This window comes from Variovorax sp. J22G73 (genome assembly GCF_030317035.1).
In the GTDB taxonomy this organism is placed as follows: domain Bacteria; phylum Pseudomonadota; class Gammaproteobacteria; order Burkholderiales; family Burkholderiaceae_C; genus Variovorax.
Map to the genome: position 1 here is coordinate 109,179 of NZ_JASZYK010000013.1, position 55,691 is coordinate 164,869.

The following is a 55,691-nucleotide window of genomic DNA, read 5'->3' on the forward strand; positions in this document are numbered from 1 at the left end:
CCGCAGTGGCGGCAGGTTTAATCGTGAGGAACCAGGAGTCGGCGTCGATCGAGAAGGCCATCGAGGCCCGCAGACGCAACCCACTTCTGCTTGTCAGTACAAAAGCGGATTGCGTGGAAAAGATGTCCCTCCTCAAAGCGGTTCAACAACAGCGGGCGCAAGCCGTCCGCACAGGATTGCGGCAGGTTCAGAAGTGAGTCCATCGACTCGCGTTCTGTAAGCGGCCAGTTGAACCATCTTGAGACTGCTGCGTGAGGCATGGACCATGCTGTCCATCTAACCTTGGCGGACAGGAAAATGCACGTCAATCTGAAGCAACGGCGCCGGCACGGCCCGCCCTTGGGGCCGAAGTCCTGGCAGCGTGTGGCGAGCCGGAGCGTCGGTGGCTGCAGTGGCCCTGGCGGTTGCGTTGAACGACAGCCTGGCGCATCAATGGCGCCGCGGCCGTGGCGCCCGGAAGGCTCCAGGCGAGGCCTCAACGGGGATGGCCGAAGCACGCTGAGCGCGCAATACACCACGCCGTTGCGCGTGATGTCGGAACCGGGGTCCGCGGGGCGATCTACGGTGCGAAAAGGCTGTTGTCCAGCCACGCTGTTGAACGCAGTTGAACGGCCGCATTGATGAGCTGCTCGTGCATCACTGGCAGCCCGCCCGCTGAGCGCATCACGCCGATCGGCAAGTTGGGCAGACTGCCTTTGCTCCCAATCAACACAGCATCACTAGACCCGGCGTAGGACACGGCGAAGTCATTACGACGTCATGGTTCCATGCTGCGCATTTTTCTCGCCTGAACGGTTAATGAACGCCAAAAGTACTACATTTTTGCAATGCCTGCGGTAGTTGCAGCCGCATTCAAGGGCGGGCGCGCGCTATTGCACAGCGATCGCGTGCGACGGCCCATGGAAGTGAATTCGTGTAATTGGAACGGGAGAATAAGGTGCACTTGGATTATTTGATCAAGTTGGATCACATGCCGTTGCCTGTGACCATCACGTCGCCGGCGGACTTGAAACATGTGGTCAAGTTGCAAGCGACCGGTCTGATCGATGCGACGTTGATGCCCTCACTTACGTCCGCCAGGACGTTTCGCAGGATGGATGCGGCGCTGGTCCATGCTGTGACGGAGTCAGGAAGGGCGGAGGTTGATGCAGCCGTTGGAAGCAGGCTGCGGTCCAAGAGCGAACGCCTCAACACGAACAGTTTGGCCTTGCAGTACCTGCGCTTGTTCGAACACACCGATCTTCCCGTCCTGCTGACAGACGAGAGAGATACACATGGGGCGCTGTCGCTTCTCAAAGCCGGGTTGATCGATGCGGTGCAGAAGGAGCAGCGCGCGGACGAGCCTGCCGTGGTCAGGCAGACGGTGCAGGTGCTTCGAGTGACTGCTGTGGGTCTCGACTATCTCGCGCGCCGACATGGCAAGTCTCCGGCCATTTCGCGCCGCGCGCCGGAGGAAGTGCAGCGGTGGCGCACGCCCACTGCGGGCAGGCGGGCCAAGGACGATTTTAGACGCAGCGGTGCGCGTCGGCGGCTCGGAGTGATGCGCGTGAAGCATCCGATCGACGGTTGCTACGCCCCGGATTCACGGGCGGCCAAATGAACCCGATCTCCTACCTGGTCTGGCTTCAAAAGGAGAGATTGCCAGTGAGTGCGTCCACCACGCCAGAGATACGGCATGTATCGGTGCTCAAAGCGGCCGGCCTTGTGGAAGCATCGATTGTGGGACCTGCAGACTCAAGGGGGCGGTATTGGCCAGCTGTCGAGGCGGTGGTGTTACGTATCACCGATCACGGATTGGATGTCATCAAGGAGCACCTCACACCCAGATGCTCAACATCCGCAGCCCCCGTCGACAAGGAAAAGGTTACTGTCATGTACTTGAGGTCGATCGAGGACGGGCCGTTTCCGATTCGGGTCGGGGATTCCAACGCAGTGAGGCATCTTGTCCTCCTGAAGGCTGCTGGCTATGTGGAAGCTAGCTTTAGCGAAACGCACCGTCTCGCCGACGACCGTAGGAGAAGCGCACAGGCCACTATCCTTTGCATCACCCTGTTGGGACGCAGTGCGCTCGAAGCATCGCGCCATTGAATTGCTTTGCAACTTCTTGGAGTAAAAATGAGAATGTCGACCTTTCCTTTGCTCGATCAGCTTTTCGATGCCGAGTGCAACGCCACAAGAGTCAAAGATCCAAACGAATTTCTGCTTCTTCGACTTGAGCGATTGGGTGATCGCGTGGATGAGCTTGCGTACACCGCCTTCGTCCAGGCGGAAGAGTACTTGAATGAATTGCTCGGAGACAGGGTGGAATGCTACGTAGAGCGGAACACGGACACTGATCTAGGCGGCGCACCAAGCATGGGCTTTAGGTGGGGTGTCCAGGGCCAACGGCTCAACTCCCTGTCCCTTGCGGCCCATGTTGATTCAGGATCGATCCACGCCACCTGGTCGTGCTGGAGAAACGGCACGCCCTTTCACGGAGATTGCGCGATCACAGCAGTATGGACCGGTGCGCACGTGCACGAGATGCTGCAAGAGCTGCTTTTTAACTTTCCTCCGATCGCGACCGTTGCCGCTTCGGAAGCCGGGCGTTCATGGGTACCGAGGTTCGTTGGATAGCCACGACGCGCTTGGGTGGCTTGCCTTCAAGGTGAGCCGCAGGCAGGGCAGTCGATGTGATCAGCGCGCAGGGTGTGCCGGACCTTGTTCGATGCACGAGAAATGAAAACATGGCCAATGCAGTGTTGGTCGGTTTGTCGAACCTGCTCATTGTTTCGGTTGGCGATTGATTTGCTCAAAGCGCCGCTGGGCTTGCACACAGATGGGCCGATGCGTCCCCAGGCGGTCGCTTGCACCACCACGCAGCCGAGTGCAGTCGGGGGATGTCGCTGGCGGCGCCAGCGATTCGACTTTGACGGAAATTCGCGTTGTGCCGAGCGCTCCGCGCAGCGGGTTCGGCAGCACCACAGCCCCTGTGTTTCGAGCACCTCGGTCTCGGATAGAGCGAGCAGTCGTCGCGCGGCATGCGAATTGCTCATCGATTTGCGCGAGGCCGGCCAAAGGTGTGTGGCGCCACAGCGCTCGATGGCGATTGCGCAGACTGGGGATCGCAGGCTCGTGTCACGGACTGGCGCTGCAATCTCTTGCCGGTGAATGCCCGCTGCACGAGGGACTCTTCATGGTTACCGCTCGGAGATGTATGCACCCTGTCTTCCTGTTGCTTGTACATGCCGACCCTCAACAAGTCAGGCGATTGATTCGCTTGCTCGTGCGTTTTGGCCCGTGCATCGTGCATGTTGACGCGAAGGCTGATCGCAAGGCCTTCCAAATCGACCACCTCGACGTGACTTACGTCGACGATCGTGTCAATGTTCACTGGGCTGGCATTTCGCAGGTCAGTGCGACGCTGTGCCTCATGCGTGCCGCGCTTGCGCAGTGCGACCCATCGCGGGTCAGCCATTTTGTCCTGCTGTCTGGAAGTTGCTATCCGGTGCGTCCTCTTGAGGAGCTGAGCGCATTTCTGTCGAACAATCAAGGCGTCAACTTTATCAAGCAGATGCCGCTGGACAGCGCTCCCGAGTTGGATAGCCGCGTTCGCCACCTTTGGTTCTACGAAGATTTTCCGGTGGATGGAAGGCGATTCACGCGGACGCGACTGTTGCGTGGGGTCTTGCAGTTGGTGGGCAAGTTTGCGCGTCGCTCCCTGAGCCTGATCCCGCGTTGGCATGTCGGTTCCCAGTGGTGGGCCCTCACGCCTGAAGCCGTGAGCTATCTGGCGACCTTTCTGCATGAGTCGCAGGTCAAGCGCTTCTTGCGATTCTCCAAAGCGCCAGATGAAATTTATTTCCACACGCTGCTCGCTCATTCACCCCTTCGGCATACGGTGGAGTCGGTAAGCGGGGGAGGGGTGTGGGACGCGGCCAACCTCCACCTCATTGATCCCTCGCTGTCGCGCTGGTTTGAAGCGTCCGACTATGAGGAGGTCGTGTCTTCTGGAAAGTGGTTCGTTCGGAAGGTGAGCACCCAGTCGTCCGGCGAACTGTGCACCCGGCTGGACGGTCATCGCACCGTGGTTGAAGAGTTCGGCCTTCAGACGGCTCAACCGGCCAGCGGCGAATCTTGCCCTCCAGTGGACGAAGAATAAGCGGCCTGGCAACTCATGTTGCCAGCGGTCCCAGACTCAAATCCAAAGCGCTCCTATGGCTGCCGCGGTCCTTGGCAGCAACTATTGCAGCATGTTGACATTCATTTTCCGAGGAGTCACGAGGGCGGTCGGCAGATCAACGTGCGAGCCTTCCCTTGCAGTCGCCCTGACCTTGCTCGCGCATGCCATCGTGGTTCCGGCGAGCATTGACGTTGACTGACCGGCGTCAACTACTTCGAGAGGCCGCATTGATCGGTAGCTTTGCTACCCAAGCCGACCTGCTGCCCACATGATTTGCTCCCCAGTGGATGGTCCGGCGGGAGCAAGCAACGCAAAGAGGCAAGTCAGCATGACCACACGCAAGGAGCTCACTGAGGCGATCCGTGGTGTGCGGTCAAGGCCCACCACGTCGACGCCCTGTTGGTACCTCGTCGCCTTGTTCACGAAGCTCCTCTGGCGCAGACCGTCGACGACTACGAGGCGCTGCTGCCTTGGCGCGTGACGCAGTAAACCGGCCTGCGGGCTCTGTTCACAATCCGCCTCGATGCAGATCCCCCGCTGCTCCGCAGCACTGCTTGAACTTCTTGCCGCTGCCGCAGGGGCATGGTTCATTGCGTCCCACCTTGGGTTGCATCGCCTTGGCCACCTCGCGCTGATAGACAGCGTGCCGCAGCGGCAGCCAGTGCGCATGCATGTCCAAGACGGCCTGTGGGATTTGAAGCGCCAGTTCTGCTCGCATGGCAGGGGTTCGTGTGAGCTCGTCCTGATCCACTGAGAAGTCACCTTCGCCGAGCAAGCCAATCGGCCTGAGCAGAGCTTGCGCTTGCGGTGTCGACAGCAACGGTTGCCAGTCACTCCAGCAGAGTCTCATCCCCTCAATGAAGCCATAGGCCCACACTTCCGCGTCGTCGTATTCCTGCTTGTCGCCTTCGTAGGTCATCGTTGACCAGCAAGGGCTGATCTCTCGCGGATTGCCCTCGAGCCCGGCAATGATGCTGTTGAAGTGACGCATGACCAGCCCCAACATGTGGTTCAACTGGTCGATTGAATCCATCGGAGGCATCATCTCCTTGGTGCCCCAGACCTTGGGAAGCCATTGACCCGGAGGTATGGTGGTCGGGCCGACCGCAATGGCGTGCAAGAACCCATCGGCCATGTCCAGTGCCATGACATCTTCCGTGTCGACGTCATAGAGCAAAAACTGCTCGAGTTCGGTGAACTCGTCCTCGCTCAATGGGGAAAATGGAATGGTCATCGATGGAATCGGGGTGCGACAACGACCAGGATTCTCGCCCACCACCGACAGCAGCTGATCACTTCGTCTGCCATCGCTTCCCGAGACGCGAGCTTGCCGTTTCGCATCCGAAGCCGGCACGACCTCCAAGGAATCGGGTGTAGGACGAAGCGGTCTGGCAGGCGCTGATCGTGCTGCGGGAGGCCAGCGACCGCGTTTGCGGCAAGCGGCTGAAGACGCTTATCCCGAGCCTTGTCGGTGCGGGCCGGCCCGCACTCTGATCTGCCGATCGCCGTCATTGCTTCCTCGGCACCTGACTGCGGCCATGCTGCAATAGTTGCTGTCAGGCAGCCGTGGCCAGCCATCTGCGCGCGTTGGTCTTGGGTCTGAGACCGCCGTCAGTATGAGTTGCCAGGACGCTTACCGCGTTCTCCCGCCATCAGACGGACAAACGAGGCGAAAAAAAACCGGCCCCAGAGCCGGTTTTTCGCTAGGTGCTGACCGCTCAGTAACGTCCGCCACCGAAGCCACCAGTACCGTAGCCAACATCCGTACGCTTGCTAGCGCTGTACCCGGCCGCGCTGTAGCCACCATAGCCTGCACCCTCGTCGCGGGGCCGCGCAAGGTTCACGACGATCGCGCGCCCATCAACGGACATCCCGTTCAAGGCACTGATCGCAGCTTGGGCTACCTCAGCGGATGCCATTTCGACAAAGCCAAAACCCTTGGAGCGGCCAGTTTCACGGTCCATCATGACCTTTGCAGAACGGACACCGCCAAACTCGGCAAAGTTGCTTTCAAGGCTGTCATCGGTCACGGAGAAGGGCAGGTTGCCCACGTAGATTTTTTTGCTCATGAAAAGAGCCTTTCAAAAATAGGTACCAAGCGAAGCTTCGTGCATTGCGCAGGTGGGCAACGCAAGAATTCGCAGCGACAGTTCGGTATCGCCACGCTCTGTAGTTGCAATTCAGGTTGTGAGAGCGTGGGGCATGCTTGTCTGCAACCAGCCCTGCGTCACTGCAACAAGGCGGGCAGCCTCGCGCGATCTAAAAGCTTGTGCCAAATGAAATACACCACATTCGCTGGCATTGCCCCGCAAAGGGTGGACCGAGAAGGAGGCGCGATAGCGCCCACATTCAGTCTGGTGTGTCGTGGGCGAAACGACAAAGTTGCCCATGGAAATAGCAATATTGGAAATCTAATACATTCGGGAACGCAAGCTTGCAAGCCTGCGCTGAGCTTCCGAGAACTCTGCTGGCTGCAGCTCTACAGACCATCAGGGCGACCAAGGTCGCAAATTTGCCGTGCCCGCGGCACGACCGCCAGAGCACGCATGCGGTAGTCACAAAGATTGTGACCACTGCAACGCATCTATTATATCACTGAAACGCATTTAAAAAGCCAATCGGGTGTGGATTCCGATGTAACGGGAGGGGTTCGTCTGGCTCGGATCAAGGATCGGTTCGCGCGATTTCCTAAGTGTCATTACCCACGTCATATGCATGGCCTGAGAGGTTCTATAGCTCGTGGAGTAGAGTGCGTAGACCTCAACACGGGCCCGCAAGGGAAGGACAAAATGACCACACCGGAAGAGGCAACGGCTTCAGCAGCAAACTTCCTCGGTACGGAAATGGCGCTCGCTGCCGCTTTGCGGGCGATTATCAAAACTCATCCGCACCCTAAATTGCTGGCGCAAGAATTAGCGCAGCAGCGGCAATTTTCGCAGGCCCATTTGGAAGCAAGCCCAGTACCTGACAAGGCGCTGTTAGGTTTTGAATTGACGTGGGCAATGATCCTTCACCAAGATCCCGCCCAAGACGTCAAGCTTGTTCCAGCATCCTGAACGTCTTGCAACCGCTAATGCCTTGCGAAACGAACCTGAACTTATGCCAAATTCCTATCGCCGACTTGCGGTGTTTGTAGACCGTCCGAGCTCCGGTCACTTCGTTTGGATCCTGTTGGAGAGTACCGACGACCCAGCAGTGTGGCTGGACCTTGAGACCTCGGACGGAATATTTGACACGTGGCACGAAGCCTACAACGCAGGCAATGTCGCGCTCTTGGCTCATGTCGCTGATGAACGTGCAGGCCCAGAGGCAGTGCAGGCCTGAGTTTGTCCATCTAGTTCCACTTGCGACGTCAGCCGCCAACGCATAGCGGCCAATGGATTCGGCCAGCGGGCTCAACAGACGTGCCGCTTGGGCCAGCCAGTCCGCCAGTGTCGAGCGCTGCGGTTCCACGCCTTCAAGCGCGTAGATCTAGCACAGCCGATACAAGGGCGCGTGATCGCAATATTCGCTCACCAGCGCAGGCCGATCATGCACGCTGGCGCAGCGCGCGCAGCGTGCGCAGGACGCTGCACATACTGTCTTCGTCGACAGCGCCACGCAGTCGCAATTGCGCGCCGGCGAACTCCAGCTCGATGACGCTGGTCCGCGATGTCGGTCTCGATGACGATGGGGCGGGCGCAGCGGAAGTCGGAAGGGACATGACCTCGGTCGCCGGTACTACCTCTATCGGCAACAGCACCGCCGCCGGCGGGTCGCCTGCGGCTCGAACATGCTCCCTGCGCCACTTGAACAGCATGTTGGCGTTGACGCCACTGCGCACGCGATCGCCGATACGGACGCGCCTGGCTGCAGGCTTTGTCGCACCAGCCTCTTCTTGAACGCACGGTCGTGATGTCGTCGGCCGGCCTTCGAGCCTTGCTCACCCTTCATGGTGTGCACCAGCTCCTTTCGCGCATACCTCCAAGCGGGTCTGCGATTGGGTCAGATGCTTCCTGCAGCCTGCGCATCAGGCAAGGACGGCCTTCGTCGGACTATTACCGTCAACCGGCGTGCGCACACGCCGGTTGAGGTAGGGGCTCGGGCGTTGCAGCGAGTCGAACGAGCCGTTGATGTCGATGCTCGACACCTTGCCCCGCGCAAAGTCTAGTTCGTCGCCTGTGCACCGGTGGAGTAGAAGCTCGCGCGCCTAGACAGGTACTCCCAGCGCGCGATTCCACTTCGTGTTTCATGCGTCGACAGATCGGAACCGACGTGACGGCTCCCACACATGCCACCGTTCACGCTGCCGAGTGACGATGACCACTGCACTTTCCGCGTGTTGCGCCGCAGCAGCGCTCTCGCGCACGCTGGTTGTTCTCCGGCATGTATCTGGGCATGCCGATTGCCATCCACCGCGGTTTCGGAGGAAATATGAGCATCTCTTTCTTGCCACGCCTAGCGAAGTCGCCGCGCCCGTCGGCCCTCACGGATCCACACCGGATCGACGAGCTCGTCGTCCTGTGGGCGGCCGGACTGGTCGCGGGTTGGGCAATTCGTCGGGACGCGCAAATCGTATCCACGGTATTCCTGACACTCACGCAAACGGGCCACGAAACACTCTCGGCTTTGAACCCCAGCGTCCAGGGGGCCGGCTGATGTTTGCGGCAGGAAATACCGATGTGGCACTTCTTGCGCCCACTTCGTCGATGCACATCCGCGTTACAGGCGAACGCGGCAAGCCGGAACAGGACGAAATTCGTCTGGGCTGGTCGGCCGAGATTTGTCATTTCGGGCACGAGATCCAGTCCTTCGCGGTCTGGTGCGCCGCGAATCCCTGGCTGCGCAGAGACTTCGAAATCATGGTCGCCACTGCGAACGAAGTGTTCGGAGACGCCACCCACTGGATCGAAGAGCGGCCTGCCTACCAAACTCTCTGCATGTTCTGCGCATCCGATCAGCCTCAGGGCTGATCGATGCTTCCCTTGTCCTTGGGGCCCTGCCCGGGTCTTGCGGCATGCTGGCTTTCCACGGTATCGGTGACCTCCTTGGGCGTTGGAGGCCGGGGCGTCTTGACTCCCGCTTTCTTGTCGGTAACGGGCAAAGCCGTTGCGGTGCCGGGTAGGATTTTTTCGGTCATCTGAAACCTCGCTACAAAAAGTTCATGCTGGATAGAGCGTCTGTCGCGGTTGTAGGACCTTGCTTTCGGTGTCCGTCAGTTCGGCAGCACTTCGCAGCGCCACCTGTCCGAAAGACCCAAGCTCGCGAAGCCAAGCGCGCAATATCGACGCATCGTTCTTTCTTGTTTCCACAAGTGTGCGCAGGGCGGCCAGGTGATCCTCGTCGGCCGATGTCTTCGCGTGCCTGCTCAGCGTCTTCAGTAGCCGCCCCAGGTGGTGCGCTAGGGGTATGCGCTCCAGCGAACCAGGGTCGATGTAGACCGCGTCCAGGCCGAACCTTGCTGCCTGGAACTTGTTGTACGCGTAGACGACGTGATCGTCCTGGCGGGGTACGAACGGCTTGTCGATCAGCAGCCATGCGCCGAGCAGCTGCGCAAAGCAGGCGAGGGACGCTGCCCGTTTGATGGTCAACGGACTGTCTAGCACACGAATTTCGACGGTGCCGAATTCCGGCTTGGGTCGAATATCCCAGTGGAGGTCCTTGATCGATTCAATAACGCCGCACGAAAGCCACCTGACGAGGTGGTCGGTCAACTCGTTCCACGACAGGGTGAACGGCGCGCATGGACCCGTCGGGAACGGGCTCGGACAGTTCAGGCGCGTCGAGTCGAAACGGGTGTCATGGCCCTCCATGAAGGGACTCGAGGCCGACAGCGCCACAAAGTGTGGGACATACCGCGCCAATTGGTGCATCAGCAGGGGAACGCGGTGCACGTCCGAGCAGCCGAGATGAATATGCTGGCCGAACACGGTGGTTTGTTTCAGCACCTCGCCATAGGACGCGAACAAAGAGCGGTATCTGGGGCTGTCGAATATTTGCTGTTCCGACCAGTGCTTGAACGGGTGCATGCCGCCGCCGGCAAGGAGCGCACCGTGCGCGGCAGCCGCGCAGGAGACGCGATCTCGCAGGGCTTCCAGATCGGCCTGTACGCCGGAGGCGTTCGCGCAAATGCCCGTGGAGATTTCGATCATGCCCGCGGTGACTTCCGGGACGATGGCGCCACGATCGGGCGATTGAAGACCAGCCAACGAGTTCAAGATGTTCTGGCTCAGCGGAGCCAGATCGCCCGTGTGTGCGTCGATGATCTGCAGCTCGAGCTCGACGCCCAAGCTGAGCTCCCTAGAGCCAGCGAAATTGAAACCCGGCGGATCCAGAAACACGACGAACTCCCTTCACAGGCCGGGGCGACCCTGCAATCGGCTTTCGAAAAGGGCGCAAAGCTGCCCACGGATTCGGGCGGTCACGCTGCCGCCCGCACAGAGCGTGGTGCGTCCTTTGGAGCACTCTGTAGGACGGGCTCGCGTTCAGCCCGTCATCAGTGCGACAAATATTTCGCATCTACCTGCAGAGGCGTTCGCCTACCTTCCACGGGCAGATCGACTCACGCCCATGAAGCCCTGTGCCTCTCGTGGAGGCCAAGCGGCGTCGCTACCGTGGGAACATGAAATTCCACAGTCATTTACCCAGTCAAGCAGAACACACAGTTGCGGCCCTGCAACTTCGATGTCCCGTCGACAGTTCGTCAGCGCGCGACGAAATGAGCTCCTTCATTTCCGACACTTCCTTCCCGTGCGTCGGCGCCAAGTCCGCGCTGAACAAGGACCGGATGCGCTTCGGCGATTTCGGTGAACTTGGCAATCCGGCCGGGGCCGCCGCACTTTGCGATGCGCTGCTGGCTTACTCCGCCGAGTTCGAGGCGCCCGGGAGCTCGCCCGTGAGCTTCATCGCGCTCTTCACCGCTGACGGTCAGGACGAAGCCAAGTTCGAGCGCCAGCTCTGGCAGATGCTCCAGGCTATGCACGATCTGGACAAGGCCCGCGGCTTTGCATGGGACCCGCAGGTCAGCCAAGACCCGAACCGGGGCGACTTTTCTTTCAGCATCGGGGGCCGCGCCTTTTTTGTGGTCGGGCTGCACCCGCATTCCTCAAGGCTGGCACGACGCGCTCCCGTACCCTGTCTCGTCTTCAACTTTCACGAGCAGTTTGAAACGTTGAAAGCCTCGGGCAAATACCAGAGCATGCAGACGGCGATCCGCGCGCGAGACGTGACGTTGCAGGGAACGGTCAACCCAGTGCTTGAGAGTTTTGGAAAGTCCTCGGAAGCCCGTCAATACTCCGGCCGTGCTGTCGAGACTGACTGGAAATGCCCCTTCCATCAATGAAGCACGTCATGTCCGAAACCCATCCCACCGGCTGCTGCCGCATTCCGCCTCAATCGGGTGTGGCGTTCACGCTTCGCGCCAGCGAAATACTGCGCATCTACGACCCGCTCGGCGAGCAGGTAGCCGATCTCTTCGCATTCGCCGAGAACGATCATCGCTGCAGCCTTTCGTCGGGCCGCAGCATCGACTATGCCTCCAAGATCTATCTCACCAAGGGCGACGTGCTGTACGCGAACGACAGCCGCCCCATGTTCCGCATCATTGATGACGCCGTGGGACGTCACGATTTCCTGCTCACGCCGTGCAGCCAGGAGATGTTCGAAATCTTGTACCGGCATCGAGGCCACCACCCCAGCTGCTTCGAAAACCTCTACCGCGCGTTTGAGCCCTTCGGCATCCGGCCCGAGCAGATCGGCACGACTTTCAATGTCTTCATGAACGTGGTGGTGTCGGAAAAAGGCGAGGTGAAGGTGAAACCCCCCTTGTCCCGTGCGGGCGATTTCATCGAACTTCGCGCGGAGATGAACCTGGTGTGCGGCCTGACGTCGTGTTCGGCAGAGAACTCGAACAACGGATCGTTTAAGCCGATTGACTACGAGATCCTCCGCCGGCCCTGCAACGAATGACCAAATTTTGAAGCGGCGTGCCAGTTGCCGTTTGTCACACTTGCAGTGCAACGTCGTCGTTTGCATCCGCGCTCGGCCAACTTAGCCTGGGCAGGTCAATGGTGAAGCGAATGCGGCCTTCCGAACTCGCGCCGGTGATTTCACCGCCGTGCGCACGGGCGATCTGACGCGCGATGAACAGGCCAAGACCGAGATGGGTTCGCTCGGTGCTCGCCGAGGGACCGTCGCGCTGGCGCAGGGGCTCGAACAGCGTCTCGAACTCATGGACCGCGATCTCGTCGCCGGCGTTCTCCACCGTGATGCGCACGAACGCTTCGTGTCCTTCGACCCTCGCGAGCGACGCCTGCGTCGGGTCGCCGTGCTTGATCGCATTTGACACCAGGTTCATCAACGCCTCGCCCACGCGCGACGCGTCGAAGGCTCCGCAGGTGTCGCCGGTGGCTTCGTAGTCGCTTAGAGCTTCGGGATGCGCCGCCCGCAGCAGCTCGATTTCTTCCGCGCACACATGGGCCAGGTCGACCTGCGCGGCCCGCAGCACCATGCCCGCGCCCAGGCTGGCCCTGCTGTACTCCAGCAGCGAGTCGAGCAACGACGTCAGGCGCTTGACGCCGCGCGACAGCAGCGCCGTCTGTGCCGCGGGGGCCGTTGCGCCCAGGCGCATCAGCTCGACGGTCAGCCCGATGGCGTTGAGCGGGCCGCGCAGGTCGTGCCCCAGGACGCTCAGGAAGATTTGCCGCCAGCGTTCACGCTCCTGCGCATAGAAGCGCACCGACTCCGCCACCGCCTGGTCGATGGCTTCGTTGAAGCGGGCAATGTCTTCAATGGCGCCGGCTTCGGGCACATAGGACTCGCCCCAGAGGCGAAGCACGCTGGAGCGCAGAGCTCGAAATTCGGCCACCAGCTGTTCGATGTCGATGCCGGCCCGCGCCCTCATCAGGCCGTGGGTCTGCGCCGAGGTCTGCCATGAAGATTGCGGCGCGTTGCCTTCGGATTTGTCGATGGCCTCCGTCCTACTTTGCGACGTCCTCAAGTCCGCTGAAATCGCGTCCAGAAGATGCGGCAAGTGGTCTCTCAGCAGCAGCGAATCGGTCTGGTGCAGCGCGGGAATGGTCTTGGCGAACGCCTCGGCGGCGTCGAGGATCTGTTCTTGGGCAACGTTCAGAAACGTGGCAAGTCGCATCGGCTCCTCCATGGTGTACGGGTTTAAACCCTATAGCAAAGTGGCCGAGAGGCAAGAGGTTTGTGACTATTCGTTCAGTTATCCTCGTCATGGACGACGAGCCCGACTCCGCGCACTTGCTAGGCATGATCCTGGGCATGCATTGTCCCCACGCCACGGTCGGCGTGGCCCACGGCGCGCAGGCGCGCTCGACCTCGACACGCGGCAGCGGCCGGTCGTGGTCATCTCTGACCTTGAAATGCCGACCATGGACAGTGAAAGAAGGCGGTGGCCCTGCGCGCCGGCATCACGGGTGCCGTGCCGGTGCTCAGTGCGTTGCCGGGCAACGTGGTGCGGTTGTCGGCGCTTCGCGGTGTCGGTATTTTCGATCATCGGGTCAGCAAGCCGGTCGATGTGGCAAGTCTCCTGCGCTTGATCTAAAAGGCCCTGGCCCCGTCGCAGCCCGACCGCACTGGGCCAGCATAAGCCGCCCTGCGCCTGCTCACGCCGCGATCAGGTCGATAAGCAGCGGTGCAATGTCGTCGAGCAGTACGATGTGGTCGGGGCTGTCATGCACGATGGCGCTGATGGGCATGCCCGGCACCTTGGCGTCCGAGGGGCTCTGTACCACGCAGCGGCCGCCGTGCTTCTTGACTTCGACCAGCCCGGCGCTGCCATCCGCGCCCGCGCCTGTCAGCACCACCCCGATGACCTGTCGACCGAATGCCCGGGCCGCGCTCGCGAAGAGACGATCGGCCACTGCCGAAGCACCGGCGGCGTTTGCCTCCAGCCCGAGTCGCCTGTTGGCGCGTACCACCAAATCGCTGCCGGGCGGCGGCAGCACGATCCGGCCATGGCTGAGCGGCTCTCCCTCCTGGGCAATCCCCACTTGCAGTGCGGTGTGCCGCTTCAGGTTGTCGATAAGGCGCCCGGGGTCCTCGTCGCCGGTGTCGATCACCGCGGCGATCGCGCCGTGAAAGTCGGGGGCGAAACGTCCGACAATGCGTTCGAAGGCCTCAAGGCCACCGCTCGAGGCGGCGACGACGATCAAGCGAAAGGGCGTGCCCATGGTGGCGTGCGGTCAAGGCGCCGCGGGCGTGTCCGCGAGCGATGACGTGCGTGGCTTCGTCGGCAGCGCGAGGCTCTGCAGCGACACCCTGCGCAGCCGCGTCACGTAGTCGGGATGAAAGCACCGCTCGGTTCCGTCCTCGAATCCAACAGTGACCGAAGCCCCGTCCGAGGCGACCACGGTGCCCCGGCCGTAGCGTCGCACCTTCACCGGGTCGCCGGCCTCGAGGGCCTGCGATCGCGGCGCGGAAACCGCGGGACTGTTGCTCACGACGATGGGCTGGGCGAGCGCCGCCTGGTGCGCCGCGATGCGCCGGCAGTTGTCGCAGGCACCGCAGTGCTTCAGGGCGGTCGATGGGGCCAGATCCCCCAGCAGCAGCTGCCATCTGCACTGGCCCGACTGCGCGTACGAGACCATGCGCTCGAGCGTCTCGCGGTCCTGCACGCGTCGGCGCTTGTAGGCGTCGAGCACGGCGGAAAGGTCGGCGGATGCGCCCACGCCAGCGGCTTCGCGCAACGACAGCCGCCCGCGCCGGTCGGTTCTGAGCACCTGCTCCTGCTTGAGCACCGCGACGCCCGCCTGCATGCGCGCGCGCGGACGCTCCAGCGCGTGGAGCAGACTCTGCGCCGTCCAGCCCCCGGCGTCGGGCGGTGCGGCCAGAAGCTGCCGGTGGATCGCATCCAGGTCTTCCAGCTGTGGGTATTTGCCGGCCAGAAAGAACTGCTGCACCGAGCGGTCCTTGGCATGAAACAGCAAGGTGCAGCGTGCCTGCTCGCCATCGCGCCCCGCGCGCCCAGCTTCCTGGTAGTACGCATGCAAGCTGGAAGGCATCTGGCAGTGCAGCACGAAGCGGATGTCCGGCTTGTCGATGCCCATGCCGAACGCGTTGGTGGCTACCATGATGCGCACCTCACCTGCCATGAAGGCCTCCTGCGCAGCTGTTCGCTCGCGCGGGCCGAGCTTGCCGTGATACAGCGCCACAGATTCGCCCTGCGCCTTCAGCGCATCGAAGGCGCGCTGGGCGGCCTTCACCGTGGCGGCATAGACGATGCCGCTGCCGGGCTCCTGAGCCGCAAGCTCGACGGTGCGGCGCACGCGCTCGTTCTCGTCGCCCAACTGCTCCACGGCGAACTGCAAGTTGGCACGGTAGGCGCCTATGTCGATCAGCCCGGCGTGCGGAATGCCCAGCAGCTTCATCACATCAGCTGCAACGTCTTCGCCCGCGGTGGCGGTCAACGCGAGCACGGGCGGGCTGCCCAGCGCGGCAATGGCCGACCCAATTTCCAGGAAGGCAGGGCGGAAGTCGTGGCCCCACTGCGAGATGCAATGAGCCTCGTCTACCACCAGCAACGCGGTCGGGCGTGCTCCCAAGCGCTGCAGAAATGCCGAATCGCACAGCCGTTCGGGCGTCGTCAGCACGATGCGTGCGCTGCCACTTGCCAAGTCGTCCTCGGCCTGCGCGAGTTCGCCGGCGCCCAGGGCGCTGTTGACTTGCACCGCGTGAATGCCCAGGTCACGCAGCCGGTCGCACTGGTCCTTCATCAGCGCAATCAAGGGGGACACCACCACGGTGCGCCCCTCAAGCAGCACGGCGGGCAGCTGATAGCACAGCGACTTGCCGGCGCCCGTAGGCATCACAGCCAAGGTCGGCAAGCCCGCCATGACGCGCTCGATCACCTCTGCCTGGCCGCCGCGCAGGCGCGCATGGCCGAAGACCTTGCGAAGAGCGTGCGCCAGGCTTGCTGTACCGGCTCCCGTGGTCATGTCGGTTGCCTTGTCGCGCATCAGGCGTCCTCGCCCACGTCGGTGTCACCGTCCTCGGGATCGGGGTGCGCGGCCAGCTCGTCGACGCGTGCCGCTTTGGAGTCGTCCACCGCGCTCGACGCTTCGACCGCGCCGTCCGGAAACACGCCGATGCGCTCGGGCAGGATGTCGGCGTTGGTGGCCCCTTCAAGGCCCGCCTCGGCGAGGGCACGGCCGCCGGTGCCCAGGGCATCGCTGCCGCTGTCGCTGGAGTCGCTCGGGCTCACGCTGTCGTCGTGGATGCCGCGGGCCTCGGCGGGCGGGCGCTCGCCACCCAGAATGCTGCTGGTTGCCATGGTCGTGGTGTTTTGAGAGGGGAAACGTGTCAGGTTGCCGGTTAGGTGCGCGTGGCGGCCTGGCGGTCGAATTCGGCTTCGGCATCGAGCCAGTCCTGCTTGTGGCTGCCAGCGCCGCCGCCGCGTCGCTGGTGCGCGTCGTAGGCGGCCCGGCGGATCGCGTCTTCGCGCGAAAGCGCGTCGGGCGCGGGTGCGTTGTCCACCGATTCGCGGTTGGTCTCGGACGACAGGTCTTCCTTCAGCGAGAACGGCGCGGCGTCGTCGTTCCTGGAGGACTCGATGTTCTTGCGCTTGGCCTGCATGCCCTCGCTGGGCGCGGGCCCTGCGAGGTCCTCACCGGTCGCGCTCTTTTTGCCGGTGAAACTCTCGCCTGCACCTATGTTTTCCACCCCGCCGCTGGTGGCGGGACGGCTTCCGTCGCCGGATGCGTTGACTGGTCGGTCGCTCATGTCTTTCTCCTGTTCGCGGTGAATCGGCGGAGCGATTGAAACTCGGTCTACTGAGGCGCCGGCTTGGCCGTGGGGCCGGCGCCCTTGGCGTCCGTGCCGCTGCTGGCGTGGCCTGGGGCCTGGTCTGGCGTGGTTTGCGCGGGGCCGGGGTTCACTGAGGGGCGCAGGGTTTGCGTGCGGGCTTTGGCGGTCGCTTCATCGGTAACGATCTTTCCGCTGTCGCCGAAGCCGCCCGTGGGCGCGCGGGCCGTCTGCGCTTTCTGCGAATCGCTCGAAGGTGGCGGCGCCGAGCCCTTCGGGTTGCCGGTCGGCTGCGCGACGGCCGACAAGGCCAGGCCCGCGGCCATTCCCAAAACGGCGATGCCGCGTGCGCTTTGCACAAATTGAAGTGTGTTCATGGCTGCACATTCGATGCAGCCCGCTTTGGGGCACGTAGGCGCACTTCAGCATGAGTTGTATGAGGATGGAGCGGTTGTCGGCCATGCCCCCTCGACGGCCTTCCCGGTCAGCCCGGGTCGGCTTCCGATCTTTTGGCAGGCGTGGGCGGATGGCGCTCGAGGTGGCGCTCCCACAGGAACAGTGCGGGCAGCGCAACAAGATGCGCAAGCGCGCTGAGCAGGCCGATGCAGAACAAGGCAATGGCAATTAGCGGGCTGGCGGCGATGCCGAGAAGAGTCTTGATCATTTACGACAAGGGGGCTGAAGGGAAAAAACCGATGTTCTTCAGTGCGCGCGCGCCTTGCGTAGGAGCGCGCCGCAACCTGGAGGCGGGACTGCGTGCGCGACGGGGTGCCGTCCCACAAGGCAACCCGCCACACGTTGTGCATGGTGCGTTGCAACCCCATTTCGCACAGCCTCCAGGACCGTCATGGACTTCACGCACATCGCCGTCAACGGCATCCGTTTGCACGTTGCCACTGCGGGCCCCGCGCATGCGCCTCTGGTCGTTCTGCTCCACGGGTTTCCCGAGACCGCGCTGGCGTGGCGACGCTATGTTGATCCCCTGCTCGCCCTCGGCTGGCGTGTGGCCGTTCCGGACCAACGCGGCTACGGCGCGTCGGACAAGCCCGGGGGTGTCCGCGACTATGTGCTGGACGTGCTGGCCGACGACGTCTGCGCCCTGGGCGCGGCGCTCGGCGCCGAGCAGTTCGCCGTGGTGGGGCACGACTGGGGCGGCATGGTGGCGTGGCACTTGGCCGCGCGCCACCCGGAGGTGGTCGAGCGCCTCGCCATCCTCAACGCGCCGCATCCGGCGAGCTTTCTCGGTTATGCGCTGACGCACCCGTTCCAGCTCGCGCGCAGCGCCTATGTCGGGCTGTTCCAGCTGCCTTTGGTGCCCGAGGCGCTGCTGAGCGTCAACGGTTTCTCGCTGCTGGCCGCGTCGCTCACCCGAACCAGCAAACCCGGCACCTTCGACGACGAGCTGCTCGCGGCGTACCGGCAGGCATGGCAAGCGCCGCGAGCCATCGCGAGCATGCTCAACTGGTACCGCGCAATGGCCTTGGCCCGCCCGGTTTCCACGCTCATCGAGGCGCCCACGCTCATCCTGTGGGGCGGGCAGGACGCCGCCCTGGAAGCCGGCCTGGCGGACGAGGCGCTTGCCTACTGCGCGCGAGGGAAGCTCGAACGCCTGCCCGATGCCACGCACTGGCTGCACCATGAGCAGCCGGTTCGCGTGGGCGCGCTGCTGTGCGACTTTCTCGCGCAGCCCGCGACGGCCGGAGCAGCCGGATGACGCGTCCCAACCCACTCGGGCTGTTTCCCGCTGTCTCCGGCGTACTGTTCGGGCTGGGCCTGGGGGGCTTCTTCGACGGCATCGTCCTGCACCAGCTGTTGCAATGGCATCACATGCTCAGCAGCTGGTACCCGCCGACCACCGTCGAGAACCTGCGGCTGAACACCTTGTGGGACGGCATCTTCCACAGCGCGACCTATGTGCTCGTCGTGGTGGCGCTGTACCTGCTGTGGCGGGTGGCGCAGCGCAGCCACCTGTTCTGGTCGAGCAGGCTCATCGTCGGCACCGCGCTGGTTGGGTGGGGCTGTTTCAACCTGGTCGAGGGCGTGATCGATCACCACCTGCTGCAGCTGCATCACGTCAACGAAACGGTGCCGTTGGCGCAGCGCATGGCCTGGGACCTAGGCTTTCTTGCCTGGGGCGCGGCGATGCTGGTGGGCGGCCTGACTCTCTGGCAGTCCGGCCGCCGTGAGCACCGGGTCCTTCAAGCCGACGGAGCGCCGCACGATGTCACGCCTGCTGCGTAGCCGCTGGCTGGTCCGCACAGTCTTCGCGGCGATGCTGGTGCTGGCCACCTGGCCTGCATGGCGCGTGGCCTCGCTGGGCGCCGAGCCGACGCTGGCCGAACTGCTGCAACTGGTCTGCGCGACACCGCCGCCCGAAACTGACGGGCCGGCCGGCGCCACGGGCCGCCGCTAACAAGCCTTGTCGGGCGTTCGAAGCACGCATGCCGCGAGTGCGGCGCGCCCTGTCGGCGTCAATGACCGCACTTGCGCAAATTTCGCCTCGCGCGGGTCGGGCGGATAGAAGTGCGCCTCGACGTGGCCCAGCTCGCAAAGGCGGCACAGATGCCGCAGCTTGGCCGGCGTGGACACAAACATCGGAAGGCGGTGGGTGGCGAGCTTGGCCAAGTAGACAAGGGGCATGTGTACTCCTGCGCCTGTACGGCAACCGGCGTGCCCGCTCGGCGGGCTAAAGGCGTGCAGTATTGCAAAGCCGGTCGCGCGTCGTGTGTTCTCCTACACCCAGTGGGTTGAAACGCTGACGGGCTCGATTCGCCGGTGCCGCAACGTCGGGCGCCTCACTTCAGGAGCGAACATGACCACCACGAAGAATGCAACACCCGCCCGAGACCGCGGTGCCGACCCCAAAGCAAAAGCCGAAGGGAACGCGAAGGCCGAGGCCGAACAGACCGCTGCCCCCGGCGAAACCCGCTGGTCGAAGGCCAGTGGCGACGGCCTGCAAAAGCCGGTGCTCCAGCAACCCAACGAGCTCGACGAATCGGCCAGCAGCCAGGAAGCGGCTAGCGCCTCGATGGAAGGCGTGGGCCGCGCGGCTTACAACGACGCCGTCACCAAGCAGGATACCGACCGTGGCCCCGTGATGGACGCGGTCTACAACGGACCCGTTACCGAAGGCCATCGCGTAGGCGATGACGAAGAGGTGCGCGGCGAGCGGGACCCGATGAAGTCCACGTCGTCGCGGCACCCATGAGGCGTCGCGCTGCAGCGAGCCATTGATGATCTACAGGAAAAGATCCATGGAAACGAAAAGGGAATTCAAGAAGGGAGACCTGGCGCGCCGGTTAATGGCGGGGCTCTTGGCGCTCATTGCCGTCTGCGTGGTGCTCGTGTTTTTTCTCTTTGGGCTGAGGAGTCCTGACAAAGGTCCGGGAAACATGCCCGCCAATGGCGACGCGACGCCGCTTCGCAGCAACGGAAGCCCACCCACTTCCAAATAGCGCAAACAGCGCAAGTCGCGCGCGCCGCGGCCACTGCGGGTGCCTTCGCCACCTCGGGCACGCCGCTTGCCACCTACGGCGTGAACACGTCGCGCTGCGACCTCACCTCGGCAGGCTTTTTTTAAAGGCGCGCTCGGCAGGCCTCGCGGCGTGCGCCCGCATTTCGCCCATCGCAACCCCCCTCAGGAGTCACCCACCATGCTTGCAATGAACTATCGCGGCCCCTACCGCGTTCGCGCTTCGCACAAGGCCGAGCCCGAAATCGAACACCCGGGCGATGCGATCGTGCGCGTCACGCGCTCGTGCATCTGCGGCTCCGACCTGCACCTGTACCACGGCCTTGTGCCCGACACCCGCGTGGGCACCACCTTCGGCCACGAGTTCACCGGCGTGGTTGAGGCCGTGGGCACGGCGGTGCAGCACCTCAAGCCGGGCGACCATGTGCTGGTGCCCTTCAACATCTTTTGCGGCAATTGCTACTTTTGCCAGAAAGAGCTCTACAGCAACTGCCACGAAACCAATCCGGCTGCCACGGCCGTGGGCGGCATCTTCGGCTACTCGCACACCACGGGCGGCTACGAAGGCGGCCAGGCGGAGTACGTGCGCGTGCCCATGGCCGACGTGGGGCCCACAGTGATCCCGCCCGACATGGACGTGGACGACGCCGTGTTGCTCACCGACGCCTTGCCCACCGGCTACCAGGCCGCGGAGATGGGCGACATTGAGGAGGGCGACACGGTGGTGATCTTCGGCGCGGGGCCTGTGGGCATCTTCGCCGCCAAGTCGGCATGGCTGCTGGGCGCGGGCCGGGTGATCGTGGTCGACCACGTCGAATATCGGCTCGACTTCGTGCGCCGCTACGCGCAGTGCGAAGTGGTCGACTTCAAAGACGTGGGCGACATGGCCATTCACATCAAGAAGATGACCGACTGGCTGGGCGCCGACGTGTGCATCGACTGCGTGGGTTGCGAGGCCGCGGGCAGCTTCGCGCAAACGCTGCTGGGTGTCAGGCTCAAGCTGCAGGGCGGCGCCGCCACGGTGCTGCACTGGTGCATCAACTCGGTGCGCAAGGGTGGCCGCGTGTCGATCGTGGGCGTGTACGGTCCGACCTTCAATGCCATGCCCATCGGCAACGCCGTCAACAAGGGCCTGACGCTGCGCATGAACCAGACCAGCGTCAAGCGGCACTTGCCGCGGCTCATCGAGCATATCCAGGCCGGGCACATCAACCCGAAGGAGATCATCACGCACCGCATCGACCTGTGCGACGTGGCCGACGCCTACCACCTGTTCTCCAGCAAGCTGGACAACTGCATCAAGGCGGTGCTCGTGCCGCCCTCCGCGATGGCGGCCTGAGCTGCCGACACCGCGACACGCCTGCCGCTCGCCCCCTCATATTGGAGCAACCTCGACATGATCATCACCGACACCGAAGGCACGCCGCGCACCCAGCGCGAGCGCCACGCCCATATCCTCGGCTGGGGCGCCGACCTCGACCATGCCGACCGCCCGGCCTATCCGATGGAGCGCACGCCACCGCGCCTGCCGTACCCTATGCCGCCGCCGGAGCAGCAGCACTCGCATGCCGAAGTGCTGGTGTCCACTGAGCGTCCGCGCATCACCCGGGTGTACGGCACCGCGCAGCCCCCCAAAGGCCTCAGCGGGTGGCTGCGTCGCCAGGCCTTCTACCATTCCGAGAACGACCTGCGGCGCTGGCTGATGTTGCTGCTGGCGGACCGCGTGAACGTGGGCGAGGGCCTGGTGGAGGACCTGGCGCGCGGCCACGTGCCCAACCTGTACGCGGAGATGGGCGGCCGGGCGGAACTCATGCACAACCCGAAGGGCGCGGCGCGCAAGGTTGCGATAGGCATTGCCGCGGTGGCGCTGCTGGCCTTGGCGCTCCAGCGCCGACGCAGCGGACGGCGCGCCGGGCTCCGCTGAAGGCGCGGCCGGCCTCGGCCGGCGCTCCTCGTCAGTGCGCCTCGCTCAGCGCGTCTTGTCGAGCTGGTCGTTCAGCGTGTTGAGCATGGCATCTTCCGACATGCCGAGTTCGGCGCCGGTCTGCGGATCGCCCAGCGGGTCGGAGGCTGTCCGCAGGGCCATGGCATCGACGGCCGTTTCTTCCTCGGGCGTCATCCTTACGGTTGCGCTGCCGTCGCCGCCGTCAAGCGCCACTTGGTCGTCAGGCGCGTCCACAAACTCCCATTGGGGCCCTTGGTTCCAGGGACCGCGCACATCGCCACCCTTGGACATGTCGAAGTACACGTTGGTGAACTCGGGCATGCCCGGTAGCTTGCCCGGCGGGAAGTTGGGCGAAATAGCGTAGAGCGCCTTTTCAAACGACTTCTGGTGGGCGATTTCGCGCGTCATGAGGAAGCCCAGCGCTTCCTTCACGCCCGGGTCGTCCGTGAGGTTGATCAGGCGTTCATAGACGATCTTGGCTCTTGCCTCCGCCGCGATGTTCGAGCGCAGGTCGGCGGTGGGCTCGCCGATGGTGTCGATGTACGCCGCCGTCCACGGAACGCCCGCGGAGTTGACCAGCGCGGGGCCGCCGCCATAGAGCACCTGCGTGATGTGGCTGTCGTTGCCCGCGGCCGTGATGCTGCGGTAGGCTTCAGCTTCGGAGTCGACGCCTTCGGCCAGTCGGCCCTTGGCGCCCTTGTTCAGCATGGCCACCATGGTGCCGATCACCTCCAAGTGGCTCAGCTCTTCGGTGGCGATGTCGAACAACATGTCCTTGCGGCCGGGGTCGTCCTCGCCGATGGCCTGTGTGAAGTAGCGGCAGGCCGCGGCGAGCTCGCCCTGCGATCCGCCGAACTGCTCGAGCATCAAGTTGGCGAGGCCGGGGTTCGACTCGCTCACCCGCAGGGTGTATTGAAGGCGCTTGTTGTGAGAAAACATGAGAAAGATCTCCTGATCGTGAGGCGCGCCGGCATGCGGCGCAAGAGGGGTGGAAAGACGGCAACGTGACCGGGCGCCCATGTCTTGCCGGGCCTTCTTGAAAGCGGCTGAAGCGAGACACGCGCAACTCGGACGCTTTTCAAACTGCGCGTGCGTACCGATGCGCTCTGTAGGCCTTGAACGCGCCGCCTGGTGAGTGCTGCACGGTGGCCGCGGCAAGCGCGCGTCGGACCTTCGAGCGCCGGACCCATGCCTTCGTCCGACACGACAGCGCAAGACGGGCATCAGGCTTGCGGCCTTTCCTCGGCCCCTTGTACGCCGGCGCACACGCACGGCTGAATTCCAAGCAGGTTCAAGCGGTTTCCTGCCCCTGCGCCTGCATGCGCCACAGGTCGGCGTACACGCCGCCGCGCGCAATCAGCACGCCCGGCGCGCCGTCTTCCACGATGCGCCCGTCTACCAGCACCACGATGCGGTCGAATGCCGCCACCGTCGACAGCCGGTGCGCCACCGCCACCACCGTGCGCCCGCGCATGAGCCGATCTAGCGCGGCCTGGATCTCCGCCTCGGAGCGGCTGTCCAGCGCCGAGGTGGCTTCGTCGAGCAACAGCACCGGCGCGTTCTTGAGCATGGCGCGCGCAATGCTGATGCGCTGGCGCTGGCCGCCCGACAGCCGCGCGCCTCGCTCGCCCACCACCGTGTCGTAGCCCTCGGGCAGCGCCATGATGAAGTCGTGGCACAGCGCCTCGCGCGCGGCCGCGTGCACCTGCGCGTCGCTTGCCGCGGGGTTGCCGTAGCGCAGGTTTTCGAGAATGGAGCGGTGCAGCAGCGTGATGTCCTGCGGCACCACGCCGATGGCGTTGCGCAGGCTGTCCTGTTGCACATGCGACACGTCCACGCCGTCGACCGTGATGCTGCCGCGCGTGGCGTCCATCACACGGCCGATCAGCCGCACGAAGGTCGACTTGCCCGCGCCCGACGGTCCGACCACACCCAGCCGCTGCCCCGCGGGAATGAGCAGGTCCAGGTGCTCGAACACCGGCCGGCGTTCCTCGTAGGCGAAGCACACGTCGTGAAAGGCGATGGCGCCCGCGCCGGGCTCGAAGGGCGCTGCGCCCGGCCGGTCGGCCACCTCGTGCGGCACCGCCACCACGCGCAGCATTTCGGTGATCACGCCGAAATGCTGCGATGCATCGACCAGCGACAGCGCCAGTTCGCGCGAGCCGTGGAGGATGCGAAAGGTCAGTGCACTGATCAGCACCACGTCGCCGGCCTCGCTGAGTCCGGCGCGCCAGGCCTCGACGGCCCAGATCAGCATGGCGCCGGCCATCAGCCACAGGCACAGGTCGTGGCAGGCGCGTGCCTTCTCCAGAAAAAGCCAGCTGCGCCGCTGCGCCTGCGCCTCGAGGCCGAAGGCCGCGCGCAGGCGCTGGTACTCGCGCTCGCGCGCCGAGAACGCCATCACGGTGAAGATGTTCGACACGACGTCCACCACTTCGCCGCCCACCTGCGACGCGCGCGCGGCAAACACCTGCTGCAACGGCCGCGCGCGGCGACCGAAGGCGAACATGAAGGTGGCCACCACCGCCACGAAGCCGATGAGCGCGAGCGCCATGCGCACGTCGATCGTGCACAGCACCACCACCGCGCCGATGAAGTCCACGCACGGCGGCAGGATCTTCCAGATGAACGTGCCGAAGATGGCGCCGGTCGCGCCCGCGGTGGCCGTCACGCGGTTGCCCAGCGAGCCTGCGAGATGTCGCGAGAAGTAGTCCAGCGAGTGGCCCGACAGGTGCCTGAACAGGTCGAGCCGAACGTCCACGCCGCTTTTGACCACCGTGACGCAGCCCAGCCAGCCGCTCAGCCGCCAGAAGGCGCTCTCGGCGGCGATCAGCACGATGAACAGGCCGAGCCATTTCCAGATGGCGCGCGAGCTGCGGTCGTTGTCGGCCATGGTGTCGACGATGAGCTTCATGCCGTACTGCACGCCCACCGAGCAGGAGGCCGCCGCCACGATCAGCGTCAGCAGCACGCCGAAGGCGGCGGGCCTCTGGCGCACGTAGCGCCAGAGAAACCGAACCGGACGGTCGGGCAGCGGCGTGCTGCCCGCCGCCGGCCTGGCGGTCAGGCGGCCGCCGCCACGGCGCGCGGCGCCGCGTCGGCGTTCAGCTTCAGCGCCGCCTCTGCGGCCTTGTGGCCGGCGACGAAGGCGTGGTCGGAGTTGTAGTACGCCCACTCGCTGTAGCGCCCCGCCAGCAGGATGCCGGCGTCCGCAAGCCAGCTGCGAATCGCCTCCACATGCGCCGCGCGTGCGTGGTCGTAGACCACGTAGGCAATGGGCATGTCGACCTCGTTGGCGCACACGATGGCATCGTCCGGGCGCAGCAATCCGACACTCACGGCGTCGTCGATGCAGCGCTGGATCAACGCCTGGCCCTCGGCGGGCAGCGGCTTGGAAGGCGAATACGTGATCTCGCAAGTCAGCCCGAAGCCGCCCGGCGCGTTGCAATGCGGGCTTGCGTTGCCCTGCACGAACACGCGGTGGAACACCGTGTCCTCGGGGTAGTAGATCCAGTGCTTGTCGGTGATGTTCTCGCGCGCCACGCCCAGGTTCACGCAGCGCACGGACACATGGCGCAGCTGGCGCGCCGCCTCGCGCACGAAGGCCGGGGCTTCGGCGCCGATGGCCTCGACCAGGCGCGGCAGCGGCATGGTGTTGATGAGGGTGTCAAACGCCACCGTGCGCCCGTCGTCGAAGCTCACGGTCTTGCGAGAGGGCGACACTGCAGTCACGCGGGTGCCGAGCGCCAGCGGACCTTCAAGCAGCGGCAGGAAGCCGTTCATCAGCGCTTGGAAACCGCCGCGCAGCGGGTAGCCGAAACGCGCGTTCGGACCGATGGGCTTGTGCACCGGCTGCAGCGCACCTTCGATCATTTCGTCGAGGTCGGGCATCGGCACGCGCCCGCCGAGCCAGGAGGTTTCCATGTCGCTCAGCGGCACCGCCCACAGCTTGCGGTTGTACGGGATGGCGAAATGCCTGGCCACGCCCTTGCCCCAGACCTTGTAGATGAACTCCTCGAAATTGCGCGGCGCCATGGCCGGCGGCGTGGCCGGCAGCGCGGCGGGCGCGGCAGTCGCGGTGTGGACCGCGGGCGGCGCGGTGGCGGCCGGCGATGCTGCCGCGCGCGACGGGCCGGTCGGGGACACGCGCAGCGTTGGCTTGTCCAGACTGCCGAAGCGCGCCTCGATGGCGCCGACCAGACACTCCTTCAGCACGTCGGGCGGCAGGCCGTGCAGCGCCGACTGGAACGGATACCGCGTGTACACCTCCTTGCTGTAGATCCAGGCCTCGCGGTTTTGCCAATGCAGGTTGTCGCCCAGCAGGCGCTCGTACAGCGCCAGCACGTACGGGTCGGTGGAGAACATGATGTGCCCGGCACAGTCGAAGGTGAAGCCCTTGTCCTCGATGGAGCGGCACCAACCGCCCACGGTCTCGTTCTGCTCCACCAGCAAGGCGTCCTGCCCGGCGTGCAGCGCGGCTGCCAGGCCCGTGGGCCCGGCGCCGAGGATGACGATGGGATGGCTGGCGGGGCCCTGGTCGTCCGTGCGACCCGCCGCCGGTTGCGTTCGCGAAGCTGCCGGCGCCGGGCGGGATCGCCGCTTCTTGTCCGCCGTGAGCGCCATCAACACCGCCATCTGGTCGGCCGTGCGGTCCCACGAGGTCGACTGCAGCACCTCCTCGCGCGCGGCGGCCTGCCGTGCGCGCCCCGCGTCGTCCAGCGCGAGCATGTCCTCGCAGGCGCGCACGAAGGTTTGCGCGTCGTCGGCGATGCCGACCAGGCCCGCATAGGGGCATACCACGTCGCGGATCGGCGTGCTCACGATCGGCTTGTCGGCGGCCATGTACTCAAGCGTCTTGGTCGGGCTGATGTAGCGCGTGGCTTCGTTTAGCGCAAAGGGCATCAGGCACACGTCCCAGCCCGCGATGAGTTCGGGAAGGTCCTGGTAGCTGCGCTGGCCCAGCCAGTGGATGTTGTCGCGCTGCGGCAACGCGGCGCGGTCGATCTTTACGACGGGACCGACCGCCACGATCTGCCACTCGGGGTGCGCATCGGCCAAGGCTTCGAAGAGCGAGAGGTCAATGCGTTCGTCGATCACGCCGCAGTAGCCCAGCCGCGGGCGGGCGATGCCTGCCTGTGCCGGGTGGTCGGCGTCCGCCCGGGACGGCGGCGAGAAGTGCGCGGCATCGACGCTGCTCGGAAAGCAGTGCGTGTCGGCATGGCGCTCGCGCTTGGACTCGTACAGGCTCTGCCCGCCGGTGAACACCAGGTCGGCCATGTGGAACAGCGCGCTCTCCCGTTGCAGCAGCTGGCGCGGTGCGTGGCGGAACGCGGAGAGTTCGTCCATGCAGTCGTACACCACGCCCACCGGCTGCAGGCCCGCGGCCAGCGGCATCGCCATGGGTGTGTAGAACCACAGCCAGTAGTCGCCCGTGCCCGAGGCCTCCAGGTGCTGCGCCAGCAGCATCTGCAGCTGCGGAATGTGGTCGTCGTGGAAGCCCGTGGCCGTGCCGGCCAGGTGCGGCCGCAGCACCGTCACGCCGTCGCAGGGCGAGAGCGTTTCGAGTACCGCTTGCGCGGCGCCCGGCATCGGCTCTTCTACGAACACGACGTGAAAGTGCTGCGCCAGGCGCGACAGCAGCTGCTGCGGACGCTGGTAGACGAAGTCCCAGCGCAAGTGGGAGAAGACGATCAAGGTGGGGGTCATGGGGCTTCCTGAAGGGTGGGTCTGGGTCGATGAAAGGGGTGAAAGGGGTAAAGCGTTCGATGTGTAATTCGCCTGCCAGTGCAGCAGCCGCCGCAGCGAAGGCAGATGGATCTGCCGGTCGCCGCTGCGGCGCTCGACGTCCCACAGGCCGCTGCGGTGCCAGTGCTGCGTGTCCTCCCAGTCGGGGCGGTCGACCAGCGGATACAGGCAGATGCCTTCGAGCGGCACGTTGGCGATGCGGCAGCGTTGTGCGGCGGTGGCCACCTCATCGATCCACTGCGCGCGGCCGTCGCCGACGTGGCCGGTCTCGGCAATGAACAGGGGCCGGCCGTAGCGTTGCCAGATGCCCGCGAGCATGTCGGCGAGGTCGCGCCGGCGCGGGTCGCGCACATGCCAGTGCAGGCGCTCGTTGGTGGGGTGCTCCCACTGGTTGCTGTGGTAGTAGTTCAGGCCCAACACGTCGAGGTAGCGGGGCGCGCCGCCCAGCGAGGGCTCGCGCCTGCCGCACAGCATGTCCCAGGCTTCGTACTGCGCGTCGTCGAGTGCGCGCGCCTGCAGGACCCAGGCCGCGGGGTCGCCGTGCAGGGCTTGAACGATGCGGTCGTCGTGAACGCTTTCGGTGGCGGGCACCACGTGGATCAAGGGATCGTTGTGCACGATGCGCGCATCGGGCCAGGTCGCCCACAGCGCATCGGTGCCGCGCAGCGCCGCGCGCACCAGGTTGCATTTGAGCGCGTGGGCGCGCTCGGTGGCATCGGGCTGGGTCGGAAGGAATGGATGCATCAGCGAAGTGCTGCTCGCGGCCCAGCTGAGGAACGAGATCTCGTTGACTGGCTGGAACACGAGGGGGCCGCCGGCCAGGTCGGCAACATCGCGCAGGCTGCGTGCGACCACATCGCAGAAACCGGCGAAGCGCGGCGCGAAGTCATCCGCGAAAAGGTCCACGCCGTCGGGCACGCCGTAGTGGTGCAGCGTCCAGATCACCTGCAGGCCGTGGCGCGCCGCCAGCTGCGCCGTTCGCACGATTTCGCGGCGGCCGGCCGGCGCACCGAGCGCGGCAAAGCTGCGCCAGCCGATGCTCTCGCGGATCGTGCGAATGCCCAGGCGCGCAAGCCGCGCATAGTCCTCATCGCGCCTCTGCGCGTGGCCGTTGCGCAGGTTCATCGCCACTTCTTCGCCACGGCTGTTGAGGTGGTCGGCGCCTTCGTAGCCGCCGATCCAGAACGACCTGAACAGCGGCGCGGCGGAGGAACGTGGGTCAAGGGTCAAAGCAGATTTCCATGAGGTGTGTGCCTACAGGGCAAGCGCGATGCCCGGCAGCCTAGGCACCCAGCGCGGAGCAGGCGGCGGCAATCCGTACCGATACCGGCAAGCCTTGCCGCGCGAAGGCCGCACGAGTCCCGAGGCAAGCGCATGGGCCCGCACAAGCGGCGCCGGGTATGTCGCTTGCCGTTGGCTTGCATCTCTCTTACGGAGTCGCAATGACCAAGAACATCCTCGTGACCGGCGGCGCCGGTTTCATCGGCAGCCACACCTGCGTGGCACTCATCGAAGCAGGCTTCACGCCGCTCGTCGTCGACAACCTCGGCAACGCCGACGCAGGCTCGCTTGAGCGCATCGCGCAAGTGGCCGCATGCGCCGAGCCGATTGCCTTCTGGCGCGGCGACGTTCGTGACGGCGCCTTGCTCGACGACATCTTCGCCACGCACCGCGTGCATGCGGTGGTGCACTTCGCGGGCCTGAAGTCAGTGGGCGAATCGGTCGCGCACCCGGTGAGCTACTACGACTGCAACGTGCAGGGCTCGCTCAGCCTCGTGGCTGCCATGCAGCGCGCCGGCGTGCACCGGCTCATCTTCTCGTCGTCGGCCACGGTCTATGGGCAGCCGGAGAGTTCGCCCGTGTGCGAGAGCGCGGTGCTGCAGCCCTGCAGCCCCTACGGGCGCTCCAAGCTCTTTGTCGAGCGGCTGCTGCAGGACCTGGCCCAGGCCGATGCACGCTGGCGCATCGCGTCGCTGCGCTACTTCAACCCGGCCGGCGCGCACCCGAGCGGCCTGCTGGGCGAACGCACCGCGGGCGCGCCCAACAACCTGCTGCCGGTGCTGTGCAAGGTTGCGTCGAGCGCGAGCGAGCGGCTCACCGTGCATGGCGGCGACTACCCCACGCCCGATGGCACCTGCGTGCGCGACTATGTGCACGTGATGGACGTGGCTGAAGGGCACCTCGCGGCGCTGCGCCATCTGGACGCGCACGCTGGCGCATCGGCCTTCAACCTGGGCGTGGGCAGGGGCACCTCGGTGATGGAGCTGATCGGTGCCTTTGGCCGCGCGTGCGGCGCGGACGTGCGCCATGCCGTGGGCCCTCGGCGCGACGGCGATGCGGCGGCCTACTGGGCCGACGTCGAGCTGATGCGCAAGGCCACCGGCTGGAGCGCGCGTCGCACCATTGCCGATATCTGCGGCGACGCGTGGCGCTGGCAACAGAGTCAGGGGGTTCAACAACCGGCGGGCGTGCTCGCAATCGCCTGAGCGGGGCATAAAAAGGGGCAGCCAGCGGCAGATCGGATCTGTCGCTGGCTGCCCCCCTGATGGCGGCGCTTGCGCGAGCCGTCAGATGGCGGCGGGCGGCTTGTCGTCGCCTTCGCGCTGCGTGAGCGCCGGGCCGTCGTTCGGCCCCACGGGCGCGTCGCGTTCGGCGTCGGTCTTGGAGAACTGCTTCATGGCCTTCTGCGCGGGGAGCTGGTGCGCATCGCCGACTGGGCCCGTGCGGTCCGCGCCAGAGGAGTCCTTGTCGTTGGTGCTGGTGTCGGTCATTAGGGTGTCTTTCGGAATTCCTGAAAGCACTGCTCAGCGGGCACGCGGCGCGAGGCGCATTGGCAGCGTCAGGCCCCAGAGCCCGCCGAGGCCGACCAGCACGTAGACGGCACGGCTCGCCATAGTGCCGCTTCCGAAGATTGCGGCCACGAGGTCAAAGTTGAACGCGCCGACGAGGCCCCAGTTGATGGCGCCGACGATCATCAGCACGAGGGCAATCCAGTCGGCAATGCCGAGAGCGTTGGTGTGGGCGGTTCCGTCGCTGCGCAAAGTGGTGGCCATCGGGAAATTCCTGGTGAGTGGTTGAAGAGAAGGAGCAATGAATGCTCTAGGCACACGCAGTTGCGTGCGTAGGAAGAGTACCTGTGCGTTCGTCGGTACTGCAGGCGATGCGGCGTTACGCATGGCAGGCATGTGCGTGGCCAAGCACGTGTCGATGAAAGCCTTGTCGATTCCCATGAGCGTCCGCACAACGAACTCCGCAGTTGCCGCCCTGTTCCATCCCGCCTCGCGGCCCGCGCGGTCGAGCGCATGCGCCACCGGCCACGCCTGGGCTTCTACGGCGCGGGCTCGCTGGCTCGCGAACGCATGCTCACCATTGCCGTGGACGGCGCCGCCGAGGTGGTGGCCATCGGCGACGCCGATGCGCAAAAGCGGGAGGTGGCGCACGGCGTCGAGCCCGGTGCGGCCTTGTGCGAATCGTTCGACGCGCTGCTGCAGCACCCCGTGGACGGCATCGTGCTTGCCACGCCCGGGCAGGCGCATGCCGCCCAGGCCGAGGCGGCGCTTGCGCGCGGCATTGCCGTGTTCAGCCTGTGGCCGCTGGCGCGCGGTGCCGCCGAGACACGGCATGTGGTCGACGCCGCGCAGCGTGCCGACCGGCTGCTGGGCGACAACCTGTCGTACCGGCGCACGCGGGCCATGCAGGCGGTGCGCCAGTGCGTCGCGGCCGGCGAGATCGGCGAGGTGTTCGCGGTCGAGCTGGCTTTTCACCGGGCGCTCGGACCCAACCGAGCGCAGTTGCATGGCTCGCAGCGCCCGGGCGGCGGGTGCGTGAGCGACCTGGGCGTCCACATGATCGACCTGGCGCTGTGGGTGCCCGACTTTGCGCAGGTGCGCTCGGTCACCGGCTGTCTGCATGCCGAAGGGCGGCGGCTGGTGATGCCCGCAGAGCATGTGGAAGACCACGCGCTCGCGCAGTTCGACCTGCCCGGCGGCTGCGTGGTGCGGCTCGGCTGTTCGTGGAACCGGCCAGCCAGGTGCGACGCCACCATCGAAGCGCGCTTCCATGGCACGCGGGGCGGGATCTGGCGTTGCGCAACGTGAGGGGCTCCTTGCACGACTTCGTGGCCGAGCGCTTCGAAGGCACGCGCACGCTGCCGCTGGCCGCACCGCCCAATGCCTGGAAAAGCCGTGCGGCGGTGCACTGGGTTCACACGCTGGCGGCTGGCGGCTGGCGGACGCTTGATGCGGGGGTGCGGCAGCTGGTGCAGGCCGCCGAAGTGGTCGACGTTATTTACGGGCGCTGACCGCCCAAGGCTTGGTCCTCAGGCCTGGTGTTGGCTGTCAGCCAGCGCCACACGGCCCGCAGGCGTCAGCGCAAGAAAGCGGCCGTATTCACGTATCTGGCCGCGTTCGGTGGCGTGCAGGGTGAAAGCGGCCACCAGGCCGGCCGCGCGCAGCATGACCAGTTGCTGCACCTCTCGCGGCTGCGTGAGCGTGAGCGGTGCCTGGCCGCGGCTCAGTTGAGCCAAGAATGCGATGGACACGGTACGGGCTCCCGTCAGGCGTTCAGGACGCTGCGGCAAGCCGCTCGCCGCGCGCGCGGCGCCGCTCCACGGGGTCGATGGCCAGCGTCTGGCGGTACTTGGTGATCGTGCGCCGGGCAATGTGAAAGCCTTGCTGCGCCAGCTGCCGTGCCAGCGCTGCATCGCTCAGCGGCGCGGTTGGTGCCTCAATGGCGATGAGTTCGCGAATCAGCTGCTGCACGGCCACCGGCGCGCTCGCGCCGCCTGCCGTGTGCTGCAGCCCGCGAGAAAAGAAGTGCTGCAGCTCAAACACGCCCGCGGGCGTGGCGATGTACTTGTTGTGCACCGTGCGCGACACGGTCGACGCATGCACGCCCACCTCGTCGGCGATTTCCTTGAGGCCCAGCGGCTTCATGGCGAGCGGGCCGTGCTCCAGGAACATCTGCTGGCGCGCGACGATGGCGCTCGCCACGTCAAGGATGGTGGAGGTGCGCTGCGCCACCGTGCCCACCATCCAGCGCGCCTGTTCCAGGTAGGCCTTGAGCGCGGCGGTGCCCGCGCCGCGGCGGATGTCGAGCAACCGCGCGCAGTCGGCATTCAGCCGCACCCGCGGCATCGCGTGCGCGTTGAGCGAGGTGCGCCACGTGCCGCGCACTTTCTTGACCGTGACGTCGGCAATGACGATGCGCGAGCCCGTTTCGCCCTGGGACCAGCCCGGGCGCGGGTTCAGCCGGCGAATGCCCGCCGCCGCGCACTGCAGCTCGGCGGGCGTTGCACCCAGCGCTTTGGCCAAGCCGCGCCAGTCTTGCGCCGCAAGCAGCCCGATGTGGCCCTGCAGCATGCGCCGCGCCAGCGCGCGCACCTCGAACGAGCCGATGGCGTCGAGTTGCAGGCACAAGCATTCGGACACGTCGCGCGCGCCCACGCCGGCCGGGTCCAGGGCCTGCACCCGGCACAGCGCGGTGCGCAGCTCGCAGGCGCCAGCGGCGGGATTTTCCCCCAGTGCGTGGGCAATGTCGTCCAGCGAGATGCGCAGGTAGCCGTCGTCGTCCAGCGACTCGACCACCGCGTGCGCGAAGGCACGCTCGCGTGGCGACAGCCGCAGCACGCCCACCTGCGCATGCAGGTGTGCCGCCAGCGACGGTGGCAGCGCCACGCGCTGCATCACGTCGAAGCTCTCGTCGTGCGACAGGTGCCGCGTGCCGGCGGGCGGCGAGGCGGTGATGCGCTCGAAGGCGGCGGCCGCCTCGAACTGCGCATTCACCTCGCTTCCTGCAGAGGGTTCGTCCACTTCGAGAAAAGGGTTCAGCTCGGCGGCGTCGCGCAATGCCTGCGCATAGTCTTGCGAAGACAGTTGCAGCAGCCGCACCGCATGCTGCAGGCGTGGAGAAAAAACAGGTGCTTGCGCCTGGCGCGCCTGCATGGCCATCATGGGGTTCATGGCGTTGGACAGCGCAATGGTCGTGCCAGGCCAAAAAGAAGCCGTCGCCGCGACTTAAGGGCCTGAAAGAGGCTCAAAGTATCCATTGCCGCGCCGCTGCTTGAGGGCCCTGGGAAGGTTTGCCGCAAAACTTGCAGGCGATTGCTGGCAGACAGCGGCGTCGCATTGGCCCACACTGGTAGTCATGACAAACATTCAAAGCGGCGAGCAGCGCCGGCCGGGCTCGTGGAAGGTTGCGATGGTGGCCGCCGCGATGGGCATGGCCGCCAGCGCCTTCGCCGGCGCCGTGCAACGAGGCCGCAGGGAATGCGAGGTGCCGTCGGCCGCAGCGCAGCTGGCCGCGCTGCGCGAGCGCATGGCCCTGCAGGCCCTGGCCGCTCGGCAGCTTGACCACGACCTGCGTGCGCCGGTGGGTGCCATGGCGGTGGCGCTGGAGCTGATGGGCTCCGCGGACGACGACGCGCTGCGACAGGAAGCCCTCCAGGTGCTGGTGCGCCAGGTAGCGCGTATGAATACGCTGACACAGCGTCTGCATGAAATCTCACGCGACTTCAACGAGTAAGGCGCCGGGCGGGAGCGCTGCCATGGCGCATCCTGCGCAGCAGGGACGCAAACAACAGCGCGCCACGACGCGCATCAGTTCGGGAGAGTCGATTTGGCGCACGCATTGATCGTCGAGGACGATGAAGACTCCGCAAGGATGATGGCCGCGTTTGTGGCACGCGAAGGCCACTCGGTGATGTGCGCGAGCTCCATCGCGGCGGCGCGCCGCCTCATGACCATGCAGCGGCCCGACCTGCTCCTGCTCGACCTTCACCTGCCCGACGGCGACGGCTTTGCGCTGTTGGACGAAAAAGACGAGGCGCTCAACGACACGGTGCTGGTGCTCATGACGGGCCAGGCAAGCCTGGAAACCTCGATACGTGCCATGCGCCTGGGCGCGGCAGATTACCTGGTCAAACCCATCAATCCGCAGCATTTGAAGGGATTGCTGTCGCGCCTGATCGCGCCCTCGCAGTTGCGCGCGGAATTCGACGAGGTGGAAGAACTTTGGCGCGAAACCGGCCGCTTCGGTCCGTTGATCGGCCGCTCGCAGGAGATGCAGCGCGTTTACCGCCAGATCACTCGCGTCGCGCGCACGGCCGTCACCGTGTTCATTCATGGCGAGAGCGGCACCGGCAAGGAACTGGTGGCGCGCGCAGTGCACGACATGAGCCGGCGGCGCGAGCAGCCGTTCCTGGCCGTGAACTGCGGTGCACTCTCGCCCAGCCTGATCGAAAGCGAAATTTTCGGTCACGAGCGCGGCAGCTTCACCGGCGCGGAGCGCCAGCACCAGGGCTTTTTCGAGCGTGCGCACGGCGGCACGCTTTTTCTGGACGAAGTTACCGAAATGCCGCTGGAGCTGCAGGTCAAGCTCCTGCGGGTGCTGGAAACCGGCACCTTCATGCGCGTGGGCTCGACCCAGGTGCAGCAGACTGACGTGCGCGTCATTGCCGCCACCAACCGCGACGCCGCGGTGGCGGTGGCCAGCGGCAGGATGCGCGAAGACCTGCTGTACCGCCTCAACGTGTTTCCCATTGCCTTGCCGCCGCTGCGCGAGCGCGGCGACGACACGGCGTTGATCGCGGTCGACTTTCTGCGCGAGATGGGGCGCCAGGAGGGCGAGGCCAAGCACCTGAGCGCGCCGGCGCTCGCGCGGCTTGCGGGCTGGCGCTGGCCCGGCAACGTCCGGGAGTTGCGCAATGTGCTGCAGCGCGCGTGGGTGATGGCGACCGGCGCCGAGATCGACGAGGAATGGCTGCCCGCCACGGTGCCTGTGCAGGGGCAGGGGCAAGGGCACGCGCAAGGCGGCGCGCCTGCTGCGTTTGCCGTGGCCATGCCCGGCGCTGAAGGGCCCGACAGCGCCCGGACGCCGTTCACTGCCGGCGCGAACCAGCTCGTGGTCGAGCTGGGCACGCAGCTTGCCGATGTGGAGCGGCAGATCATTCTGGCCACCTACGAGCGCTGCGGGCGCCACCGGGAGCGCACGGCCACGCTCCTGGGCATCAGCATGAAGACCCTCTACAACCGGCTGCGCGAATACCAGCAGTGAGCCTGCGCGACCCCAGGGACGGCCCCCGGGGTTGCGCCACCACAAGGGGTACGCATTGAACGAATCCACGCCCGACCGGGCTGAACAAGACGCGGAAGGCGAGCTGGACGACGCAGTGCCGTCGTTCGGCTATGCGCTGCTGCCCGTCGTTGGCCTGGCTGGCGCGGCGGGTGGGCTGGAATCGCTGCGCGCGTTTCTCGAAGGCGCGGCGGAACGCTCGGGCATGGCCTTTGTGGTGGTGTTGAACTTGCCGACCATGCGCCTGGAGGCCCTGGTCGAGCAGCTAAGGGTGTGGACGCACATGCACGTGGTGCCGGTCACTGGGCGGCAGCGCCTGGCCGCCGACACCGTGCATGTGCTGCCGCCCGGCATGTCGCCGCGCCTGAGCGGCAATTTCGTCGCGCTCGGCGACCCGCCCGGCCGTGCGCGCCACCTGCCGGCCGACCTGTTCCTGCGCACGCTCGCGGATTCGCACGGCCCGCACGGCACGGCCGTGGTGCTGTCGGGGGCGGGCGGCGACGGCGCGCTCGGCATTCGGCGCCTGAAGGAGCGCGGCGGCCTCACCATCGCCCAGGAGCCGGGCGAAACGGCCGAAGGCGGCATGGTGAATGCAGCCATCGCCACCGGGATGGTCGACTGGGTGTTGCCGCCGCGCGAGATGGGCGAGCGCATTGCCGGGTACTACCGCATCGAGGCGCAGTTGCGCCTGCCGCCCGAGCAGGCGGAAGAGGCCGGCAGGCCCACCGGCCGCAACGGCGATGACGGCAATGACGGCGAAGCGGCGTTGCGCGACGTGCTGGACTTCGTGCGCGAGCGCACCGGGCGCGACTTCGACGACTACAAGCGCGCCACGGTGCTGCGGCGCATCGGCCGGCGCATGCAGGTCAATGGCACGCACGACCTGCGCGCCTACCTCGATTGCCTGCGCACGCGGCCGGGCGAGGCCGGCGCGCTGGTGCACGACATGCTCATCAGCGTGACCAACTTCTTCCGCGATGCCGACAGCTTTGCCGCGCTCGAAGCGCGCGTGCCCGCTTTGTTCCGCGACAAGGGCCCGCAGGACGCCGTGCGCGTGTGGGTGGTGGCCTGCGCCACCGGCGAGGAGGCGTATTCCATCGCGATGCTGCTGAGCGAGTACGCTCGCACGCTCGCGCACCCGCCCGCGATCCAGGTCTTTGCCACCGACCTCGACGAGGACGCCGTGCGCACGGCGCGCAACGGTGTCTATCCGCTCGCGGCCGAGGCCGATCTGAGTGAAGAGCGCATCCGGCAGTTCTTCGTGCGCGACCCGCGCGGCTGGCGCGTGCGACGCGAATTGCGCGAGATGGTGCTGTTCGCGGTGCACGATGTGCTGCGCGACTCGCCGTTCTCGCGCATCGACCTGGCGAGCTGCCGCAACCTGCTCATTTACATGAGCCGCAGCGCGCAGGCGCACGTGCTGCAGACGCTGCACTTCGCCCTGCAGCCCGGCGCGCCGCTGTTTCTGGGGGTGTCGGAGTCTGCGGGCGGGCAGCAGGCGCTGTTCTCCGTGGCGGACAAGGCCCATCGCATCTACGTGCACCGCCGCGTGCCGCGCGCGAGCGTGCCCGCGCCGCACAGGGCGCCCAGTGGGCCGCGCGTGCCCGATGCGCGGCCCGCACTTGCCCTGATTCCGCACGCTGCGGTGGCTGGGCCTGCCGCACCCGCCACGGCGCTGCCCACGCTGCCCACCTTGCGTGGGGGGCGCACGATGACCTGGGCCGAGATGCACCTCCTGCTGATCGACCAACTCGCGCCGCCTTCGATCCTGGTGGATGCCGACAACGAGATGCTGCACATTTCGCCCGCGGCCACCGGCTTGCTGTACTTCGACGGCGGTGAACCCACGCGCAACGTGCTGCGCGCAATAGTGCCCGACCTGAAGGCAGAGCTTCAGACGGCGCTGCACCACGCGCGCGAGCGCAACGAGCCGGTGGAGGTGGCGCCGGTGCGGGTGCGCCATGCGCGCGGCGAGTGGGAGGTGGCGATCGGCGTGCAGCCGGTGCAAGGCTTCGGCAGCGGCTTTCTGGTGCTGTTGCGCCACACCGACGTGGGCGGCGCGGCCGCGAGCGACACCCCGGACGCCGCGCGCGCTGCGCCGGACGACGCCATTGTCGTGCGGCCTCGGCTCCAGCCCGAACCCGTTTCCGAGCACCTGGAGCGCGAGGTCGACCGCCTGAAGGCCCGCCTTCGCCAGACGGTGGAGCAGTACGAGGTGTCGACCGAGGAACTGAAGGCGGGCAACGAGGAGCTGCACGCCATGAACGAAGAGTTGCATGCGGCGGCCGAAGAGCTGGACACCAGCCGCGAGGAACTGCAATCGATCAACGAAGAGATGATCACCGTCAACCAGGAGCTGAAAAGCAAGGTGGACGACCTGGGCCACGCCAACAGCGACATCCTCAACCTGATGGACGCGACGTCCATTGCGACCGTGTTCCTCGACCGCCAGCTGCGCGTGATGCGCTTCACGCCCAGCGCGGCGGTGATCTTCAACCTGATGGCGGGCGACACCGGGCGGCCGCTGTCGGACCTGGTCAACGGGCTGGACTACCCCGAGCTCGCCGAAGACGCGCGCGCGGTGCTGCGCGAGCTGCGGCCCACCGAGCGCGAGGTGGGCGATGCCAAAGGCAGCTGGTTCCTGGCGCGCATGCGGCCCTACCGCACCATTGAGGACGTGATTGCCGGCGTGGCGATCACCTTCGTGGACATCACCGAGCGCAAGGCCGAGCAGGAGCAGTTGCGCCAGTCGCAGGAGCGTTTCAGCGCCATCGTCACCCAGGCGTCCGTGGGCGTGGCGCAGCTGCGCCTGGACGGCGAGATCACCTTTGCGAACCCCAGGTACTGCGCGCTCATGGGCTACCGGGCCGACGAAGTGGTGGGCCTGCGCGCGCTCGACATGGTGCATTCGGCGGATCTGGCGCACATGCAGGCGCTGTTCAGCGCGCTGGCGGCGTACGGCGAACCGTTTCAGGCCGAGTCGCGCAGCGTGCGCAAGGACGGTTCGGTCATCTGGCTGCACAAGAGCGCGACCGTGCTCACCGACGACAGCGGCCAGCCGCACGCCGCGCTCGTGGTGTGCACCGACGTGAGCAAGCGCAAGTTCGCCGAGGACGCGCTGCGCGAGAGCAAGGAGCGCATGCGCATGGTGCTGGAAAACGCGGTGGAGTACGCGATCTTCTCGCTCGATTTGGCGCGCCGCGTGACCAGCTGGAACGCCGGCGCCGAGCGGCTGCTGGGCTACAGCGAGCAGGAGATCCTGGGCCACCCGGGCGACCTGATCTTCACGCCGGAAGACCGCGCCGCCGATGCGCCTGGTCACGAGCAGCGCACGGCGCTGGCCCAGGGCCGGGCGGCCGACGAGCGGGTACACCAGCGCAAGGACGGCTCGCGCTTCTGGGCCAGCGGCGCACTGATGCCCATGCACGACGGCCAGGGCGCGGTGGTTGGGCTGGTGAAGGTGCTGCGCGACCAGAGCGAGCAGCGCGCCGCGCAGCAGGAGCTCGAAGCGGGGCGCGCGGAACTGCTCGAAGTGCTGCGTGCCAACGAGGCCGCCCGGCGCGCACTGGAAACCGCCGATGCGGCCAAGGACCGCTTCTTGGCGGTGCTGTCGCACGAGCTGCGCAACCCGCTTGCCTCCATCAGCGCCTCGTCCGAAGTGCTGGCGCCCGAGCAACTGGCCATGCCCGACCAGGCGCGCGCGGCGCGCGTGATCCGCCGCCAGGCCCTGGCCATAAAGGTCATGCTCAACGACCTGCTCGACGTGTCGACCCTGCGCCAGGGGCGGCTGGCGATCAAGCCCGAGCGCACCAGCGCGCTGGCGGTGGTCGAGGCGGCGCTCGAGGCGGTGCGCCCGCTGATCGAGCACGGCCGCCACGTGCTGGAACTGGACCTGGCCGAAGAAGAAATCGCGCTGGACGCCGACCCAACCCGGCTGACGCAGGTGCTGTCGAACCTGCTATCTAACGCAGCCAAGTACACCCCCGCGCAGGGCCGCATCGTGCTGTCGCTGCACGCCGACGCGCGCGATGCCGTGTTCGAGGTGACGGACGACGGCATCGGCATGGACGCCGACACCATCGAGACCATGTTCGAGATGTTCGTGCAGAGCGCGCACGGGCACGAGCGCGCCGCGGGCGGCCTGGGCATCGGCCTTGCGCTGGCGCGCAGCATCGTCGAGATGCACGGCGGCACCGTCAGTGGCCAGAGCCCGGGCCTGGGGCGGGGCTGCCGCTTCACCGTGCGCGTTCCCTGTGCCAGGGCACACGGCCATGCGTCGGCGTTCGCACCCGCCGCGTTTGCCGCGCCCGCCGCGCCCGCCCTGGCTGTGGAGCGGCTCGCACCGGCACTGCCGCAGGTGCCGCAACGCCTGCTGCTGGCCGACGACAACGTCGACGCGCTCTGGGGCATGGGGCAGATGCTCACCCTGGCGGGCTTCAGCGTGGAGACGGTGCACAACGGCATCGACGCGCTGCGGCTGGCGCGCGAGCAGCACCCCGATGCGGCGGTGCTCGACATTGGCATGCCGGGGCTCGACGGCCACGAGGTGGCGCGCCGAATCCGCGCCGAGCCGTGGGGCCGCGACATCGTGCTGATCGCGGCCACCGGCTGGGGCCAGCCGGCCGACCGCGCCGCCGCGCTGGCGGCGGGCTTCGACGAGCACGTGGCCAAGCCGGTGACGGCGGCCGACCTGCAGCGCCTGCTGAGGGCGCATGAGGCGGGCAAGCGCCCGGCAAGCGACTCCGGAAGGTAATGCCATGCAGCCAGCCGGCCAAGGCACGCCGTTTGCCAGCAAAGGGTGAAATGACATTCCAGAACAACTTCCAGACCCCGGGCGGGCCGCTGCGGCGTGCAGTCTTCATCGGTGCCTCCGCAGGTGGCGTGTTCGCGATCCTCGAACTCGCGGCGGCATTGCGGGCGAATTTTCCGGTGCCGATGTTCTTCGTGCAGCACATCGGCGCCCACCGCAGCGAGATCGCGCTGCTGATGAACGCCCGCGGCCCCAATTTCGCCGTGGAAGCGCGCGACGGCGACCTTCCGGCCGCGGGCAGCATCCACGTTGCGCCGCCCGACCACCACATGCTGCTCGAAGGCGGCCTCATTCGGGTGGTGCGCGGGCCCAAGGAGCACCACGCCCGCCCGGCCATCGACCCGCTGTTTCGCTCGGCGGCGCTCGAACTGGGCGTGGGCGCCATCGGCGTGGTGCTCACGGGCATGCTGGACGACGGCAGCGCCGGCCTGCGCGCCATCAAGGACTGCGGCGGCACGGCCGTGGTGCAGGACCCGGACGATGCGTTCGAGCCGAGCATGCCGCGCGCTGCGCTGGCGGTGGTGCGGGCCGACCATGTGGTACCGATGGCGGACATGGCGGCCTTGCTGCTGGCGTTGGCGCTGGCCAACGAAACGCACGACGCAGCCGGCGGCCAGGGCGGGCCGGCGCCCTCCGACGCGCTGCGCGGCGAACACGCCGTGGGCGAAGGGGAGGGGGCCATGCAGACCTTGAAGCGGATTGCCACGCCGTCGACTTTCAGCTGCCCCGACTGCGGTGGCGTGCTGTTCGAGCTCGAAGATAAACACCCGGTGCGCTATCGCTGCCATACCGGCCACGCCTTCAGCCTGCGCAGCCTTGCTGCCACGCAGGAGCAGGCGACCGACGCCGCGCTGTGGAGCGCATTGCGCGCCCTGCAGGAGAAAGAGGCTCTGCTGCGCCGGCTTGCCTGCCTGCATCGCGCACGCGATCCGGCCCGCGCCGCGCTGTGCGAGAACGAGGCCGAGGACATTGTCGCGGCGGCCATCGTCATGCGCCGGCTCGCTGTGAAGTCCCCGAGCCCGTCGAGCTACGACGTTTGAACGCATGGCGCGGCGGCCGTGCTGACGTCGCGCTCATCCGATGTTGTGGCTATTCAGCGCGTGGCGATGTCGAACAGCGTGTCCTAGCGGCCCGCGTTGTCCTCTCCGACGGCCTGGGTGAAATAGCGGCACGCCGCGGCGAGCTCGCCCTGCTGGCCGCGGAACGGCTCGAGCAAAAGATTGGCACGGCCAGGGTTGGACTCGCTCACGCGCACGGTGTATAGAAGTCGCTTGTTGTGGGAGAACATGGCAAAGCTACTGAGTGGGCGGGTTGTAAACGATGTGAAAGTGCGCCGGGACGCACGCATGGCGCAGGTTGCATTCGCGCCAAGCGGCACGCCGGCGCGGCCAGCACTCCCTACGACGCAAAAGCGGCAGTGGTCCGGGCTCGCCGCCCGCCCGCGGGTGCCGCGGCGACAGCCGCACGCAGCGCCTTCGGGTCGAACAGGCGCTCCAGTACGGCGTCGAAGCCATTGGCTTCGCCAAGACATTCACGCCGCGGAGCGTTGGCAGCCTCAACGGCGATCAACCGCCGGTCGAATCCCGCGCCGCGCGCCAGCCGCGCCAGCGAGCGCGCTTCCCCGGCCGAGGTGCGCAGGTCAATCACCGCCACGTCGGGCCGCTCGCGCACCAGCGCCTCGTAGCCCGCCACGGTGCTCAGCGCCAGATCGATGCGGTAGCCGGCATGAGACAGCAGGCCGACTAGGCGTGCAAGCAGGCACAGGTCGTCCGACACCACGAGAGCGCGCCCGGTCTGGGCGCTCCCCTGACGCGCGTGGGCCATGAGCTCGCCCATGAACTCGGTCAGCGCGTGCGCCTGCCGCGCTACCACCGCGCCGGCCTCGTGCAGCACGGCCTTGGTGGACGCATCGCGCTCCAGCAACTCGCTGGCGGTGGAAAGGGCGGCCAGCGCGTTGCGCGCACTGTGTATGCAGTGGTCCAGCCGCGAGGCGGCACGAGGAGGCAGGAGTGGATTCATGGCGGGACCGGCTGCGAAGGTGGATACCACCTGCACGCGGTGTGCCCGCCGGTGGCCCGCGAGAATGCAGCAGGCCTGCGGCGCAGGTTCCGTATTTGCCGCAAGTCTTGCCGGGTGGCCGCAAAGTGCGCCTCCGAGCAAGACCACCCGAGGCCACGCTGGAAGTGCCTGATCGAACGGCAGTACCGCGAACGGCTCCTGCAAGCGCCGGGCCGATGTGCTGTGCCAGGGAGAGCGCCGCTGCGTGCTCGTGGCGCTGAACGAGTCAGGCCTCGACGACGGCCTGGAGCGTCTCATGCTCGGAGCCACCACGTTCATGGACCGGGCCACTTGCTCTAACAACGACGGCGACGGCGACGGCGACGGCGACGCCGACGGAGCGCCGGCGCCGCGGCGCGCGTGCTGCCCGCCCCGCTCAGATGAAGGGCACACCGCCCGTCACCAGAATCGTCGCGCCCGAGGCGTAGCTTGCCTGTTCGGACGCGAGCATTGCATACACCACCTGCAGCTCGGCCGGCTGGCCTGGGCGCTGCATGGGCGTTTGCTTGCCGAATTCCGTGACTTTCTCGGGCGGCAGTGTCGAGGGAACGAGCGGCGTCCAGAACGGGCCCGGCGCCACGCAGTTCATGCGAATGCCCTTTGCGAAAGCAACTGCGCCATCCCGCCCGAAAGGTTCTGAATGGTGCCCTTGGTGGCGACATAGGCCATCAGCGTGGCATTGGGCTTGTCGGCACGGACCGAAGCCGTCCTGATGATCGACGAGCCCGGCTCATGCAGGGGGCCGGGGCCTTTGCTGACGAAGAAGTTGACGTAGAAGTCGGTGAGCGGTCGAACTCATCTGCCGTGAGGTCGTCGAGCGACTTGTGTCTCATCTGGAAGGCCGCTTTGTCCTCCAGCACGTCGAGCCGGCCGAAGGCGCTGTCGACTAAGCGCCGGCACTGCGCCTCCTCGCGGATGTCGCCCGGCATGGTGATGCAGCGGCGCCCCGCGCGCTCCACCCATGCGATGAGGGGCGGTGCAGAGAAGTTCTTGGGGCCTGTCGTGCTGCACGTCGGGCGCTCGCGAGCGTCGGGCGCGCGAGGCAGGCGCGTTCGTGCGTCAGACAAGGACCACGTCATCGCGGCGTCGCGTACGGGGCGGCACATGGTGAACGAGCGCAAAATTGCAGATCTGTGCAGCCGAGTGGCTGTAATCCGGCGCCCCGCTCCTTCCTGCCAACGAGATTCCATGCTCCCTCAAAAACCCGCCGCTGCATCGCCTGCCGAGCCCGTGGCGTCTCCTCTGGTACGCAGCCACCTGAGGTTTCCGGTGGTCGGCATCGGGGGCTCGGCCGGGGGCTTGAAATCGGCGATCCGTTTCTTCGAGCAGATGCCCGCAAACGAAGGCATCGCCTTCGTGGTGATCCTGCACCTGTCGCCCACGCACAAGAGCAACGCTGCTGAAATCCTGCAGCGCGCCACCAGCATGCCCGTGCGGCAGGTGACGGAGGCGGTGCCGGTCGAAGCCAACCATGTGTATGTGATTCCCCCTGGCGTGGAGCTCACCATGAACGACGGTCACCTCCGGGTGACACCCAGCGAGCGCGTCGCCGGGCGCCACATCGCCATCGACGTGTTCTTCCGCACCATGGCCGAAGTACATGAGGAGCGCGCGGTCTGCATCGTGATGTCGGGCACCGGCAGCGACGGCGCGGTCGGGCTCACCAGCGTGAAGGAACATGGCGGTATTTCGATGGCGGAGGCGCCCGAAGACGCTGAGCACGACGGCATGCCGCGCGCGGCCATCGCCACCGGCGTGGTCGACTTTGTGCTGCCCGCCGCCGGCATGCCCCATCGGTTGGTGGAGATATGGCGCACCGCGCGCCACATCCAGTTGCCCGCCGCGGAAGCCTCGGGCCCTTTTTCTTCCGACCCGTCGGGCCCGATGGAGTCGGAAGAAGCCGAAGCCGCGCTGCAGGACGTGATGTCGTATCTGCGCGCTTACACCAAGCACGATTTCCGCCACTACAAACGCGCGACCGTGCTGCGCCGCATTGAACGCAGGCTGCAGGTCAACCGGCTCACCGACTTGACCGCCTACCGCAACTACCTGCGCGAGCACCCGGCGGAGGCGCCCTTGTTGCTGCAGGACATGCTGATCAGCGTGACAAGCTTCTTTCGCGACCGCGAAGCCTTCGGATCGCTGGAGAGCGAGGCCATCCGCCGGATCATCGAGGCCAAGCAGCCTGGGGAACGCTTGCGTGTGTGGGTGGCTGGCTGCGCCACCGGCGAAGAAGCGTACTCGGTCAGCATGCTGCTGCGGGAGCAGGCCGACTTGCTTTCCAAGCAGCTCGAAATTCAAGTGTTCGCCACCGACATCGACGAGCGCGCCATCGTCACGGCGCGCAAGGGCGTCTACCCCCAAGGCATCGCGGAAGACGTGACGCCTTCGCGGCTGCGTCAGTTTTTCGTGAAGGAGCAGGGGCAGTACCGGGTGGCTACGGTGGTGCGGGAACCGGTGCTGTTTGCCTCGCACAACCTGCTGCGCGACCCGCCGTTCTCGCGGCTGGACCTCGTGTGCTGCCGCAACCTGCTGATCTACTTGGACCGGGCCGCGCAGACGCATGTGCTGGAGATGTTTCGCATTGCGCTGGACGGCGGCGGCTACCTGTTCATGGGAACATCGGAATCCACCGATGCGGTGAGCAACCTGTTCACTGCGGTCGACAAGAAGCAACGCATCTTTCGCGCGAACCCAGGCTATCCCCCTGCACGCCAGTTGCCGCTGATGAATGAGCCGGGGCTCAGCGCCGACTACAGCGCGCTGTCACCTGCGCCGCTCGGCGCGCCGCGCCGCGCGAGCGACGCGCCCGCCACCGCTGAGATGCATCAGCGCGCCATCGAGCAATTTGCCCCGCCCAGCGTGTTAATCAACGCGCAGCACGAAGTGCTGCACCTGTCCAACGGGGTCGGGCGGTTCCTGGAGCGCGCGGGTGGCGAGCCCTCGAACAACCTTCTCAACAATGTGCGGCCCGACGTGCGCCTGGAGCTGCGCACCGCACTGTTCAAGGCCGCGCAGTCTTCGCGCAGCGTGGAAAAGCGCATTCTGCAAAGCGAGGAAGACGGCAGCCAGATACTGCTGAACATCATCGTGCGGCCATTACCGCCGCATGCGGGGCAGTCGGGGCTCCTCCTGGTGGTCTTCGACGAGGTGGAGGGGCGCATGCCAACACACGCGGGCGACCCTGGCGAGCCGGCGCCCATGCTGCTGGTCGGGCAGCTCGAAGACGAGATCCGCCAGCTCAAGCTGCATCTTCAGGACACTGTAGAGCATGCCGAGACCTCCACCGAGGAGCTGAGGGCCTCGAACGAGGAACTGCAGGCCATCAACGAAGAACTGCGCTCGGCCACCGAGGAGTTGGAGACCAGCAAGGAAGAGCTCCAGTCGATGAACGAAGAGCTCGTGACGGTGAACTACGAGCTCAAGGTGAAGGTGGAGGAGCGCGGCAACATCAACGACGACCTGCAGAACCTGATTTCGTCGTCAGAGATCGCCACCGTGTTCGTCAACCGCGGCATGGATGTCAAGCGCTACACGCCGCAGGCTGCGACCCTGTTCAACCTGATTCCCACCGACCTAGGCCGCTCGCTTTTCGACATCACCAGCCAACTGGACTACCCCGAATTGGCGGCCGACACCGAATCGGCCTTCAAGAACTTGCGCACCATCGAGCGGCAAGTGAGCGGCGCCGACGGTCGTCATTACGCCGCGCGCATCCTTCCCTACCGCACGGCGGACGACAAGATCGAAGGCGCGATCCTCAACTTTTTCGACATCACCGACCTGCGCGCGGCCGAAGAGCGGGTGCGCGCCGGGGAAGAGCGCCTGCGCCGGGTGGCCGCCACCACGCGCGACTTCGCGATCATCACCACCGATGTGGCCGGCCTCATTACCAGCTGGAACCTGGGCGCCCAGCGCATCTTCGGCTACAGCGAGGAAGAAATGCTGCAACGCCCGATTGCGACGATCTTCACGCCAGAGGACCAGGCCCACGGCGTTTCGGACAAGGAGCTGCGAACGGCCGCGCTCAAAGGCCGCGCCGAGGACGAGCGTTGGCACCTGCGCAAGGACGGCAGCCGCCTTTACTGCAGCGGCGTGACCACGCCCCTCGAAGAAGGCGAGGGCGGCGGATTCGCCAAGATCGCGCGCGATATGACGGGCACCAAGCGGCAGGAACTGGCCCAAGAGCACCGGCTCAACAAGGAGAAAAAAGCCAGCCTCAACGCGCAGATGGCCAATGAGCTGAAAGACCGCTTTCTTGCCGTGATGTCGCACGAGCTGAAACAGCCGCTCAACCTGATCCAGATGAACGCTGAGCTGCTGATGCGACTGCCGGTGGCCGTGCAGAACCCGTCGGTGCACCGACTGGGCGACGCGATACGTCGGGCCGTGAGCAGCCAGTCGCGCATCATTAACGACTTGCTGGACCTGTCTCGCGTTCGCACTGGCAAGCTGCGCCTGAATCGCGTGGCGCTGAACCTGGGTGAACTCGTGCAGACGGCGGCGGCCGCCGCGATGGCGAACGTGTCCGGCAAGAACATCGAACTGGTCGTGCAATGCGAGTCTGATGTCGCGTGCGACGGCGACCGCGTGCGCGTGGAACAGATTGCCTGGAACCTGTTAACTAACGCCGCGAAGTTCACCCCCGATGGGGGGCGGATCACTGTGAGCGTCACCGGCGAGAACGGTTTCGCGCGGCTCACGGTTACCGACACCGGCTGTGGCATCGCGGCGGATTTCTTGCCGCACGTGTTCGGCATGTTCAACCAGGCCGCCCACGGCGCGGCACGGCCCAACGGCGGCCTGGGCATCGGGCTGGCGCTGGTGCACGAGCTGGCTGCGGCCCATGGCGGCCGTGTGCAGGCGCTTTCTCAGGGCGAGGGGTACGGTGCCGAGTTCAGTGTGTGGCTGCCGCAGGTCGGCACCGACGAAAGGACGCAGCCCGAGTCGCAACCGGCCGGCGTGGATCTGAACGGATGGCGCGTGCTAGCGGTGGACGACTATGCCGACGCGCTCACGCCGTTCGCGGAAGTGCTGAGGCTGGAAGGCGCCATCGTCGACACCGCCTCCGGCGGCAAGGAGGCGCTGGAGATGCTGCAGGCGCAGCCTCCCTACGACCTGCTGGTGTCTGACCTTGGCATGCCTGGAATGGACGGGTTCGAATTGATCGCTGAGGTGCGGCGACTCGAACATACGCGCGAGCTTCGCGCCATCGCCATGTCGGGCTTCGGTCGGCGCGTCGACGCGCGCCGTGCATTAGAGGCCGGGTTCGACGCCCACGTGCCCAAGCCTGCCTCGATCGACGAGCTCAAGGCGGCCATCGGCGCCCTGTGAGTTTGCGGCGTGGACTGTCATGCCCGCTGGACAGGCGAGGCCGGCGGCGAACGCCAGGTGGCTTGTGCAGTGCGGGCATTGCGGGCGAGCGAGTTGCGGCCTTCCACGGTAATGGCGGTGACCACTGCGTGCGCGATGCGCCGCTCGCCGGTGCGCAGTAGTTCGGTCGGTTCCATCTGCGCTTCGACGAGGGCCGCGCTGCGCAGCGCCAATACGCGGTGAATGTCTTCGGGCGCGGAGCAGACCACGGGCATTTGCCGGTGCGAAAGGAGTTCGAGAAACTTGAAGTACTCGGCCGCACGTAGTTCGCGGGGGGGGATCTTTTTTCTCATGCGTGCTGCCTGCTTAAAAGGGTGGAAAGTGAAAGGAGAAGAGCCCCTTTTCCGGCAATCCGCGTGCCTGCTTCATTCGTTGCTGTGCGGTGCGGCCCAGAGAATTGATGGTGCGTCGTACGGAGTGTTCTCCTACATGGCCGGCCACGTACGCTGTGCAGTCTCCAGGCCTCGATCAACTGGAGTACTTACATGACCCGACCCCCCCGCCAACTCGCGGCATCCTTTGCCGTCGTCGCTTCGCTGATGTCGTTCCCTTCCGCCTGGGCCGCTGACAAGCTCGCGTCGGCCGACGCCTCGATGCTCAAGGACATCGCCGAGGCCAACATCGCGGAAATCGAAACCGGCAAGATCGCGCTGGAAAAAAGCTCGAACGGCGAGATCAAGAAGTTTGCCCAGATGATGGTCGACGACCACTCAAAGGGCCTGGCCGACGTGAAGACGCTGGCATCGGCCAAGGGCACCGACCTGCCGGACAGCCCGAGCGTCAAGCACAAGGCCGTGGAGTTGGAGCTCAAGGCCCTTTCGGGCAACACCTTCGCCAGCCGCTATGTGAAGCAGGCCGGCGTGGGCGACCACGAAGCCACCGAGAAGCTGCTGAAGAAGACGCAGGCCGACGCCAAGGACGCCGACCTGAAGGCGCTGGCTGGCAAGATGCTGCCGGTGGTGCAAGGGCACCTGAAGCACGCGCGGGCCCTGGACACCAGCATCGCCAAGAAATAAGCGCCAGGAGCCGCCGGGTTCGCGCAGCCCGGCGCTTTTTTGGCGGCGCCTTGCCGGCTCAACCCAGCGCGGTGTCCAGCAGCATCATCAGCACGAAGCCCAGCATCAGGCCCGTGGTGGCGTAGGCCTCGTGGCCCTTGCGGTGCGACTCGGGAATGATCTCGTGGCTGATCACGAACAGCATCGCACCCGCCGCCATGGCGAGACCCCAGGGCAGCATCGCGGCGGTCAGACCGATCACCGCGGCGCCCAGCACCGCGGCCATAGGTTCCACCAGCCCCGACAGCACCCCCAGCCCCACCGCAGCCAGCTTGCCGTAGCCCACGCTGCGCAGCGCCAGTGCCACCACCAGGCCCTCGGGCACGTCCTGGATCGAAATGCCGGTGGTCAGCGCGGCGGCGCCGACTGGGTCGGTGCCCGCGAACGCGACGCCGATGGCCAGCCCCTCCGGCAGGTTGTGCAGTACGATCGCCAGCACGAAGAGCCATACGCGCTTGAGCGCGCGCGCCTGTGGGCCTTCCAGCCCCTTGACGAAATGCTCGTGCGGCACGACTCGGTCGATGAACAGCAGCGCCATCGCGCCCACCAGCACCCCCGCGCCCACCAGCGCGCCGCTGCCCCAGGCGCCGGCGCCCTGCGCCTTCGCCGCGGCCAGCGCCGGAATGACCAGCGAGAACGAGCTGGCGGCCAGCATCACGCCCGCACCGAAACCCAGCATGCTGTCGTAGGCGCGCTGCGAAAACTGCTGCGACAGCAGCACCGGCAGCGTGCCCAGCGCGGTGGCCAGCGCGGCGATGCACCCCCCGGTAAGCGCGGCGCCGACGGTGGAACCCGAACGCGCGAGCTGCAGGCCTTCGGCGAGCAGCACCAGCAATCCGCCGCCGGCGATACAGGCACCTAGGCAGCGCCTTGCCGTGCGAAGGCCGTGGGCGGGTTTAGGGGCAGGCGGACCGGTGACATCGGACGGTGGAGGTGTCATGAAGAGGGCGCGCGCATGAAAGAGGTATGTACCGGAAGCGAGAGGGAGAGGGAGAGGTAAGGGAGAAGACGTGAAGACGGTGGGTGCAGCCTGTAGTTTGCGCTGTTGCTGCGCGTAGGACCGGGAGCCGCCGGGGCGCGAGTGCTGGCAGCTTCCCGAGCGCTTCGCAAGCCATCGTGTTCGCAGGCAAAAGGCATGTTGATCGGCTACGACAGTCCGCCCGGGTGTGCACGCGGCCACTACCCTCGATGCAACCCACTGATTCCACTCGGGCACGATGGCGAAAGAGCAAGATGCCGGCGGCCAGTGCGATACCGATTGGTTTGCGCTCTTCTGAGACTGTTTGACGCAAGGCGGAGGCTGTTCCGGTTTCTGGAGCGTGAGTGGTGGTTCTCTTCAGCAGCGAGGACACTGTTTTTTTGGCCCGCCACCGCTGCGATCAGAGAAGGTCGAACAGCGACTTGTTCGCCTTGGTCACCTCGGGCAGCACATAGACCACCCCCTGTCGATTGCCCAACGCTGGCTTTACATAGGCATCATAAAAAGCCGCTGGCACGTTGATGCAGCCGAAGGTGATCCGGTTGTCGTCGGGCGTTGGCGTGGCAAGGCGCTCCAGCCGACGCTCGGCCTTCACGTTGGGGCGCACGCGGTGCATCGACACTGCTGCGTCGTAGTCGACCCACACAATGTCCTCACCCGACAGGTTGCGCCCGGGCTCGCTGGCGAAGCGGCCCGCCGGCGTGGTGCGCTCGTCGGGCCGAATCTCTGACATCTTTCGGTCACCGATGCCCGGCACCGACGTGTCGCCGGGTGCCAGTCCCAGCAGCACCGGCGACGAACCCAACAGCGCACCGTCGCCCTGGAAGACGAACACACGTGCCAATTGCTTGTCGACGACCGCGAACGGCCTCGACCGGTTGTCGTTGGCAGCCACTGCGGCGAGGGCAAGGCGCTGCGCGTCGCCCTGCGCCGCGCCGCTGGCCAAGGGCGCCGCCAGCACAGCTGCCAGAGCAGTGCACCATGCAGCGCGGGCGCACATGGACGCGCTTCGGCTCATCGCGTGCCGGTCAGTTGCGATCGGCACGCGCCGGGCGCATCGACCGGGTGGAGGCCATGGCGTTGGTGTCGTTGGTGCTGCCGGTGCTTCCCGTGTTGCCCGAACTGCTCATGCCCGAGTTGCCGGAGCCTTGGCTGCCGCCGCTCATGCCTGAGCCGGCGTTGTTCTGCGGCGTCGTGCCGGTGGTGCCCATGGGGCCGCCAGTCGGGTTCTGCGTGCCGGCAGCGGTGGCGGGGTTCGGCGACGACGTGTTGGGCGGCGTGCCCTGGGCCAAGGCGGCGCCGGATGCGGCGAGCGCCAGTGCGGCGATGAGGGTGGATGTCTTGTTCATGCTGGTCTCCTGTGGGGATCGAAGAGCGGAGGTGTTGATGCTTCCGCGATGCCGGTCGAAGTCCGACCGGTTCCGCACCTTTCGGCGAGGCTCGGCGGCGCCGCGTGGGCGGTTGGCGGGCCATCTCGTAGGAGAGCATCAGAAGCGGCCCGCCTGTACTGCCTCGCCTTCGGCTGCCCCGGTTCGGCATACGGGCAGTTATTCGCGTGTCGAAGGCTCCTGCTCCTACAACCCGGCTTGTGGCGCCGCAAATTTTCTTCCGACCTTTCCTCTCAACGCCAGACCCTTCAAGGAGCCAGCCGGCCCGAGCCGGCGCTGGAACAGGATGACCACATCATCCTGTGCGTGACGTCCACCGCCATCTGCTGCTCCGACCCGCACATCTACCGCAAGATCCCAGACATGGAATCGGGCGACATCCTCGGCCACGAATTCAGGGATATCGTGGAAGAGGGGCGCGACGGGCCTGAGCAAAGGCGACCGCGTGGTGGTGTCCTTCACCATCGCGTGCGGCCAGTGCTTCTTCTGCAAGAAGACGTTATTCGCCACATGCGAAACGCTAACCCCGGGTGCAGCGCTATCTTCAACAAGAAAAATCTGCACTCGGGTGCCAGCATGTTCGGCTACTCGCGCCTGTATGGCGGCTACTCGGGCGGGGAGGCCGAACATGCGGGTCCCCGGGGCCAACATCGGGCCGTCAGTAATTCCGCCCGGGCTCTCCCATGCGCAGATGCTGTTTATGTCGGACCTCCTGCGTTCGGGTGATCAAGCCGCGGTGAACGCGTCGAGTCATGAGCTCTGCTGATAAAACTTGCGGCTGCGCCATCCGCCTACGAACACGGGTCATCAACCGCAGTACATCTGACGTATGCGCACTGTTCTTTCTACGCCGGAGCTGACATCAAAAGGCGTCATCCGCGACGCCCCTGAGAAAGCGACTGCAGGCTTGGTTGAAAAGCAAAGGCGCTCAACACTGCTTCCCACCCCGCAGCTGGGCGGCTCTCGCCTAAGGGTCGGCATTGCGGATGATCATGCGATCGTGCGTAAGGGTCTGAGGGAATTGCTCTCCGGGTTGACAGACGTCGAGGTGGTCGGGGAAGCGGCCGATGGACGAGAAGTCATGGACCTCGCGCGGCGCGTGCAGATGGATGTTCTGCTCATGGATCTTGCAATGCCCAAAAAAACTGGCTTGGACGCCCTAGGGAGCCTTCGTACCCAATTTCCTGACCTGTCGGTCTTAATTTTCTCGGGGTTGCCGGAAGACCGATATGCCCTTGCATTGCTTCGGCTCGGGGCCGCAGGCTTCCTAGGTAAGGATACGGCTCCAGAGGACATGATCAAGGCCATCCGGGCAGTGGGAAGTGGCAAGCGCTATTGGAGCGTGGACATGACCTCCATGCTCCCATTTCACCTGTGCGAGGAGCAGCATCCACAACTGCATGACGCTTTGACCTCGCGGGAGTTTCAGATCTTTTTACGATTGGGGCGCGGGGAAACGGTGGGAGCCGTGGGACGTAGTCTGGATCTCTCTTATAAAACCATTTCCGCGCACCGGACGAGCTTGATGCGAAAGTTGGCTTTGACGAGCAATAGCGATCTCACTTACTACGCTGTCAAGCACGGGCTGATGGAATGAGCCTGCCCCTTTCAAATGGAGCAGGGCGCAGCAGCGTCGCCATGCGAAAGCGTCCGTGTCGCTCCAACAACCCGCTGTAACGTCAGCCGGGAAATTTGCATGGAAACCAAATGGGCGAAGCGCACAACGTGATTCAATGGGTTGCGTTTGCGCTGTCCCTGCTGGCGGACTGGCTTGTCGCGTCGATCAACGAGAGACGTCGGAACACCGGTTTTGGGATGTTCCTCCTAAGCAATGTTGTTTGGACGGTGTGGGGCGTACAGACGTTGGCTTATGCTCTCATCGCCTTGCCGGTCTGTCTTGCAGCGCTCAACATTCGTCGCCTGCCAAAGGTTAAGCAGGACGGCTTGTATGCGGCAGTTTGCCAAACCGGCCGTGGATGTTGAGAGTTTAGAGTGGCCGAGGTGCGAAGCTCGACGGCACGATGGGGCCGAAGTGCTGCACTTCATATTTCGGCGCAGCGCTCTTACTCACGCGCAGAGATTCGACTTTGATCATCTCTTGGTGAACGAAGCCCTTTGCCCCGTTTCGTGTCGACCGGCGTTGACAAGGCCATGCATGGTGATGCTGCAGTCAGCGACCGTGCGCCCGCCTGAATCGAACTCAAATATCCTGCTTTGGGCGCACCATTCACGCTGGCCTCGCAGGGTCAGGGAAGGCTATGGCGGCCAGACCACTGCCCCGGAAAGGAGCCCATGCACCTTCAGGCTGCGAGAGACGATCTGCAGCGGCGTAGAGCACTGCAGGATTACCACCCAACCCGATGTGGGTGCCGTGAACCTCGATGTTTTCTGATTTGGATCTCACAGGGATGACACTGGCGCGCCAGAACACAACTCCGTCTGATCGACTGTAGATCGAGGTGGCTGGCATTTCGAGCGACTGCGCAACAAGTTTCTTCACACTGGAATCGGCCATGCGACGTCCATTAAGGGTTTGATAGATGCCTTTCGCGTTCGAGGCATCCGGGCCACCGCTGATCGGGCTGCCAAGCGTAATCACGCTACGGACCAACTCCGGATGGCGCGCTGCCAGCAGTCGGGCGTATACACCACCCAGGCTCCATCCCACGATGCTGACTTTGCGCTGGCTATCCCGCGAAAGCTCCTCGAGTTGAGCAAGCATCCCGGATATCAGTTTCTGGCGGTAGCCCAGATTCACACCCAGTCTCCATCCCTGCGCGTCGTAGCCCACGCTGCGCAAATAACGTCGCAATACCAGGGTAGAGGCATTTCCTGCGAGGAATCCTGGCAAGACGAGCACGGGGTGACCATCGCCTTGAGGCGCGAGCTGCAGCAACGGCCAAAGCGCCAAGCCCGCACCGAACTCGAAGACGGCGCGACCTTCGGCAAGTAGCATTGCGGCCGAAGGCGAAGCGCTGCGGCCGGTCGACGACCCTTCGTACGGGTAAGGGAGTACAGCGTAGTTCATGGAGTAGCACCTGATCTGCGCCGGAGCGCAGATACGTCTTCAGGCGACCGCGACCGCGACCGCGGGGTCGGCCACGAGTTCTTCTTTGCGGGCAGCGAGTGTCTCACGCATGCCCACGAGATCAAGTTTGCGGGCCGCACGGGCCTTCACAAAAATCTCGGCCCGTTCTTCTTTTATGTGATGGTCGATGTACTCGCCCAACAGCGTGACCTTCGGATCGGATTTGTCGTCCACGTCAGCAGCCTGACCGATCTGAGCGTGCACGGTGAGCTCGAGGCAGATTTGGTCAGCCAGGTCACGCTTTCTCTGGCTCGTGCTGGCGGGGCGGGGTTTCGTGAGCGCCTCGACGTCCTTGAACATCGCCTTCACTCTTCGATGATCAGCATCGAGTAAAGCGCATGCATCAAGCGTAGAACGGGTGGTTGTCATTTGGAAACTCCTGTTTCTCATGTGGGATCTGCACATTGGACGGCATCAACCGGACATCCAAGTAGGACGAAGCCCATCATTGCAACGGCAACTTTAGAAAAAAAGCCCGGCACTGGGCCGGGCAAATTCACGTGATTTGGCTAAGCCAAATTCCCCACGAGCAAATTAGTGCTCGCAGCGCCCCCGGCTCAGCGGTAGACGCTTTCGCCGCGAGTCTTCCAGTTTGTTTCAAGATGGGCAGCGTCGTCGTCGTTCTTCGCACGCAGGCCCATCAAAATGCCGCCTTTCTTGATGCCTTCTTCATATTCCTTCACGCGCTCCTCGGGCATGTTCCAACCCACGAGCGCACCAATGAGGCCTCCACCTGCAGCGCCCGCACCCGCCCCGGCAAGTGCTGCAGCGAGTGGGCCGGCAATCACGATGCCCAAGCCAG

Annotated in this window: 57 protein-coding genes and 1 pseudogene (2 of these 58 cut by a window edge); 27 read left to right on the forward strand and 31 right to left on the reverse strand. The window is 65.7% G+C overall.

The features are described 5' to 3' along the window. The 5 genes from QTI51_RS32245 to QTI51_RS32265 all read left to right on the forward strand — a co-directional run. Positions 1-197, forward strand: partial view of a hypothetical protein gene (locus tag QTI51_RS32245; RefSeq protein ID WP_286517354.1) — the end only. It extends 217 nt beyond the left edge of the window; 197 of the gene's 414 nt are visible here — the last part of the coding sequence; its start codon lies beyond the left edge, outside the window; it ends in the stop codon at positions 195-197. A 746-nt stretch (positions 198-943) separates the two neighbouring features. After that, complete coding sequence (locus QTI51_RS32250) at positions 944-1,600, forward strand: hypothetical protein (RefSeq protein WP_286517355.1); 657 nt, start codon at positions 944-946, stop codon at positions 1,598-1,600. Further along, the gene (locus QTI51_RS32255; protein ID WP_286517356.1) at positions 1,597-2,088 is read left to right on the forward strand and encodes a hypothetical protein; all 492 of its coding nucleotides are present in this window, start codon (positions 1,597-1,599) and stop codon (positions 2,086-2,088) included. Before QTI51_RS32250 ends, QTI51_RS32255 begins: the two co-directional genes overlap by 4 nt. Positions 2,089-2,115: 27 nt before the next feature. Next, positions 2,116-2,616: a hypothetical protein gene (locus tag QTI51_RS32260; RefSeq protein ID WP_286517357.1), complete on the forward strand. Its 501-nt coding sequence runs from the start codon at positions 2,116-2,118 to the stop codon at positions 2,614-2,616. Positions 2,617-3,196: 580 nt separating this feature from the next. After that, positions 3,197-4,141 (forward strand): beta-1,6-N-acetylglucosaminyltransferase, encoded by a 945-nt coding sequence (locus tag QTI51_RS32265; protein WP_286517358.1) that lies wholly within the window; start codon positions 3,197-3,199, stop codon positions 4,139-4,141. Positions 4,142-4,670: 529 nt separating this feature from the next. On the opposite strand, the gene QTI51_RS32270 is transcribed toward QTI51_RS32265, so the two are convergent. The 3 genes from QTI51_RS32270 to QTI51_RS39110 form a co-directional block, all read right to left on the reverse strand. Next, entirely contained in the window at positions 4,671-5,396 is a 726-nt protein-coding gene (locus QTI51_RS32270) for a UPF0149 family protein (protein WP_286517359.1), read from the reverse strand. 484 nt (positions 5,397-5,880) lie between these two features. Beyond that, a complete protein-coding gene (gene rbp, locus QTI51_RS32275) occupies positions 5,881-6,231 on the reverse strand; it encodes an RNA-binding regulator (RefSeq protein ID WP_286517360.1) in 351 nt (116 codons plus the stop codon). Positions 6,232-6,342: 111 nt separating this feature from the next. After that, positions 6,343-6,552, reverse strand: a complete 210-nt coding sequence (locus tag QTI51_RS39110; RefSeq protein ID WP_371088807.1) for a hypothetical protein — start codon at positions 6,550-6,552, stop codon at positions 6,343-6,345. 399 nt (positions 6,553-6,951) lie between these two features. Here QTI51_RS39110 and QTI51_RS32280 point away from each other — a divergent pair, with 399 nt between their 5' ends. After that, a complete protein-coding gene (locus QTI51_RS32280; protein ID WP_286517361.1) occupies positions 6,952-7,218 on the forward strand; it encodes a hypothetical protein in 267 nt (88 codons plus the stop codon). A gap of 473 nt (positions 7,219-7,691) precedes the next feature. On the opposite strand, the gene QTI51_RS32290 is transcribed toward QTI51_RS32280, so the two are convergent. After that, positions 7,692-7,961 carry a hypothetical protein gene (locus tag QTI51_RS32290; protein WP_286547682.1) on the reverse strand — a complete coding sequence of 90 codons (270 nt, stop codon included), beginning with the start codon at positions 7,959-7,961 and terminating at the stop codon, positions 7,692-7,694. Between the two features lie 838 nt (positions 7,962-8,799). On the opposite strand from QTI51_RS32290, the gene QTI51_RS32295 reads away from it, so the two are divergent. Further along, entirely contained in the window at positions 8,800-9,114 is a 315-nt protein-coding gene (locus tag QTI51_RS32295) for a hypothetical protein (protein WP_286517362.1), read from the forward strand. Here QTI51_RS32295 and QTI51_RS32300 read toward each other — a convergent pair. Both QTI51_RS32300 and QTI51_RS32305 read right to left on the reverse strand, forming a co-directional pair. Next, positions 9,105-9,281, reverse strand: coding sequence for a hypothetical protein (locus tag QTI51_RS32300; protein WP_286547679.1), 177 nt, complete (start codon positions 9,279-9,281; stop codon positions 9,105-9,107). The genes QTI51_RS32295 and QTI51_RS32300 overlap by 10 nt on opposite strands. Before the next feature lie 22 nt (positions 9,282-9,303). Continuing rightward, positions 9,304-10,482, reverse strand: a complete 1,179-nt coding sequence (locus QTI51_RS32305) for a YbdK family carboxylate-amine ligase (protein WP_286517363.1) — start codon at positions 10,480-10,482, stop codon at positions 9,304-9,306. A gap of 281 nt (positions 10,483-10,763) precedes the next feature. Here QTI51_RS32305 and gntA point away from each other — a divergent pair, with 281 nt between their 5' ends. Together gntA and QTI51_RS32315 are read left to right on the forward strand one after the other, a co-directional pair. Continuing rightward, positions 10,764-11,483: a guanitoxin biosynthesis heme-dependent pre-guanitoxin N-hydroxylase GntA gene (gene gntA, locus QTI51_RS32310; protein WP_286517364.1), complete on the forward strand. Its 720-nt coding sequence runs from the start codon at positions 10,764-10,766 to the stop codon at positions 11,481-11,483. Between the two features lie 8 nt (positions 11,484-11,491). Beyond that, positions 11,492-12,109 (forward strand): DUF1989 domain-containing protein, encoded by a 618-nt coding sequence (locus QTI51_RS32315; RefSeq protein ID WP_286517365.1) that lies wholly within the window; start codon positions 11,492-11,494, stop codon positions 12,107-12,109. A gap of 34 nt (positions 12,110-12,143) precedes the next feature. Here QTI51_RS32315 and QTI51_RS32320 read toward each other — a convergent pair whose 3' ends face one another. After that, entirely contained in the window at positions 12,144-13,289 is a 1,146-nt protein-coding gene (locus QTI51_RS32320; RefSeq protein WP_286517366.1) for a sensor histidine kinase, read from the reverse strand. A gap of 267 nt (positions 13,290-13,556) precedes the next feature. Here QTI51_RS32320 and QTI51_RS32325 point away from each other — a divergent pair, with 267 nt between their 5' ends. Continuing rightward, the gene (locus QTI51_RS32325; RefSeq protein ID WP_286517367.1) at positions 13,557-13,709 is read left to right on the forward strand and encodes a hypothetical protein; all 153 of its coding nucleotides are present in this window, start codon (positions 13,557-13,559) and stop codon (positions 13,707-13,709) included. A 61-nt stretch (positions 13,710-13,770) separates the two neighbouring features. Here QTI51_RS32325 and QTI51_RS32330 read toward each other — a convergent pair whose 3' ends face one another. From QTI51_RS32330 to QTI51_RS32355, 6 genes are all read right to left on the reverse strand, one after another. Then, complete coding sequence (locus QTI51_RS32330) at positions 13,771-14,337, reverse strand: chemotaxis protein CheB (protein WP_286517368.1); 567 nt, start codon at positions 14,335-14,337, stop codon at positions 13,771-13,773. 12 nt (positions 14,338-14,349) lie between these two features. Beyond that, positions 14,350-16,122, reverse strand: coding sequence for a RecQ family ATP-dependent DNA helicase (locus QTI51_RS32335; RefSeq protein ID WP_286517369.1), 1,773 nt, complete (start codon positions 16,120-16,122; stop codon positions 14,350-14,352). Further along, a complete protein-coding gene (locus QTI51_RS32340) occupies positions 16,122-16,436 on the reverse strand; it encodes a hypothetical protein (protein ID WP_286517370.1) in 315 nt (104 codons plus the stop codon). The genes QTI51_RS32335 and QTI51_RS32340 overlap by 1 nt, the downstream gene beginning before the upstream one ends. Positions 16,437-16,477: 41 nt before the next feature. Then, positions 16,478-16,885 (reverse strand): DUF2934 domain-containing protein, encoded by a 408-nt coding sequence (locus QTI51_RS32345; protein ID WP_286517371.1) that lies wholly within the window; start codon positions 16,883-16,885, stop codon positions 16,478-16,480. 47 nt (positions 16,886-16,932) lie between these two features. Continuing rightward, positions 16,933-17,283, reverse strand: coding sequence for a hypothetical protein (locus tag QTI51_RS32350; RefSeq protein WP_286517372.1), 351 nt, complete (start codon positions 17,281-17,283; stop codon positions 16,933-16,935). Positions 17,284-17,390: 107 nt separating this feature from the next. Beyond that, positions 17,391-17,570 (reverse strand): hypothetical protein, encoded by a 180-nt coding sequence (locus tag QTI51_RS32355; RefSeq protein WP_286517373.1) that lies wholly within the window; start codon positions 17,568-17,570, stop codon positions 17,391-17,393. A 183-nt stretch (positions 17,571-17,753) separates the two neighbouring features. On the opposite strand from QTI51_RS32355, the gene QTI51_RS32360 reads away from it, so the two are divergent. The 6 genes from QTI51_RS32360 (at position 17,754) to QTI51_RS32385 (ending at position 22,302) form a co-directional block, all read left to right on the forward strand. Next, positions 17,754-18,620 (forward strand): alpha/beta fold hydrolase, encoded by an 867-nt coding sequence (locus QTI51_RS32360; RefSeq protein ID WP_286517374.1) that lies wholly within the window; start codon positions 17,754-17,756, stop codon positions 18,618-18,620. Beyond that, on the forward strand, positions 18,617-19,147 hold the full coding sequence (locus QTI51_RS32365; RefSeq protein ID WP_286517375.1) for a DUF2243 domain-containing protein: 531 nt from the start codon (positions 18,617-18,619) through the stop codon (positions 19,145-19,147). The genes QTI51_RS32360 and QTI51_RS32365 overlap by 4 nt, the downstream gene beginning before the upstream one ends. Further along, positions 19,128-19,319, forward strand: coding sequence for a hypothetical protein (locus QTI51_RS32370; RefSeq protein ID WP_286517376.1), 192 nt, complete (start codon positions 19,128-19,130; stop codon positions 19,317-19,319). Before QTI51_RS32365 ends, QTI51_RS32370 begins: the two co-directional genes overlap by 20 nt. Positions 19,320-19,718: 399 nt before the next feature. After that, positions 19,719-20,114: a hypothetical protein gene (locus QTI51_RS32375; protein ID WP_286517377.1), complete on the forward strand. Its 396-nt coding sequence runs from the start codon at positions 19,719-19,721 to the stop codon at positions 20,112-20,114. 445 nt (positions 20,115-20,559) lie between these two features. Further along, positions 20,560-21,717 carry a zinc-dependent alcohol dehydrogenase gene (locus QTI51_RS32380; RefSeq protein ID WP_286517378.1) on the forward strand — a complete coding sequence of 386 codons (1,158 nt, stop codon included), beginning with the start codon at positions 20,560-20,562 and terminating at the stop codon, positions 21,715-21,717. 57 nt (positions 21,718-21,774) lie between these two features. Next, positions 21,775-22,302 carry a hypothetical protein gene (locus tag QTI51_RS32385; RefSeq protein WP_286517379.1) on the forward strand — a complete coding sequence of 176 codons (528 nt, stop codon included), beginning with the start codon at positions 21,775-21,777 and terminating at the stop codon, positions 22,300-22,302. Positions 22,303-22,347: 45 nt separating this feature from the next. On the opposite strand, the gene QTI51_RS32390 is transcribed toward QTI51_RS32385, so the two are convergent. From QTI51_RS32390 to QTI51_RS32400, 3 genes are all read right to left on the reverse strand, one after another. Further along, positions 22,348-23,262 carry a manganese catalase family protein gene (locus tag QTI51_RS32390; protein ID WP_286517380.1) on the reverse strand — a complete coding sequence of 305 codons (915 nt, stop codon included), beginning with the start codon at positions 23,260-23,262 and terminating at the stop codon, positions 22,348-22,350. Positions 23,263-23,614: 352 nt separating this feature from the next. Next, positions 23,615-25,321: an ABC transporter ATP-binding protein gene (locus QTI51_RS32395; protein WP_286517381.1), complete on the reverse strand. Its 1,707-nt coding sequence runs from the start codon at positions 25,319-25,321 to the stop codon at positions 23,615-23,617. Positions 25,322-25,386: 65 nt separating this feature from the next. Continuing rightward, entirely contained in the window at positions 25,387-29,298 is a 3,912-nt protein-coding gene (locus QTI51_RS32400; RefSeq protein ID WP_286517382.1) for an FAD-dependent oxidoreductase, read from the reverse strand. Between the two features lie 212 nt (positions 29,299-29,510). Between QTI51_RS32400 and galE the strand changes: the two genes are divergently transcribed. After that, on the forward strand, positions 29,511-30,554 hold the full coding sequence (gene galE, locus QTI51_RS32405) for a UDP-glucose 4-epimerase GalE (RefSeq protein WP_286517383.1): 1,044 nt from the start codon (positions 29,511-29,513) through the stop codon (positions 30,552-30,554). An 81-nt stretch (positions 30,555-30,635) separates the two neighbouring features. Here the strand turns inward: galE and QTI51_RS32410 are convergent, their stop codons facing one another. Then, positions 30,636-30,839 carry a hypothetical protein gene (locus tag QTI51_RS32410; RefSeq protein WP_286517384.1) on the reverse strand — a complete coding sequence of 68 codons (204 nt, stop codon included), beginning with the start codon at positions 30,837-30,839 and terminating at the stop codon, positions 30,636-30,638. 33 nt (positions 30,840-30,872) lie between these two features. Beyond that, positions 30,873-31,121, reverse strand: coding sequence for a DUF378 domain-containing protein (locus QTI51_RS32415; protein ID WP_286517385.1), 249 nt, complete (start codon positions 31,119-31,121; stop codon positions 30,873-30,875). 249 nt (positions 31,122-31,370) lie between these two features. On the opposite strand from QTI51_RS32415, the gene QTI51_RS32420 reads away from it, so the two are divergent. Then, entirely contained in the window at positions 31,371-32,165 is a 795-nt protein-coding gene (locus QTI51_RS32420) for a Gfo/Idh/MocA family protein (protein WP_286517386.1), read from the forward strand. Beyond that, positions 32,162-32,368: a hypothetical protein gene (locus QTI51_RS32425; protein WP_286547680.1), complete on the forward strand. Its 207-nt coding sequence runs from the start codon at positions 32,162-32,164 to the stop codon at positions 32,366-32,368. The genes QTI51_RS32420 and QTI51_RS32425 overlap by 4 nt, the downstream gene beginning before the upstream one ends. 18 nt (positions 32,369-32,386) lie before the next feature. On the opposite strand, the gene QTI51_RS32430 is transcribed toward QTI51_RS32425, so the two are convergent. Both QTI51_RS32430 and rpoN read right to left on the reverse strand, forming a co-directional pair. Then, positions 32,387-32,608: a hypothetical protein gene (locus QTI51_RS32430; RefSeq protein WP_286517388.1), complete on the reverse strand. Its 222-nt coding sequence runs from the start codon at positions 32,606-32,608 to the stop codon at positions 32,387-32,389. Between the two features lie 22 nt (positions 32,609-32,630). Continuing rightward, complete coding sequence (gene rpoN / locus QTI51_RS32435; RefSeq protein WP_286517389.1) at positions 32,631-34,028, reverse strand: RNA polymerase factor sigma-54; 1,398 nt, start codon at positions 34,026-34,028, stop codon at positions 32,631-32,633. Between the two features lie 184 nt (positions 34,029-34,212). On the opposite strand from rpoN, the gene QTI51_RS32440 reads away from it, so the two are divergent. The 4 genes from QTI51_RS32440 to QTI51_RS32455 all read left to right on the forward strand — a co-directional run bounded on the left by QTI51_RS32440 (position 34,213) and on the right by QTI51_RS32455 (position 41,988). Further along, positions 34,213-34,590: a histidine kinase dimerization/phospho-acceptor domain-containing protein gene (locus tag QTI51_RS32440; RefSeq protein WP_286517390.1), complete on the forward strand. Its 378-nt coding sequence runs from the start codon at positions 34,213-34,215 to the stop codon at positions 34,588-34,590. Between the two features lie 93 nt (positions 34,591-34,683). After that, positions 34,684-36,120 carry a sigma-54-dependent transcriptional regulator gene (locus tag QTI51_RS32445; RefSeq protein ID WP_286517391.1) on the forward strand — a complete coding sequence of 479 codons (1,437 nt, stop codon included), beginning with the start codon at positions 34,684-34,686 and terminating at the stop codon, positions 36,118-36,120. Between the two features lie 55 nt (positions 36,121-36,175). Next, on the forward strand, positions 36,176-40,891 hold the full coding sequence (locus tag QTI51_RS32450) for a PAS domain S-box protein (protein ID WP_286517392.1): 4,716 nt from the start codon (positions 36,176-36,178) through the stop codon (positions 40,889-40,891). A 50-nt stretch (positions 40,892-40,941) separates the two neighbouring features. Continuing rightward, a complete protein-coding gene (locus tag QTI51_RS32455) occupies positions 40,942-41,988 on the forward strand; it encodes a chemotaxis protein CheB (protein ID WP_286517393.1) in 1,047 nt (348 codons plus the stop codon). An 86-nt stretch (positions 41,989-42,074) separates the two neighbouring features. Here the strand turns inward: QTI51_RS32455 and QTI51_RS32460 are convergent. The 3 genes and pseudogenes from QTI51_RS32460 to QTI51_RS32470 all read right to left on the reverse strand — a co-directional run. Next, positions 42,075-42,236 (reverse strand): annotated as a pseudogene (locus tag QTI51_RS32460) (manganese catalase family protein); the annotation flags it as partial. A 110-nt stretch (positions 42,237-42,346) separates the two neighbouring features. Continuing rightward, complete coding sequence (locus QTI51_RS32465; RefSeq protein ID WP_286517394.1) at positions 42,347-42,967, reverse strand: response regulator transcription factor; 621 nt, start codon at positions 42,965-42,967, stop codon at positions 42,347-42,349. Positions 42,968-43,382: 415 nt separating this feature from the next. Beyond that, positions 43,383-43,595 (reverse strand): SDR family oxidoreductase, encoded by a 213-nt coding sequence (locus QTI51_RS32470; RefSeq protein WP_286517395.1) that lies wholly within the window; start codon positions 43,593-43,595, stop codon positions 43,383-43,385. 680 nt (positions 43,596-44,275) lie between these two features. Here QTI51_RS32470 and QTI51_RS32475 point away from each other — a divergent pair. Continuing rightward, complete coding sequence (locus QTI51_RS32475; protein WP_353506566.1) at positions 44,276-48,340, forward strand: CheR family methyltransferase; 4,065 nt, start codon at positions 44,276-44,278, stop codon at positions 48,338-48,340. Positions 48,341-48,357: 17 nt separating this feature from the next. Here QTI51_RS32475 and QTI51_RS32480 read toward each other — a convergent pair whose 3' ends face one another. Next, on the reverse strand, positions 48,358-48,672 hold the full coding sequence (locus tag QTI51_RS32480) for a hypothetical protein (RefSeq protein ID WP_286517396.1): 315 nt from the start codon (positions 48,670-48,672) through the stop codon (positions 48,358-48,360). A gap of 192 nt (positions 48,673-48,864) precedes the next feature. On the opposite strand from QTI51_RS32480, the gene QTI51_RS32485 reads away from it, so the two are divergent. Then, complete coding sequence (locus QTI51_RS32485) at positions 48,865-49,395, forward strand: DUF4142 domain-containing protein (protein WP_286517397.1); 531 nt, start codon at positions 48,865-48,867, stop codon at positions 49,393-49,395. A gap of 58 nt (positions 49,396-49,453) precedes the next feature. Here QTI51_RS32485 and QTI51_RS32490 read toward each other — a convergent pair whose 3' ends face one another. The 4 genes from QTI51_RS32490 to QTI51_RS39025 form a co-directional block, all read right to left on the reverse strand. Next, the gene (locus QTI51_RS32490; protein WP_503011563.1) at positions 49,454-50,374 is read right to left on the reverse strand and encodes a ZIP family metal transporter; all 921 of its coding nucleotides are present in this window, start codon (positions 50,372-50,374) and stop codon (positions 49,454-49,456) included. Positions 50,375-50,813: 439 nt separating this feature from the next. Next, positions 50,814-51,359, reverse strand: a complete 546-nt coding sequence (locus tag QTI51_RS32495) for a L,D-transpeptidase (RefSeq protein WP_503011564.1) — start codon at positions 51,357-51,359, stop codon at positions 50,814-50,816. An 82-nt stretch (positions 51,360-51,441) separates the two neighbouring features. Continuing rightward, positions 51,442-51,762: a proteophosphoglycan ppg4 gene (locus tag QTI51_RS32500; protein ID WP_286517400.1), complete on the reverse strand. Its 321-nt coding sequence runs from the start codon at positions 51,760-51,762 to the stop codon at positions 51,442-51,444. A 225-nt stretch (positions 51,763-51,987) separates the two neighbouring features. Beyond that, positions 51,988-52,365 (reverse strand): hypothetical protein, encoded by a 378-nt coding sequence (locus tag QTI51_RS39025; RefSeq protein ID WP_353506569.1) that lies wholly within the window; start codon positions 52,363-52,365, stop codon positions 51,988-51,990. A gap of 265 nt (positions 52,366-52,630) precedes the next feature. Here QTI51_RS39025 and QTI51_RS32510 point away from each other — a divergent pair, with 265 nt between their 5' ends. Next, the gene (locus QTI51_RS32510) at positions 52,631-53,398 is read left to right on the forward strand and encodes a response regulator (RefSeq protein WP_286517401.1); all 768 of its coding nucleotides are present in this window, start codon (positions 52,631-52,633) and stop codon (positions 53,396-53,398) included. Positions 53,399-53,508: 110 nt separating this feature from the next. Further along, entirely contained in the window at positions 53,509-53,784 is a 276-nt protein-coding gene (locus tag QTI51_RS32515) for a hypothetical protein (protein WP_286517402.1), read from the forward strand. A 244-nt stretch (positions 53,785-54,028) separates the two neighbouring features. Here QTI51_RS32515 and QTI51_RS32520 read toward each other — a convergent pair whose 3' ends face one another. The 3 genes from QTI51_RS32520 to QTI51_RS32530 form a co-directional block, all read right to left on the reverse strand. Next, positions 54,029-54,829, reverse strand: coding sequence for an esterase/lipase family protein (locus QTI51_RS32520; RefSeq protein WP_286517403.1), 801 nt, complete (start codon positions 54,827-54,829; stop codon positions 54,029-54,031). 39 nt (positions 54,830-54,868) lie between these two features. Further along, entirely contained in the window at positions 54,869-55,258 is a 390-nt protein-coding gene (locus QTI51_RS32525; protein ID WP_286517404.1) for a hemerythrin domain-containing protein, read from the reverse strand. A gap of 188 nt (positions 55,259-55,446) precedes the next feature. Next, positions 55,447-55,691, reverse strand: the final stretch of a protein-coding gene (locus QTI51_RS32530) for a hypothetical protein (protein ID WP_286517405.1). It continues 322 nt past the right edge of the window; the window shows 245 of its 567 coding nt (coding positions 323-567); its start codon lies beyond the right edge, outside the window; its stop codon occupies positions 55,447-55,449.

Coding starts and splice junctions, on each gene's coding strand:
- QTI51_RS32255 (WP_286517356.1), top strand. CDS start 1,597: ATGAACCCGATCTCCTACCTGGTCTGGCTTCAAAAGGAGAGATTGCCA.
- QTI51_RS32260 (WP_286517357.1), top strand. CDS start 2,116: ATGAGAATGTCGACCTTTCCTTTGCTCGATCAGCTTTTCGATGCCGAG.
- QTI51_RS32265 (WP_286517358.1), top strand. CDS start 3,197: ATGCACCCTGTCTTCCTGTTGCTTGTACATGCCGACCCTCAACAAGTC.
- QTI51_RS32270 (WP_286517359.1), bottom strand. CDS start 5,396: ATGACCATTCCATTTTCCCCATTGAGCGAGGACGAGTTCACCGAACTC.
- rbp (WP_286517360.1), bottom strand. CDS start 6,231: ATGAGCAAAAAAATCTACGTGGGCAACCTGCCCTTCTCCGTGACCGAT.
- QTI51_RS39110 (WP_371088807.1), bottom strand. CDS start 6,552: ATGGGCAACTTTGTCGTTTCGCCCACGACACACCAGACTGAATGTGGG.
- QTI51_RS32280 (WP_286517361.1), top strand. CDS start 6,952: ATGACCACACCGGAAGAGGCAACGGCTTCAGCAGCAAACTTCCTCGGT.
- QTI51_RS32290 (WP_286547682.1), bottom strand. CDS start 7,961: ATGCTGTTCAAGTGGCGCAGGGAGCATGTTCGAGCCGCAGGCGACCCG.
- QTI51_RS32295 (WP_286517362.1), top strand. CDS start 8,800: ATGTTTGCGGCAGGAAATACCGATGTGGCACTTCTTGCGCCCACTTCG.
- QTI51_RS32300 (WP_286547679.1), bottom strand. CDS start 9,281: ATGACCGAAAAAATCCTACCCGGCACCGCAACGGCTTTGCCCGTTACC.
- gntA (WP_286517364.1), top strand. CDS start 10,764: ATGAAATTCCACAGTCATTTACCCAGTCAAGCAGAACACACAGTTGCG.
- QTI51_RS32315 (WP_286517365.1), top strand. CDS start 11,492: ATGTCCGAAACCCATCCCACCGGCTGCTGCCGCATTCCGCCTCAATCG.
- QTI51_RS32320 (WP_286517366.1), bottom strand. CDS start 13,289: ATGCGACTTGCCACGTTTCTGAACGTTGCCCAAGAACAGATCCTCGAC.
- QTI51_RS32330 (WP_286517368.1), bottom strand. CDS start 14,337: ATGGGCACGCCCTTTCGCTTGATCGTCGTCGCCGCCTCGAGCGGTGGC.
- QTI51_RS32335 (WP_286517369.1), bottom strand. CDS start 16,122: ATGCGCGACAAGGCAACCGACATGACCACGGGAGCCGGTACAGCAAGC.
- QTI51_RS32340 (WP_286517370.1), bottom strand. CDS start 16,436: ATGGCAACCAGCAGCATTCTGGGTGGCGAGCGCCCGCCCGCCGAGGCC.
- QTI51_RS32345 (WP_286517371.1), bottom strand. CDS start 16,885: ATGAGCGACCGACCAGTCAACGCATCCGGCGACGGAAGCCGTCCCGCC.
- QTI51_RS32350 (WP_286517372.1), bottom strand. CDS start 17,283: ATGAACACACTTCAATTTGTGCAAAGCGCACGCGGCATCGCCGTTTTG.
- QTI51_RS32355 (WP_286517373.1), bottom strand. CDS start 17,570: ATGATCAAGACTCTTCTCGGCATCGCCGCCAGCCCGCTAATTGCCATT.
- QTI51_RS32360 (WP_286517374.1), top strand. CDS start 17,754: ATGGACTTCACGCACATCGCCGTCAACGGCATCCGTTTGCACGTTGCC.
- QTI51_RS32365 (WP_286517375.1), top strand. CDS start 18,617: ATGACGCGTCCCAACCCACTCGGGCTGTTTCCCGCTGTCTCCGGCGTA.
- QTI51_RS32370 (WP_286517376.1), top strand. CDS start 19,128: ATGTCACGCCTGCTGCGTAGCCGCTGGCTGGTCCGCACAGTCTTCGCG.
- QTI51_RS32375 (WP_286517377.1), top strand. CDS start 19,719: ATGACCACCACGAAGAATGCAACACCCGCCCGAGACCGCGGTGCCGAC.
- QTI51_RS32380 (WP_286517378.1), top strand. CDS start 20,560: ATGCTTGCAATGAACTATCGCGGCCCCTACCGCGTTCGCGCTTCGCAC.
- QTI51_RS32385 (WP_286517379.1), top strand. CDS start 21,775: ATGATCATCACCGACACCGAAGGCACGCCGCGCACCCAGCGCGAGCGC.
- QTI51_RS32390 (WP_286517380.1), bottom strand. CDS start 23,262: ATGTTTTCTCACAACAAGCGCCTTCAATACACCCTGCGGGTGAGCGAG.
- galE (WP_286517383.1), top strand. CDS start 29,511: ATGACCAAGAACATCCTCGTGACCGGCGGCGCCGGTTTCATCGGCAGC.
- QTI51_RS32410 (WP_286517384.1), bottom strand. CDS start 30,839: ATGACCGACACCAGCACCAACGACAAGGACTCCTCTGGCGCGGACCGC.
- QTI51_RS32415 (WP_286517385.1), bottom strand. CDS start 31,121: ATGGCCACCACTTTGCGCAGCGACGGAACCGCCCACACCAACGCTCTC.
- QTI51_RS32420 (WP_286517386.1), top strand. CDS start 31,371: ATGCGCCACCGGCCACGCCTGGGCTTCTACGGCGCGGGCTCGCTGGCT.
- rpoN (WP_286517389.1), bottom strand. CDS start 34,028: ATGAACCCCATGATGGCCATGCAGGCGCGCCAGGCGCAAGCACCTGTT.
- QTI51_RS32440 (WP_286517390.1), top strand. CDS start 34,213: ATGACAAACATTCAAAGCGGCGAGCAGCGCCGGCCGGGCTCGTGGAAG.
- QTI51_RS32455 (WP_286517393.1), top strand. CDS start 40,942: ATGACATTCCAGAACAACTTCCAGACCCCGGGCGGGCCGCTGCGGCGT.
- QTI51_RS32465 (WP_286517394.1), bottom strand. CDS start 42,967: ATGAATCCACTCCTGCCTCCTCGTGCCGCCTCGCGGCTGGACCACTGC.
- QTI51_RS32470 (WP_286517395.1), bottom strand. CDS start 43,595: ATGAACTGCGTGGCGCCGGGCCCGTTCTGGACGCCGCTCGTTCCCTCG.
- QTI51_RS32480 (WP_286517396.1), bottom strand. CDS start 48,672: ATGAGAAAAAAGATCCCCCCCCGCGAACTACGTGCGGCCGAGTACTTC.
- QTI51_RS32485 (WP_286517397.1), top strand. CDS start 48,865: ATGACCCGACCCCCCCGCCAACTCGCGGCATCCTTTGCCGTCGTCGCT.
- QTI51_RS32490 (WP_503011563.1), bottom strand. CDS start 50,374: ATGACACCTCCACCGTCCGATGTCACCGGTCCGCCTGCCCCTAAACCC.
- QTI51_RS32500 (WP_286517400.1), bottom strand. CDS start 51,762: ATGAACAAGACATCCACCCTCATCGCCGCACTGGCGCTCGCCGCATCC.
- QTI51_RS32510 (WP_286517401.1), top strand. CDS start 52,631: ATGCGCACTGTTCTTTCTACGCCGGAGCTGACATCAAAAGGCGTCATC.
- QTI51_RS32515 (WP_286517402.1), top strand. CDS start 53,509: ATGGGCGAAGCGCACAACGTGATTCAATGGGTTGCGTTTGCGCTGTCC.
- QTI51_RS32520 (WP_286517403.1), bottom strand. CDS start 54,829: ATGAACTACGCTGTACTCCCTTACCCGTACGAAGGGTCGTCGACCGGC.
- QTI51_RS32525 (WP_286517404.1), bottom strand. CDS start 55,258: ATGACAACCACCCGTTCTACGCTTGATGCATGCGCTTTACTCGATGCT.